This window comes from Pseudomonas sp. SL4(2022), assembly GCF_026625725.1.
Taxonomy (GTDB): Bacteria; Pseudomonadota; Gammaproteobacteria; order Pseudomonadales; family Pseudomonadaceae; genus Aquipseudomonas.
This window is the reverse complement of sequence record NZ_CP113060.1, coordinates 1677619-1733244: the sequence shown is the minus strand read 5'-3', so window position 1 is coordinate 1733244 and position 55626 is coordinate 1677619. Positions and strand designations below refer to the sequence as shown.

Below are 55626 nucleotides of genomic sequence, written 5' to 3'. Positions count from 1 at the left end.
GAAGATGAAGAAGGCAACGGACTGGCCAATCAGGGTTGCATTAATGTTCACGCCAACACCTCGCTCGTTCGTTGTCCATCAAACCAATTCACTCAAAAACGAGTGGATTAGCCTGCGATTTGACCAACGAAGGGGTTCGCGAAGGTGAAGAACAGTGCGATACCAACACCGATCATGGTCACGGCGTCGAGCAGACCAGCGACGATGAACATTTTCACTTGCAGCATCGGAACCATTTCCGGCTGACGCGCAGCGCCTTCCAGGAACTTGCCGCCCAGCAGGCCGAAACCAATGGCGGTACCCAGGGCACCCAGGCCAATCAGCAGTGCAACAGCGATAGCGGTCAGACCAACTACAGTTTCCATCTTTCCTCCCGACTTTTTATGTCGTATTGGTTAAGGTTTTCTAAGGTAAAGCAGTAAAGCAAATCGGTACTTCTGGTGCCCTTGCGGGCGTCCACTGTGAGCGCCAAGGCGCTCTTAGTGGTTGTCTTCGTGCGCCATCGACAGGTAGACGATGGTCAGCATCATGAAGATGAACGCCTGCAGCACGATGATCAGGATGTGGAACACTGCCCACGCCCACTGCAGGGCAACACCCAGCGCGCCGAGCAGCAGACCGCCGCCGAACATGATCGCGATGAGGATGAAGATCAGCTCGCCGGCATACAGGTTGCCGAACAGTCGCAGTGCCAGGGAAATCGGCTTGGCGATGAGGGTCACGAACTCTAGCAGGAAGTTGACCGGAATCAGCAGCGCCTGAACGACGATGTTCTTGCTACCGAACGGGTGCAGGGTTAGCTCACCAATGAAACCGCCAATGCCTTTGACCTTGATGCTGTAGTACAGGATCAGGGCGAATACCGACAGAGCCAGACCCAGGGTGGCGTTCGGGTCAGTGGTCGGTACGACACGGAAGTACAGGTGCGGATCACCCGAGATTTTTGCCGCCAGCATAGGCAGCCAGTCTACCGGGATCAGGTCCATGAAGTTCATCAGGAAGACCCAGACGAAAATGGTCAGACCCAGCGGTGCGATCAGGGCATTGCGACCGTGGAAGGTGTCTTTGACGCTGCCGTCAACAAACTCAACCAGCACTTCAACAAAGTTCTGCAGTTTGCCCGGTTGCCCGGAAGTGGCGCGCTTAGCGGCGGCACGGAACAGCAGGATGAAGAACAGGCCCAGCACGACAGATACCGCGAGGGTGTCTACGTGAAATGCCCAGAAGCCCATTTCCTGAGCTTCTTTTGCGTTGTGGGCGAAACTCCAGCCGTTGACCGGGTGCTGACCATAGGTCAGGTTGGTCAAGTGGTGCTGGATATAACCCGAAGCGGTTTCTGCTGCTGCCATATATCCCTCGAGCGCTAAGGTCTTAAAAGTCTTGTTTTCATCAGCAGGGGCGAAAACCAATTGACCAACTGGGTCAGGAAGAACACGCCAAATACCGCCAGCGGTTCCAGAGGTTTCACACCTGCAAAGGTCAGTGCAAACAGCACTGCCGTTAAAACCAGTTTGCCCGCCTCACCGGCATAAAAAGACCGGACGATGGCTTGAGCAGCCCGCGCTCCAGTGAAACGGAACGCCTTGTGGGCAAAGTACATATTCGGCAACCAGGCAATCAGGCCACCACACAATCCCGAGTAACCCGCTACTGCACCCTGCCACTGCCATAACACCAGGGACAGAAGCAGCAGAACCAGAAGTTGCACCAGCAGTACCGGGAAAACAGCCAAACGATGGAAGGGCAGGCGATTCGGCGTGCGAACGTCCATCTTGTTTTCCTGAAAGCTGAACTCGGGCGTCGGCACCTGAAATCAATAACTTGGCATACTTTGTGCCGACGAAATGCGCGCAGAGTATAGGGGGGCTTCCCCCCCATTCAACTGCCGGGTAGTGATTTCCGACTAGTCGCTACATGCGCAATTGTTTCAGCGAATGTGGGCCAGCACACCCTGCAGCTCATCCAGCGAGCTGTAGCTGATCACCAGCTGCCCTTTGCCCTTCTGCCCATGCTTGATCTGCACCGGTGAGCCCAGGCGCTCAGCCAGGCGCTGTTCAAGGCGGGTGATGTCCGGATCGGTTTTGACCACTGCTGCAGGCTTCTCTTTGCTGTTCAGCCACTGCCGAACCAGGGCTTCGGTCTGACGCACTGTGAGGCCGCGTGCGACAACGTGTCGCGCACCTTCAGTCTGCTGTTCGGCGGGTAAACCGAGCAAGGCACGGGCATGCCCCATCTCCAGGTCACCATGGGACAACAGGGTCTTGATCTCTTCCGGCAAGGCAATCAGGCGCAACAGGTTGCTGATAGTGACTCGCGACTTACCCACAGCATCGGCGACCTGCTGTTGGGTCAGCTGGAACTCCTGCTGCAAACGCTGCAACGCCATGGCTTCTTCGATGGGGTTGAGGTCTTCACGCTGGATGTTCTCGATCAGCGCCATGGCGATGGCGGCTTCATCCGGCAGTTCGCGGACCATGGCCGGAATCTTGTCCAGGCCGGCCTGCTGGCTGGCGCGCCAGCGGCGTTCACCGGCGACGATCTCGAAACGTCCTTCGCCAATCGGACGAATCACGATGGGCTGCATCACGCCGTGGCTCTTGATCGACTGAGCGAGTTCTTCCAGCGCGGTGGCATCCATATCACGGCGCGGCTGGTATTTACCGCGCTGGATCAGGTCCAGCGGCACATAGTGCAGTTCACGGCTGTCGACCTGGGTGGCTTCTTCCTGCAACGCGCTGACGCTGGTCCCGCCCAGCAGGGCATCCAGACCGCGTCCCAGTCCTCGTTTTTTCACAGCCATGCGAATTTCCTTATGCGGTTGCAGTGTGGGCGCTAGCGCGCTGGCGACGCACCAGTTCACCGGCCAGTGCCAGGTAGGCAATGGCACCACGGGATTGCTTGTCATACACCAGCGCCGGCATGCCGAAACTCGGGGCTTCGGCCAGGCGCACATTGCGTGGGATGACCACGTCATACAGCTTGTCGCCAAAGTGTTGCTTGAGCTGGGCGCTGACATCGTTGGTCAGGCTGATGCGCGGGTCATACATGGTACGCAGCAGGCCTTCGATTTTCAGGTTGGGATTGAGCAGCTCCCCAATCCGCTGAATGCTGTTGACCAGATCGGACAATCCTTCCAGCGCGTAGTACTCGCATTGCATGGGGATGATCACCCCATCGGCCGCGACCAAGGCGTTGACCGTGAGCATCGACAGCGCCGGCGGACAGTCGATGAGGATGTAATCGTAATTCTCGCGGATCGGCGCCAGCGCATAACGCAGGCGGCTTTCCTTCATTTTCATTTCCAGTAGGGAAACTTCCGCAGCGGTCAGGTCACGGTTGGCCGGCAACAACTGGTAGCCGCCGTGCTCAGAGAACTGCATGGCATCGACCAGGTTGCATTCACCGATCAGCACGTCGTAGACCGAGTGCTCCAGACCATGCTTATCCACACCGCTGCCCATAGTGGCGTTGCCCTGGGGGTCGAGGTCGATCAGCAGCACGCGGCGCTTGGTTGCCACCAGAGAGGCAGCCAGATTGATGCAGGTGGTGGTTTTGCCCACGCCGCCTTTCTGGTTAGCGATTGCGAATACCTTAGCCATGCTGCGTTCCCCCTAGACCGAGCGACGCAGTATCAGCAGATGGCGCTGACCTTGGCAACCGGGAACCTTGAGTACATGGGTGGCAGTGAGACGAAAGTCCGCTGGGAGGGCCTGCAGCTCATCGTCCGGGTGCACGCCTTTCATCGCCAGCCACTGGGTATGGCCATCGCCGAGATGGCGAGTCCAGTTGCTGAAATCTTCCAGCGAACTGAAGGCCCGCGAGCAGATACCGCTGAACGGCACAGCTGGGGTGAACTCTTCGACGCGGCTGTGGATAACTTGCAGGTTGGCCAGTTTCAACTCCAGCTTCACCTGAGTCAGGAAGCGGGTCTTCTTACCATTGGAGTCCAACAGGGTGAACTGCCGCTCGGGAAACAGGATGGCTAGCGGAATGCCCGGCATGCCGCCGCCGCTGCCGACGTCCAGCCAGTTATCCCCAGCCTCAGCGACGAAAGGCACCACGGAGAGGCTGTCGAGCAAATGGCGCGAGACCATTTCATTCGGGTCACGCACTGCTGTGAGGTTGTAAGCCTTGTTCCACTTGATCAGCAGGGCCAGATAGGCCAACAACTGTTCGTGCTGCTGTGCGCTGAGTTCAACACCCAGCTCGAGAGCGCCCTGGCTCAGTTCTTCGGCGTGACGTGCGGTGACCAACGACATCAGGCGCTGTGCTCCAACTGCTGACCGGCAGTGCGCTTTTTCAGGTGGATCAGCAGCAGGGAAATCGCTGCCGGGGTAACGCCGGGAATCCGCGAGGCCTGGCCCAGGGTTTCCGGGCGGCTATTGCCGAGTTTGTGCTGGATCTCTTTGGACAGCCCGGAAATCCCTGCGTAGTCGATATCGAGCGGCAACCTGGTGTCCTCACTGGCGCGCAGCCGAGCGATTTCATCCTGCTGCCGGTCGATATAGCCGGCGTACTTGGTCTTGATCTCAACCTGCTCGGCCACCTGTGGGTCCTGCGCACCGCCACCGGTGATATCCATCAACCCGGTGTAATCGATTTCCGGACGCGAGAGCAGGTTGAGCAGGTTGTACTCATGGGCCAGCGGCGTGCCGAACTGGGCGGCAATTGCATCCCCCTGAGGGGTACCCGGGCGCACCCAGGTACTTTTCAGGCGCTGCTCTTCCTGGTTGATACCTTCACGCTTAGCTTCGAACGCGGCCCAGCGCACGTCATCGACCAGCCCCAGTTCACGACCTTTCTCGGTCAGGCGCAGGTCGGCGTTGTCCTCACGCAGGATCAGCCTGTATTCGGCGCGCGAGGTGAACATGCGGTAGGGCTCCTGGGTACCCAGGGTAATCAGGTCGTCAACCAGCACGCCGATGTAGGCCTCATCGCGACGCGGGCACCAGCTGTCTTTGCCCTGGGCACGCAGCGCAGCGTTACAGCCGGCAAGAAGGCCCTGGGCGCCGGCTTCTTCGTAACCGGTGGTGCCGTTGATCTGCCCGGCGAAGAACAGCCCGGCGATCACTTTGGTTTCCAGGCTGTACTTGAGATCACGCGGGTCGAAATAGTCGTACTCGATGGCGTAGCCAGGCCGCACGATATGCGCGTTCTCCATGCCACGGATGCTGCGCACGATCTGCAATTGCACATCGAACGGCAGCGAGGTGGAGATGCCGTTGGGGTAGAGCTCATGGGTACTCAGACCTTCTGGCTCGATAAATACCTGATGGCTGTCCTTGTCGGCAAAACGGTGAATCTTGTCTTCGATCGACGGGCAGTAACGCGGGCCAACCCCTTCGATCACCCCGGAATACATCGGTGAACGATCCAGGTTGGCCGCGATGATTTCGTGGGTACGTGCGTTGGTGTGAGTAATCCAGCAGCTGATCTGGCGTGGTTGCTGTTCTGCACGTCCGAGGAAGGACATCAGCGGTGTTGGTGTATCGCCCGGCTGCTCAGTCATTACCGAGAAGTCCACGGAACGACCATCAATGCGTGGAGGTGTGCCGGTTTTCAAACGGCCGACACGCAGTGGCAATTCACGCAGCCGGTGCGCCAGGGCAATCGAGGGCGGATCGCCTGCACGGCCGCCGGAGTAGTTCTGCAGGCCTATGTGGATAAGTCCGCCGAGGAAGGTGCCTGTGGTCAACACCACGGAATCCGCGAGGAAGCGTAGGCCCATCTGAGTGACTACGCCTTTAACTTCGTCGTTTTCGACGATCAAGTCATCGGCTGCCTGCTGAAATATCCACAGGTTGGCCTGATTTTCCAGGGTTTCGCGAATAGCTGCTTTATACAGCACGCGATCAGCCTGGGCGCGTGTGGCGCGCACTGCTGGGCCTTTGCGGCTGTTCAGCACACGGAACTGGATACCACCTTTGTCGGTGGCTTCAGCCATGGCGCCGCCAAGGGCGTCGATTTCCTTGACCAGATGGCTCTTACCGATCCCGCCAATGGCTGGGTTGCAACTCATCTGCCCCAGTGTTTCCACGTTATGGGTCAGCAGCAGGGTTTTTACCCCCATGCGTGCAGCTGCCAACGCAGCTTCGGTACCGGCATGACCGCCGCCGATGACGATCACCTGAAAACGGGAAGGGAAATCCACCACGCACCTCGTGCCTGTTGAGAAATGGGGGGCTTTTGGTCTGAAAAGCGGGAAAGGCGGTAAGTATAGGGATTTAGGCAGTGTGAAAGAAGCCTTTTGCACAAAAAATAGCCAGCTGCTTGGGTGCTGTTCAGGTGTGTCGGTTAATAAAAAAAAGAGAGAATTTTTATAAAGCCTTGTTTATATGTTTATTACTTAGCAACGGCTTTTCTGTGGATAGATTTCTACAGCTCAATGGATTCAATGCTTACAGCGTTTAAAAAGTCTGTGCTGATCCTGCCATCTGCTTGTTCAGTTGCCGTACGCAAGCTGTGGATTAAACCTATGGTTATCCACAAGGGCCGTTATCCTCAGTTTTATCACCGGGTTATAGGCAGGGCTTAGGCCGGTTTTTCCACAGGGCTTAGGTGGATAAATAAGTGGTAGGCCGTACTTATGCATCCAGGCGGAGGGCTGCCTGAATGGCATTGTTGCTATCTCTGGACGTCGGATGGGGTGGCGCAGGGAGGAATTGCAGATTCAGTGGACGATTCGATGCGCCGTAACCCATCAGAAATTATCGTGCAGCTGATGGGGTAGGCGATGCGTTGGCAGGTAAGACGGCGTGCGCCGCCCAGCCTATTTGCCGATACAAAAGCTGGAAAAGATTCGCCCCAGCAGGTCATCGGAACTGAACGCACCGGTGATTTCGCCCAGGGCCTGCTGAGCCATACGCAGGTCTTCAGCCAACAATTCGCCAGCGCCGGCCAGGGTTAGCTGGGCATGACCATGCTCAAGGTGAGCGGCCGCCTGACGTAGCGCTTCCAGGTGACGTCGGCGTGCGCTGAAGCTGCTCTCTGAGGTCTGTTCATAGCCCATGCAGGCCTTGAGGTGTTCTCTCAGCAGGTCAAGGCCCTCAGTGGATTTGGCCGACAGACTGATAGTCACGTGGCCGTCATTGCAGACTTCCAGGACCACTGATTCGCCTGACAGGTCGGCTTTGTTACGAATCAAGGTGACCTTGGCTGGGTCAGGGCGCTGGTCGAGGAACTCCGGCCACAGGGCAAAGGGGTCGTCGGCCTCGGGGGCTGTGGCATCCACCACCAGCAGGATGCGGTCGGCTTCACCAATGGCTTTCAGCGCACGCTCGACGCCGATGCGTTCGACCTGATCCTCGGTGTCACGTAGACCGGCGGTGTCCACTACGTGCAGCGGCATGCCATCGATGTGGATATGTTCGCGCAATACGTCGCGGGTGGTGCCGGCGATCTCGGTGACGATGGCTGCCTCGCGACCGGCAAGGGCGTTGAGTAGGCTGGACTTACCCGCGTTAGGCCGGCCAGCGATCACCACCGTCATGCCGTCGCGCAGCAGCGCACCTTGGCCGGCCTCACGCAGCACACCGGCGAGGTCTGTGCGTACGTCATCGAGCAGGTTGAGTACATGGCCATCGGCGAGAAAGTCGATTTCCTCTTCGGGAAAATCGATGGCTGCTTCGACGTAGATGCGCAGGCTGATCAGTCGCTCAGTCAGGCCATGCACACGGCGGGAAAACTCGCCCTGCAGCGAGCGCAGGGCATTGCGCGCGGCTTGCTCCGAGCTGGCTTCGATCAGGTCGGCAATCGCCTCGGCTTGCGCGAGGTCGAGTTTGTCATTGAGAAACGCGCGCTCACTGAATTCGCCGGGTCGTGCCAGGCGTGCGCCGAGTTGTACACAGCGGCGCAGCAGCAGATCGAGCACCACTGGCCCGCCGTGGCCCTGCAATTCCAGCACATCTTCACCGGTAAAGGAGTTGGGGCCGGGGAAGTACAAGGCCAGGCCTTCATCCAGCACCTGCTTGGCGTCGGCGAAGAACGGCCCGTAGTGCGCATAGCGCGGTTGCAGTTCGCGCTGACAGATTGCTTGCGCCAATCGACTGGCCAGTGGCCCGGACACCCGCACGATGCCAACCCCTCCACGGCCCTGGGCGGTGGCGACGGCAGCAATGGTTTCGACGACGGTTTGCATGCGGCTCTCCTGAATTGGGCATAGCAAAACGCCCCTGAAAAGGGGCGTTTGTTACAGCTTAGAAGCGTGCAGGACTCAGGCGTTGGCAGCCTTGGTCGCCGCTTCGATTTTGCGGGTAATGTACCACTGCTGAGCGATCGACAAGACGTTGTTGACCACCCAGTACAGCACCAGACCAGCCGGGAACCAGAGGAAGAAGAAGGTGAAGATGATTGGCATCATTTTCAGTACCTTGGCTTGCATCGGGTCCGGCGGTGTCGGGTTGAGTTGCTGCTGGATAAACATGGTCGCGCCCATGATGATCGGCAGGATGAAGTATGGATCCTTGATTGCCAGGTCTGTTATCCACAGCAGCCAAGGCGCTTGACGCATTTCCACGGATTCCAGCAACACCCAGTAGAGGGCAAGGAATACCGGCATTTGCACCAGGATCGGCAAGCAGCCGCCCAGCGGGTTGATCTTCTCTTTCTTGTACAACTCCATCATCGCCTGCGACATCTTTTGACGATCGTCACCGAACTGCTCTTTCAACTGAGCGAGTTTCGGTGCAACGGCACGCATGCGCGCCATGGATTTGTAGCTGGCAGCGGACAGGGGGAAGAAGATCAGCTTGATGATCACGGTCAACATGATGATCGACCAGCCCCAGTTGCCGAGCAGGTTGTGGATAACTTCCAGCAACCAGAAGATCGGCTGAGCCAGGAACCACAGAATGCCGTAGTCGACGGTCAGCTCAAGGCCAGGAGACAGCGTCTTCAGATGGCCTTGTAGTTTCGGGCCGGCATACAGAACTGCACTGGTTTCACCCTGAGCGCCGGCAGCAACCTGAATGGCCGGGCCGGTAAAGCCGACAATGTAGTTGCCTTGGCTGTCTTTGCGGGTCTGTATTTGGTTAGTGCTGTCTTTGCTTGGGATCCAGGCAGTGACGAAGTAATGCTGTAGCCAGGCAACCCAGCCTCCTTGAACGGTTTCTTTGAAGGCTTGTTTGTCGATGTCTTTCATCGACACTTTTTTGTACGGCTCTTCGCTGGTCCACAGCGCGCCACCGAGGTAGGTCGCAGTGCCGGTTGCGGTGGTGGAGGACGGATCGTCGCTACCATCACGCTTGAGCTGGGCAAACATGTTGCCGCTCCAGGCCTGACCACTCTGGTTGTCTATCAGATAGCTGACCGTTACCTGATAGGACGAAGGATCGACGCAGCCGGGTTTCTTTTGTTGCTGTTCCTTTGTGGAACATTCAGCGTTCAGACCGCGCTTGAAGGTAAAGCGTTTGATGTAGTTAACACCGTTCTCGCTGAGCTTGAGGTCAACCTGCAGCTGATCCTGACCGTCGGTCAGTTCATAGCTCTTCTGCGTGCTGCTCCAAAGGGCACGACCGCTGGATTTGTCCGGCGCATTGCTGCCGATCAAACCGCTTTGCGCCAGGTAGGTACGCTCGCCGCCGTTATCGAACAGCTGGAACGGCACATCAGGACGATCCTGACGACGTGGGTACTGCGGCAAACGCAGTTGCACCACATCACCACCGCGCGGGTCGATGGCCAGGTCCAGCACATCGGTCTTCACCCGAATCAGCTCATCACTGGCAGCAGGCGCGGCACTGATGGCGCTGGGTTCAACAGCAGGGGTGGCGCTCGGAATATCGTCGCTACCCGCAGGGCTTGAAGTGGTGGCAGTGGTATCCGGCAGGCCGGGTACAGTGCTGCTGGTCGCGGCAATTTCTGTCGGCAGGGCAGCTTGACCGTAGTCCTGGTTCCACTGGAGAACCATCATATAGGACACGATTGCCAGGGCGACGATCAGGATCGAGCGTTGAATATCCATGATTATTCGGCCATCGAAGAGGAACGGGAGGTTTTCACGCAGGGAACCGGGTCGTAGCCACCGGGATTCCACGGGTGACAGCGGCCAAGCCGACGCAAGGTCAGCCAGCCACCGCGAATGACGCCATGATGTTCAATGGCGTCAAGCGCGTAGCAAGAACAGCTTGGGTAGAAACGACAGTGACTGGCCATCAAGGGGCTGATGGCGTAGCGGTAGAACTGGATGGGAAGCAAAACCAGTTTACGCATGGGGACTGTCGTTCACCCCAGATGGCGCGACAGCTTCCGGGCTTGGTTTGCTGCGTTCGAGGCGTTTCCAGAGTTTGCCAAACTGGCGAACCAGTTCGCTATTTTCCAGATCACCAAGGCCCTTACGCGCAACAACCACGATGTCCCATCCAACCAAGTTGTCCTGGTTCATACGGAACGACTCGCGGATCTGCCGTTTCAGACGATTGCGCTCAACGGAGAGTTTGACGCTCTTCTTGCCGATCACCAGACCCAGACGGGGGTGATCCAGCTCATTGTTGCGCGCCAGCAGCAGGACATTTTTGCCCGGAGCTTTGCCGCTAGGGGAGTCGAAGACTGCCTTGAATTGCCGGGGGGTTAGCAGACGCTTTTCCCGACTGAAGTCTCGACTCACCACAAGACCGAAATTTAGACGGCGAGACGCTTACGGCCCTTGGCGCGGCGACGCGACAGGACAGCACGACCGTTCTTGGTGGCCATACGAGCACGGAAACCGTGGGTGCGAGCGCGTTTGATAGTGCTGGGTTGGAAAGTACGTTTCATGGTGCGGTACCTGGGTGGTCGACTACGGGCCGGAATGGCCCCCGTTTTAAGAGACCGGCAATTCTAGAGAAACCCGAGGGTCAGGTCAATTTCCAACCAGGCTTTTCCTGAATAAAGAAATATAAAAAAGAGAATATTTAAAGATGTTTAGTAGCGTTAGTAGCTATTAGCGTAACTAAGATCTGTGTATAACTCACTCAAGGTCTTGGATTTAAAGGCTTTCGGCTAGGGGTAAGTCTGTCAGAAAGAGGTGCTGCACCTGTGTGGAAGCCGCGTACAAGCTGAGGATGGAATGCCACTTTACCCACAGCTGGGTTGTCCATTGGCTTTTGCCTGGGTTTATCCCATGATCTTACAGGTGCTTATCCACAGTCTTTTGAAAATTTTCTGGATAACAGGTTGGCACGAATAAGACTTTGATTTTCCTTGCAGAATAAGCATGGTTACATGTGGATAACTCAAGTCTCGGCAGCTACAATGATGGCTGTTTTTTGCCTCGCGTCTTGCGATTTAGGGGATGTCCGTGTCTGTGGAACTTTGGCAGCAGTGCGTCGAGCTTTTGCGCGATGAGCTGCCTGCTCAGCAATTCAACACCTGGATCCGTCCACTGCAGGTCGAAGCCGAAGGCGATCAGCTTCGCGTGTACGCACCCAATCGTTTTGTTCTTGATTGGGTTAATGAGAAATACCTCAGTCGCCTGCTCGAGTTGCTTACGGAACGCACCAATGGTCTGGTTCCAGACCTTTCCTTATTAATAGGAAGTAAGCGCAGCAGTGCTCCACGTGCTGCTGTCGCTCCAGTATCAACCGCGTCGGTTACACCCGCTCAGCCTGCCAGTGCTGCGTCGAATGCCGTTAGTAGTGAGCCTTCTCGCGCCAGCTTCGATCCCATGGCCGGTGCGGCCAGCCAGCAGGCGCCGGCGCGTACTGAGCGTACGGTGCAGGTCGAAGGTGGGCTTAAGCACACCAGTTATCTGAACCGCACCTTTACCTTTGATAACTTTGTCGAAGGTAAATCCAACCAGCTGGCCCGCGCAGCGGCCTGGCAGGTGGCGGACAACCCCAAGCACGGTTACAACCCGCTGTTCCTTTATGGCGGCGTGGGCTTGGGTAAGACCCACTTGATGCATGCAGTGGGTAACCATCTGCTGGCGAAGAACCCGAATGCCAAGGTGGTGTACCTGCATTCCGAGCGGTTCGTCGCGGATATGGTCAAGGCCTTGCAACTGAACGCGATCAACGAGTTCAAGCGTTTTTACCGTTCGGTCGACGCGCTGCTGATCGACGATATCCAATTCTTCGCCAAGAAAGAGCGTTCCCAGGAAGAGTTCTTCCACACCTTCAACGCTTTGCTCGAAGGCGGCCAGCAGGTCATTCTCACCAGCGACCGTTACCCGAAAGAAATCGAAGGCCTGGAAGAACGCCTCAAGTCACGTTTCGGTTGGGGCCTGACGGTAGCCGTCGAGCCGCCTGAACTGGAAACCCGCGTGGCGATTCTGATGAAGAAGGCCGATCAGGCCAAAGTCGATCTGCCGCATGATGCTGCTTTCTTTATTGCCCAGCGTATCCGCTCCAACGTGCGTGAGTTGGAAGGTGCGTTGAAGCGCGTCATTGCCCACTCGCACTTCATGGGCCGGGACATTACCATCGAACTGATCCGCGAATCGCTCAAGGATCTGCTGGCCCTGCAGGACAAGCTGGTCAGCATCGACAATATCCAGCGCACGGTCGCCGAGTACTACAAGATCAAAATTTCTGATCTGTTGTCCAAGCGCCGCTCGCGTTCGGTTGCACGGCCGCGTCAGGTGGCCATGGCGTTATCGAAAGAGCTGACCAACCACAGCCTGCCGGAAATTGGTGATGCCTTCGGCGGGCGCGATCACACAACGGTATTGCATGCATGCCGTAAGATTGCTGAACTTAAGGAATCCGACGCGGATATCCGCGAGGATTACAAGAATCTGCTGCGTACGCTGACTACCTAAATACGCAACTCCACTAGGCAAGGGACTAGACCATGCATTTCACCATTCAACGCGAAGCCTTGTTGAAACCTCTGCAACTGGTCGCCGGCGTCGTGGAACGCCGTCAGACCTTGCCGGTGCTCTCGAACGTGCTGCTGGTGGTCGAAGGCCAGCAGCTGTCGCTGACGGGTACCGACCTGGAAGTCGAACTGGTTGGTCGCGTCACACTGGAAGAACCTGCGCAACCTGGTGAGATTACCGTGCCGGCACGCAAGTTGATGGACATCTGTAAAAGCCTGCCGTCTGATGCACTGATCGATATTCGTATTGATGAGCAGAAGCTGCTGGTCAAAGCTGGCCGCAGCCGCTTCAGTCTGTCCACCCTGCCTGCCAATGACTTTCCCACTGTTGAAGAGGGTCCAGGTTCGCTGACCTTCAGCCTGGTACAAAGCCGGCTGCGGCGCCTGATCGAACGCACCAGCTTTGCCATGGCCCAGCAGGATGTACGTTATTACCTCAACGGCATGTTGCTGGAAGTACAGACCGGAATCCTCCGCGCTGTGGCCACTGATGGTCATCGTCTGGCGATGTGCTCCATGGAAGCAGCGATCGAGCAGGTCGAACGTCATCAGGTCATCGTGCCGCGCAAGGGGATTCTTGAACTGGCCCGTTTGCTCACCGAACAGGACGGTAGCGTCAGCATCGTTCTCGGTCAGCACCATATCCGCGCGACTACCGGTGAATTCACCTTCACCTCGAAACTGGTTGATGGAAAATTCCCGGATTACGAGCGTGTACTGCCGCGTGGTGGTGACAAGCTGGTGGTCGCCGACCGCCAAGGCCTGCGTGAAGCATTCAGCCGTACTGCGATTCTGTCCAACGAAAAGTACCGCGGAATTCGCCTGCAACTGGAATCTGGCTTGCTGAAAATTCAGGCTAACAACCCGGAACAGGAAGAAGCGGAAGAAGAGATCGCCGTTGACTACAACGGCAGTTCGTTGGAAATCGGTTTCAACGTCAGCTACCTGCTCGACGTATTGAGTGTGATGACCACCGACCAGGTTCGCCTGATTCTCTCCGATGCCAACAGCAGTGCCCTGGTGCAGGAAGCCGACAACGACGAGTCGTCCTATGTCGTTATGCCGATGCGCCTGTAACCGCTGAATGTCCCTGACTCGTTTTACCGTCACCGCGGTGCGTAATTTGCACCCGGTGACCCTCTCCCCCTCCCCGCGTATCAATATACTTTCCGGCGCCAACGGCAGCGGCAAAACCAGCTTGCTCGAAGCCATTCATCTGCTGGGGCTGGCTCGCTCCTTTCGTAGCACTCGTCTGCTTCCGGTCATTCAATACGATCAACTTGCCTGCACGATTTTCGGTCAAGTTCAGCTGTCTGATGGACGGCAAGGCAGTCTGGGAATTTCTCGGGATCGTCAGGGAGAATTTCAGATTCGTATCGATGGGCAGAATGCGCGCAGCGCAGCGCAGCTGGCCGAGACCTTGCCGCTGCAGTTGATCAACCCGGACAGTTTCCGTCTGCTCGAAGGCGCACCGAAGATTCGTAGGCAGTTTCTCGATTGGGGAGTGTTCCACGTGGAACCTCGGTTTCTCCCTGCCTGGCAGCGCTTGCAGAAGGCCCTGCGTCAGCGGAACTCATGGCTGCGGCATGGTACACTTGACGCCGCTTCACAGGCGGCTTGGGACCGAGAGTTATGCCTGGCCAGCGACGAAATTGACGGATATCGGCGCGCCTATATTCAGGCCTTGAAACCGGTATTTGAACGCACCCTGAATGAACTGGTTGAGCTGGAAGGGCTGACCCTCAGCTACTACCGCGGGTGGGACAAAGAGCGTGAGCTGAATACAGTGCTTGCATCTACCCTCGCCCGCGATCAGCAATTGGGACACACCCAGGCTGGCCCGCAGCGCGCTGACCTCAGGTTGCGCTTGGGAGCGCACAATGCCGCCGAGATACTCTCGCGTGGGCAGCAGAAATTAGTTGTATGTGCCCTGCGCATCGCGCAGGGACATTTAGTGAATGAGGCCAAGCACGGCCAATGCATTTATCTGGTGGATGACTTGCCGTCAGAACTGGATGAGCAACACCGTCGTGCGCTGTGCCGATTGTTGGAAGACTTGCACTGCCAGGTGTTTATCACCTGTGTAGACCATGAATTGTTGCGGGAAGGCTGGCGCACGGATACGCCAGTTGCCATGTTCCACGTGGAACATGGTGGCATCACCCAGACCCACGACCACCGGGAGTGAAGGCATGAGCGAAAACCAAACGTACGACTCCAATAACATTAAGGTCCTCAAGGGCCTGGATGCCGTACGCAAGCGGCCTGGTATGTACATCGGCGATACTGACGATGGCAGTGGTCTGCACCACATGGTCTTCGAGGTGGTCGATAACTCTATTGACGAAGCCTTGGCCGGTCATTGCAGTGAAATCACCATTACCATCCACCCGGATGAGTCGATCAGCGTGCGCGACAATGGTCGCGGTATTCCAGTGGACATCCACAAGGAAGAAGGCGTTTCCGCCGCTGAAGTGATCATGACCGTTCTGCACGCAGGCGGTAAGTTTGACGATAACAGCTACAAGGTTTCCGGCGGTCTGCACGGTGTGGGTGTTTCTGTAGTTAACGCCCTGTCCAAGGAACTGGTTCTGACCATCCGCCGCAGCGGCAAGATTTGGGAACAGACTTACGTACACGGTGTGCCTCAGGCGCCAATTGCGACCGTGGGCGACAGCGACACCACCGGAACGCAGATCCACTTCAAACCGTCCGAAGAGACCTTCGCCAATATCCATTTCAGCTGGGATATTCTGGCCAAGCGTCTGCGCGAACTGTCGTTCCTCAACTCCGGCGTAGGCATCCTGCTGAAGGATGAACGCAGCGGCAAGGAAGAGCTGTTCAAGTACGAAGGCGGTCTGCGTGCGTTCGTTGAGTACCTCAACCAGAACAAGACGGCGGTCAACCAGGTGTTCCACTTCACGGTACAACGTGATGACGGTGTGGGGGTCGAAGTTGCCCTGCAGTGGAACGACAGCTTCAACGAGAACCTGCTGTGCTTCACCAACAACATTCCGCAGCGCGACGGTGGTACTCACCTGGCCGGCTTCCGTTCGGCGCTGACGCGTAACCTGAACGCTTATATAGAGCAGGAAGGTCTGGCCAAGAAGCACAAGATCGCCACCACCGGTGACGATGCCCGCGAAGGCCTGACCGCGATTATTTCGGTAAAAGTACCGGATCCAAAATTCAGTTCGCAGACCAAAGACAAACTGGTTTCCAGTGAAGTGAAGACAGCAGTCGAACAGGAAATGGGCAAGTATTTCTCCGACTTCCTGCTGGAGAACCCCAACGAAGCCAAAGCCGTAGTCGGCAAGATGATCGACGCCGCGCGTGCCCGTGAAGCCGCGCGTAAAGCCCGCGAAATGACCCGTCGTAAAGGTGCGCTGGATATTGCCGGCTTGCCGGGCAAACTGGCCGATTGCCAGGAGAAAGACCCTGCCCTTTCCGAACTCTACATCGTGGAAGGGGACTCCGCGGGCGGCTCTGCCAAACAGGGCCGTAACCGCAAGACCCAGGCGATCCTGCCACTCAAGGGCAAGATCCTCAACGTCGAGAAAGCCCGTTTCGACAAGATGATTTCCTCCCAGGAAGTCGGCACCCTGATCACCGCCCTGGGCTGTGGCATCGGCCGCGATGAGTACAACATCGACAAGCTGCGCTACCACAACATCATCATCATGACCGACGCCGACGTCGACGGTTCGCACATTCGTACCTTGCTGCTGACCTTCTTCTTCCGTCAGCTGCCGGAACTGGTTGAGCGCGGCTACATCTACATCGCCCAGCCGCCGCTGTACAAGGTCAAGAAAGGCAAGCAGGAGCAGTACATCAAGGACGACGACGCCATGGATGAATACATGACGCAGTCGGCCCTGGAAGACGCCAGCTTGCACGTCAATGAAGGTGCACCTGGTCTGTCCGGTGAGTCGCTGGAGCGCCTGGTCAATGACTACCGCCTGGTAATGAAAACCCTCAAGCGTCTGTCGCGTCTGTACCCGATCGAGCTGACCGAGCACTTCGTCTACATTCCGCGCGTGGAGACCGAGCAACTGGCAAATAAGGAAGCCATGCAGCAATGGCTGAGCCTGCTCGACGGTCGTCTCAAGGGCATGGAGAAATCCGGCCTGGTGTATAAGACCAGCCTTCATGAAGACCAGGAGCGTCATCTTTGGTTGCCGCAGGTCGAGCTGGTTTCTCATGGCGTATCCAGCTACATCATCTTCAACCGCGACTTCTTCGCCAGTAACGACTACAAGACTGTTACCAGCCTAGGCGATCAGCTCAATAGCCTGCTGGAAGAAGGGGCCTATGTGCAGCGTGGTGAGCGCAAGAAAGCCGTAAGCACCTTCAAGGATGCACTGGCCTGGTTGATGGCCGAAAGCACCAAGCGCCACAGCATTCAGCGCTATAAAGGGCTGGGTGAGATGAACCCGGACCAACTCTGGGAAACCACCATGGACCCGGAAGTACGCCGCATGCTCAAGGTACGCATTGAGGACGCCATCGCAGCTGATCAGATCTTCAATACGTTGATGGGCGATGCTGTTGAACCGCGTAGGGACTTTATTGAAACCAACGCCCTGGCGGTGTCCAACCTGGACTTCTAAAGCCCCTACCAGGAGGCCAGAACGCGTTCTTCCGATTCCGGCCTCTGTTTAAAAGCCCCTGCTGATGTCTTAGCAGGGGCTTTTTTGTTCCACATGGAACATGCAGCCGATTGCAGGTACCTCGAATTGATCGATAAAAAAGCCGGCACTAGGGCCGGCTTTGGATTTCACTGAAAAACTTATGCACGGAATGCAGTAACTCGTGCCTTTGATAAAACGGCTTATGAATCATTGTCTTGAAAGACTTAATGGCACTCTGCCGGTATTTCGCTCACAGGTTATCCACAATGGCTCTAGGCCGGCTCACGAGCCTCGAGTGGCTGGCTTTGTGTATCCAGTGAACCGATATCGCGTTGGGCCTGACTGACCCAGGCAAAGGCGCGGTCATTAAGTTCAGCTATAGCGCGCGGGCCTGTACCTTCGGCGTACATCAGCGGGCCGATCACCACCTGAACGGTTCCGGGCGTCTTGCGCCAGCCCTGCTTGGGCCAAAACTCGCCGGCATTGTGGGCAATCGGCAGCACCGGCAGGTTAGCATTCACCGCGAGGGAGGCGCCGCCACGGCTGAATTTGCCGATCTGGCCTGGTGGAATACGTGTGCCTTCCGGGAATACCAGCACCCAGGCGCCTTGCCCCAGACGCTTATGGCCGAGTTTGGCCAGCTGCTTGAGCGCCGCCTTGGGGTTGCTGCGGTCGATGGCGATAGGTTTGAGCATGGCCATCGCCCAGCCAAAGAATGGCACATAGAGCAACTCGCGCTTGACCACTTGGCTGAGCGGTTCGAAGTAGCCGCAGAGGAAGAAGGTTTCCCAGGTGCTCTGGTGCTTGGCGAGGATCACGCAGGGCTGCTCGGGGATATTGTCCAGGCCCTTGATCTCGTAGTTGATGCCGACCACCACCTTGGCCAGCCAGGTGGCGCAGCGGCACCAGTTCTGCACGACGAAGCGGTAGCGTGCGCGGAACGGCAGAAAGGGCGCGACGAAGACGCTGAGGATGCACCAGAAGAAGGAGCTGGAAGCCAGCAGCAGATAGAAGAGGAAGGTTCTGAGGGTCTGCACTGTCGACATGGGAGCTTTTACCGTCGCAGGCAGAGCCTGCTTTATAAGTGGAGAAGCTGTGCGGCAACCGCCGCCAGATCATCGAATACCAGGGTGCCCGCTGGCAATCCTTTCGCCAGGGTGCGTTCGCCCTTGCCGGTCTTTACCAAAACTGGCTGACAATCGACGGTTAATGCAGCGCTCAGGTCACCGCTGCTGTCACCGACAAACCAGATGCCCTTGAGTGCTATGCCATAGTACGCAGCAATCTGCTCAAGCATGCCGGGTTTCGGTTTGCGGCAGGCGCAGCCTTCATCCGGGCCGTGGATGCAGTGCACGATCAAGCCCAACTTGCCGCCTTGCGCTGCCACCAGCTCGCGCAGGCGCGCATGCATGGCTTCCAGCGTGGCCAGGTCGTAATAGCCGCGGGCAACCCCAGACTGATTGGTGGCCACGGCCACCGTCCAGCCGGCTTGCGACAGACTTGCGATGGCCTCGATGGCCCCGGGCAGCGGGATCCATTCGGCGAGGCTTTTGATATAGGCGTCAGAGTCGTAATTGATTACGCCGTCGCGGTCGAGAATCAGCAGTTTCATGCGGTAATCCGTAACCGGCTGGCGGCGGTGTGGCCGCCAGCCGGTAAAGGTGATGATGGGTATCGCTGTGCTCCACCCATCCTATAGGCGACTTAGCCGAGTACCGAGATATCAGCGACGCCGAGGAACAGGCCGCGTAGCTTAGCCAGCAGCGCATAGCGGTTGGCCCGCACGGCAGGGTCTTCGGCGTTGACCAGTACGGCCTCGAAGAAGGCGTCTACCGGTTCACGCAGGTTGGCCAGCTGGCTGAGCGCCAGGTTGTACTGACGCGCTGCCGCGAGCGGTTGCACTGCATGCTCGGCCTGCTGGATGGCGGCGTTAAGGGCAAACTCGCTGGGGTTGTCGAAGTGATGGGCTTCGACACTGGTGGCGACCTGGCCTTCGGCTTTGCTTAGCAGGTTGGACACACGCTTGTTGGCTGCTGCAAGAGCGGCTGCTTGCGGCAGTGCGCGGAAGGCCTGCACGGCTTGTACACGCTGATCGAAGTCCAGCGGCGAGGTCGGACTGACGGCACGTACGGCTTGGTACACGGCGACGTCGACGCCTTCATCCTCATACCGCGCGCGCAGGCGATCGAAGATAAAGTCCTGCACCTGCGATGCCAGGCCGTCAGCTTTGACCTTGTCAGCGAACTGGGCGATGGCAAAAGCGATGGCGTCCGCCAGATCCAGATCCAGCTGTTTCTCGATCAGAATGCGCAGCACGCCAAGGGCGGCACGACGCAGGGCGTAAGGGTCTTTGCTGCCGGTGGGCAGCATGCCGATACCGAAGATGCCGACCAGGGTGTCCAGCTTGTCGGCCAGGGCCACGGCAGCGCCGGTCAGGGTGACCGGCAGCTCGGCGCCGGCACCGCGCGGCATGTACTGCTCGTTCAGCGCCAGGGCCACGTCTTCGGCTTCGCCATCATGTTTGGCGTAGTAGTAACCGGCGATGCCCTGCATTTCCGGGAACTCGCCGACCATTTCACTGGCCAGGTCGCACTTGCAGAGAATGCCAGCGCGGGCGGCACGGGTGGCATCGCCACCGATGCGCTCGGCAATAAAACCGGCCAGGGCGGACACACGCTGTGCTTTGTCGTAGACCGAACCGAGCTGAGCCTGGAACACCACATTGGCCAGGCGCTGGTTGAAGGTCTCCAGCTTCTGCTTCTTGTCCTGCTTGAAGAAGAACTCGGCGTCGGTCAGGCGCGGACGCACCACCTTCTCGTTGCCGGAAATGATCTGCGCCGGGTCTTTGCTTTCGACGTTGGCCACGGTGATAAAGCGCGGCAGCAGCTTGCCGTTACCGTCCAGCAGGCAGAAGTACTTCTGGTTGTCCTGCATAGTGGTGATCAGCGCTTCTTGCGGCACTTCCAGGAAGCGTTCCTCGAAGGAACACACCAGCGGCACCGGCCATTCAACCAGGGCGCTGACTTCATCCAGCAGCGCCGGCGGCACGATGGCCGTGCCCTGCTCTGCTGCAGCCAGTTCATTCACGCGGGAGATGATCTGCGCGCGGCGCTCGGCGAAGTCGGCAATCACATAGGCGCTACGCAGGTCTTCCGCGTAATTGGCCGGCGCGCTGATGCGCACCTCGTGGTTGGCGTGGAAGCGGTGACCACGGGAAACCCGGCCGGCTTGTTGGGCGAGGATTTCGCAGTCGATCACTTCGTCACCGAACAGCATCACCAGCCACTGGCTCGGGCGGACGAATTCGGTCTTGCGCGCGCCCCAGCGCATGCGTTTCGGGATTGGCAACTCGTTCAGCGAGGTTTCGACGATACCCGGCAGCAGGCCAGCCGCCGCTTGGCCGGGAATGCTCTGGCTGAATTTCAGCTTGGGGCCGCTTTGGTCGATTTGGCTCAGCTCAACGCCGCACTTCTTGGCGAAGCCCAGCGCGGCTTGCGTTGGGTTGCCGTCTTTATCGAATGCCGCCTGTACGGGCGGGCCGTCGAGGTTGACGGTGCGGTCAGGCTGCTGGGTGGCGAGTTGCTCGACCAGCACCGCCAGACGACGCGGCGCAGCGTAATAGTGCACGTTGCTGTAGCCCAGACCCGCCGCCTTGAGGCCTTTCTCGATGCCGGCGAGGAAAGCTTCGCCGAGGGTTTTCAGGGCTTTCGGTGGCAGCTCTTCGGTGCCCAGTTCAACCAGGAAATCACGGGTACTCATTCTGCTGCCTCCAGCTTGGCCAATACTTCATCACGCAGGTCGGGAGTGGCGAGCGGGAAGCCGAGTTTGCGCCGCGCTTGCAGGTAGCTCTGCGCCACCGAACGGGCCAGCGCACGCACACGCAGGATGTACTGCTGACGCGCGGTCACCGAGATGGCCCGGCGCGCATCCAGCAGGTTGAAGGTGTGCGAGGCTTTGAGCACCATCTCGTAGGTCGGCAATGGCAGTTCCAACTCGATCAGGCGATTGGCTTCTGACTCATAGAAGTCGAACAGCTCGAAGAGTTTCTCGACGTTGGCGTGTTCGAAGTTGTAGGTCGACTGCTCCACTTCGTTCTGGTGGAACACATCGCCATAGGTGACCTTGCCGAACTGGCCGTCGGTCCATATCAGGTCGTACACCGAATCGACACCCTGCAAGTACATGGCGAGGCGTTCGAGGCCATAGGTGATCTCGCCAGTCACTGGGTAGCACTCAATGCCGCCCACTTGCTGGAAGTAAGTGAACTGGGTGACTTCCATGCCGTTCAGCCAGATTTCCCAGCCCAGCCCCCAAGCACCGAGGGTCGGCGATTCCCAGTTGTCTTCAACGAAGCGAATGTCGTGCACCAGCGGATCAATGCCGATGGCTTTCAGCGAGCCTAAGTACAGCTCCTGAAAGTTTTCCGGGTTCGGTTTGAGCACCACCTGGAACTGGTAGTAGTGCTGCAGGCGGTTGGGGTTTTCGCCATAACGGCCGTCAGCCGGACGACGGGAAGGCTGCACATAGGCGGCGTTCCAGGTCTCGGGGCCGATGGCACGGAGAAACGTGGCGGTGTGGAAGGTGCCCGCGCCAACTTCCATATCGTAGGGCTGCAACACCACACAGCCCTGCTCGGCCCAGTACTGTTGCAGGGCAAGGATCAAGTCTTGGAAGGTGCGCACGGCAGGCGTAGTCTGGCTCACAAATTTCACCCGTACTTTGGCGGCTTGAGAAAGTCCGCGAGTATACCGAAGCTCAGGAAAACCCGCATGCCACGCTGTTTCTGGTGCAATGACGATCCGCTTTATCAGGCGTACCACGATGAAGAATGGGGTGTGCCGCAACGTGATCCTCAGGTGCTGTTTGAATTGCTTCTGCTGGAAGGTTTTCAGGCGGGTCTGTCGTGGATCACCGTACTGAAGAAACGCGAGCACTACCGCAAGGTGCTGTTTGGATTTGATGTACAGCGCTTGGCCGCACTGAGCGACGAGTACATCGAAGAAACCCTGATGCAGGATCCCGGCATCATTCGCAACCGCCTCAAGCTCAAGGCCGTGCGTAAGAACGCCCAGGCCTGGCTCAAGCTGGAAGAACCGGCGGCCTTGCTCTGGTCATTTGTCGGGGGCGTGCCGAAGATCAATCACTTCAGCGAACGCGCTCAGGTACCGGCGGTTACGCCTGAGGCTGTGGCGATGAGCAAGGCCTTGAAAAAAGCCGGTTTCACCTTTGTCGGCCCGACCATCTGTTATGCCTACATGCAGGCCAGCGGCATGGTCATGGATCACACCAGCGATTGTGACCGTTACGCGCAACTGACCACTCGCTAGCTCGGGTGGTTACAATAAGCGCCTTTTGATCGGCTGGAGTTGCCTGTGGAAAAGCTCAAAGGTGCCCTGGTGGTGGGCTTTCTGCGTTTGTTTGCCTTGCTGCCGTGGCGCGCCGTTCAGGCCGTGGGCGCGGCGATTGGCTGGTTGATGTGGAAGCTGCCGAACGGCTCACGCGAAGTGGCCAGCATCAACCTGCGCAAATGCTTTCCCGAACTGGACGAGGCTGCGCACCAGCGCCTGCTGGGCCAATCGCTGAAGGATATCGGCAGAACCCTGACCGAGAGCGCCTGTGCCTGGATCTGGCCGGCGCAGAAATCCATCGACCTGGTGCGTGAGGTCGAAGGCCTGGATGTGCTCAAGGACGCCCTGGCCAGTGGCAAGGGCGTGGTTGGCATCACCAGCCACCTGGGTAATTGGGAAGTGCTGAACCACTTCTACTGCGCGCAGTGCAAACCAATCATCTTCTACCGCCCACCGAAGCTGAAGGCCGTCGATGAGCTGCTGCGTCAGCAACGTGTGCAGTTGGGCAACCGTGTTGCGCCGTCGACCAAAGAAGGCATCCTTAGCGTGATCAAGGAAGTGCGTAAAGGCGGCGCCGTGGGCATTCCGGCTGACCCGGAGCCGAGTTTGTCGTCTGGCGTCTTTGTGCCGTTTCTGGCCACCGAAGCGCTGACCAGCAAGTTTGTTGCTGGCATGTTAAGTGGTGGCAAGGCTTGTGGGGTGTTTCTGCATGCGCTGCGCCTGCCGGATGGCTCGGGCTTCAAGGTTATTCTGGAAGCTGCGCCGGAGGAGATGTACAGCACCCAGACGGAAACGGCCGTTGCGGCGATGAGTTCGGTGATTGAACGCTATGTGCGTACTTACCCGAGCCAGTACATGTGGAGCATGAAGCGCTTCAAGAAGCGCCCAGCCGGCGAGGCCAAGTGGTATTGAGGTAAGCCCCCTGAGGGGCATGAAGTTGCAGCCGGGGTTGGCTCTCGACTAGGCTGCTTAAACCCAGTCGGATGGACGGCGCATGAGCAATAGTCGAAAGAATGTCCGCACCCCTCTCAAGGTGCGTTTGCGCATTGACCACCCGGTACACGGTGAGTTGATGGTCACCACGCGGGACATTTCCGAGTGTGGCGTTTATGTGCTGATGGATCATGCGCCCGATAAACTGCTGATGGGTGAGCAGGTCCAGGGGCAGGTACAAGGCCTGCCGATGGAAGCGCCGATTCTGACGCTGGAGGTCGTCCGTGTAGAGCCGCTCGGTGTCGGTCTGCGCTTTGTGCCCTGCGAGCAAACCGACGACTAACGCGCGGGCTTGTCCAGCCGTTTGAGAAACACCGCGATTTCCTTGCCCGCCTGTTTGTCGCCCTTGTCTTCGGCCACTGCCAACCCTTGTGTCCAGGCCGTGCGCGCCTCGTCGTTCAACCCCTGTTTGTGCAGGGCCTGTCCGAGCAGTTTCCACGCGGCGGAATACTGCGGATCAAACTGCACACAGCGCTGAAAATGTTCAGCTGCCCGAGTCCATTCGCCTGCATCCAGATAGCCTTTACCCAAACCGAAGCGCAACAGCGCGCTGTCCATGCCTTTTGCCAGCATCTTTTCCAGCGCGTCGGTGCTCATGCAGTCTCCTTGCTCGGGGCAAGCCCTCAGCCAGCGGTTAGGTGCTGAAGGCAGCAGTCGGTTGGCGTTGAGCGCAGCGAAGCCCAACAGACACGTTGGGTTTCGCTAATGGGGCGCAGCAATGAACGTTAAAAGAATGTCAGGCCGACCTGGAACAGTCGCTCAGCGTCGCGGATGTATTTCTTGTCGACCAGGAACAGGATCACATGGTCGCCGGACTCGATCACCGTGTCGTCGTGGGCAATCAGCACCTCTTCATCGCGGATGATCGCGCCGATGGTGGTGCCGGGCGGCAGGGCGATGTCTTCGATCATGCGCCCGACCACCTTGCTCGACTTGGCGTCACCATGGGCGATGGCTTCAATGGCTTCAGCCGCCCCCCGGCGCAGGCTGTGTACGCTTTCGATATCACCGCGGCGCACGTGGGTCAGCAGGGTGCCGATGGTGGCCAGCTGCGGGCTGATGGCGATGTCGATTTCGCCACCTTGCACCAGGTCGACGTAGGCCGGGTTGTTGATGATGGTCATCACCTTGCGCGCACCCAGGCGCTTGGCCAGCAAGGAGGACATGATGTTGGCTTCGTCGTCGTTGGTCAGGGCCAGGAAGATGTCGGCATCGCTGATGTTCTCTTCCACCAGCAGGTCGCGGTCGGAGGCGCTGCCCTGCAGCACAATGGTGCTGTCGAGGGTTTCCGAGAGGTAGCGGCAACGCGCCGGATTCATCTCGATGATCTTCACCTGATAACGGCTTTCGATGGCTTCGGCCAGGCGTTCACCGATATGCCCGCCACCGGCGATCACCACCTTCTTGTAGCTGTCTTCCATGCGCCGCATTTCGCTCATCACCGCGCGGATATGCGCCTTGGCGGCGATAAAGAACACTTCGTCATCGGCTTCGATCACCGTATCGCCCTGCGGCATGATCGCCCGGTTGCGGCGGAAGATCGCGGCTACGCGGGTGTCGACATTGGGCATGTGCTCGCGTAGCTGACGCAGTTGCTGACCGACCAGCGGGCCGCCGTAGTAGGCCTTGACTGCCACCAGCTGCGCCTTGCCTTCGGCGAAGTCGATTACCTGCAGGGCACCGGGGTATTCGATCAGGCGTTTGATGTAATTGGTCACCACCTGCTCGGGGCTGATCAACACATCGACCGGGATCGATTCGTTGCTGAACAGGCCGCTGCGCGTCAGATAAGCCGCTTCGCGCACGCGGGCAATCTTGGTGGGCGTGTGGAACAGGCTGTAGGCCACCTGGCAGGCGATCATGTTGACTTCGTCGCTGTTGGTCACGGCCACCAGCATGTCGGCATCGTCAGCACCGGCTTGACGCAACACTGTGGGGAACGAGCCGCGACCTTGTACGGTGCGGATATCCAGGCGGTCGCCAAGGTCGCGCAAACGATCAGCGTCGGTGTCGACCACGGTGATGTCGTTGGCTTCGCTGGCCAGGTGTTCAGCCAAGGTGCCGCCGACTTGGCCTGCGCCGAGAATGATGATCTTCATGCAGTAATGTCCTCAGCCGCGCGGGGCGGCGGCGATTTTCATCAGCTTGGCATAGTAGAAGCCATCGTGGCCGTCTACTTGCGGGAAGAGTTGGCGACCGTGGGCCGTTTTATGGCCGAAGGTGCCGGCGATATCCAGCTCACGGGCACCCGGCGTGCGGGCCAGGAAGGCCGCTATGTTGTCACTGTTTTCGGCCGGCATCACCGAGCAGGTGGCATAGAGCAGGATGCCGCCGACCTCCAAGGTTTGCCACAGGCTGTCCAGCAGTTCGCCTTGCAGCGTGGCCAGCGCTGGGATGTCTTGAGCCTGACGGGTGAGCTTGATATCCGGGTGACGACGGATCACCCCGGTGGCCGAGCAAGGCGCATCGAGCAGGATGCGCTGGAACGGTTGGCCATCCCACCAGGCCGCCAGATCGCGGCCATCGGCGGCGAACAGCTCGGCGTGAAGGCCCAGACGTGTGAGATTCTCGCGCACGCGCACCAGGCGTTTTTCTTCCAGATCCACCGCCACCACGCCCGCTAAACCGGGTTCGGCTTCGAGCAGGTGACAGGTTTTGCCGCCCGGCGCAGCGCAGGCGTCGAGCACACGTTGACCGGGTGCCAGGTCGAGCAGGTCGGCGGCCAGTTGCGCGGCTTCATCCTGCACACTGACGCGGCCTTCGGCAAAGCCCGGCAAGGTGGTGACATCGCAGGCGTGCAGCAGACGAATGCCGTCGCGGCTGAAAGTGCAGGGTTCGGCCTCAAAGCCGACCCGGCGCAGCTCGGCCAGGTAATCATCGCGGCTGCCAAGGCGGCGGTTGACCCGCAGAATCAGCGGCGGGTGGGTATTGTTGGCCGCGCAGATGGCTTCCCAGTGCTCTGGCCATTGCGCTTTCAGGGTTTTCTGCAGCCAGCGCGGGTGGGCGGTGTGCAGCACAGGGTCACGCTCGAGGCTGGCAATAATGCTTTCGCCGTCGCGTTGCGCGTTGCGCAGCACGGCATTGAGCAAGCCCTTGAGCGAGGGCTTTTTCAACTTGTCGACGCAGGCGACTGTTTCGCCGAGGGCGGCGTGGGCCGGAATGCGTGTATAGAACAGCTGGTACAGGCCGATCAGCAGCAGCGCTTCGACATCGCGGTCGGCGGCTTTGAAGGGTTTTTGCAGCAGCTTCTCGGCAATCAGGGCCAGACGCGGTTGCCAGCGCGCAGTGCCAAAGGCCAGGTCTTGAGCCAGGCCGCGATCGCGCGCTTCGACCTTGTCCAGCAACGGCGGCAGGCTGCTGCCCAGCGAGGCTTTGCCGGCCAGTACGCTGGCCAAGGCACGGGCGGCGGCGAGACGTGGGTTCATGCGCCCAGCACCAAGCCAACGGCAAATTGCTCGCGGCGACTGTTGTACAGGTCGCTGAAATTAAGCGCCTTGCCGCCTGGCAGTTGCAGGCGGGTCAAGCGCAGCGCGCCTTCACCACAGGCGACGGTCAGGCCCGATTTGTCGGCAGCGAGCACTGTGCCGGGAGTACCGCTGCCCTCGCCCAGCGTTGCGGCATGGACTTTCAAGGCCTCGCCGCCCAGCGTGCTGTGGCAAATCGGCCAGGGGTGAAAGGCGCGCACCAAGCGCTCCAGCTCCAGCGCTGGGCGCCTCCAGTCCAGTCGCGCCTCATCCTTGTTCAACTTGTGCGCATAGGTGGCCAGGCTGTCGTCCTGAACTTCTCCCTTGAGCGTGCCGTTGGCCAGCCCGGCGATGGCGTCAAGCACCGCCTGCGGGCCAAGTGTTGCCAGCCGATCATGCAGGCTGCCGCCGGTATCTTCGGCAGAAATGGGTGTGCTGACCTTGAGCAGCATAGGCCCGGTATCCAGGCCCGCTTCCATCTGCATCACGGTGACACCTGACTCGGCATCGCCTGCCTCAACCGCGCGCTGAATCGGTGCGGCACCACGCCAGCGAGGTAGCAGTGAGGCGTGACTATTGATGCAGCCCAGACGCGGTGTATCCAGAACCACCTGCGGCAGAATCAGGCCGTAAGCCACTACCACCATCAAGTCAGGCTTGAGTGCAGCCAGCTCGGTTTGGGCGGCGGGATCGCGCAGACTCTGCGGTTGATACACCGGGATGTCGTGCTGCAGGGCCAGCTGTTTGACCGGACTGGGAGTCAGCTTCTGCCCTCGACCGGCCGGGCGATCCGGCTGGCTGTAGACGGCAATGATCTGGTGTGGCGTGTCGAGCAAGGCCTTGAGGTGTTCGGCGGCGAATTCCGGGGTGCCGGCAAAGACAATACGCAGTGCTTCAGTCATGGGGGCTCGCTAAAGAAAAAGGCTTGCCGCAGCAAGCCTTTGAAAGGTGTGGCTCAAGCCTGCTGGCGATGCTGCTTTTCCAGCTTCTTCTTGATGCGGTCGCGTTTGAGATTAGACAGGTAATCGACAAACAGCTTGCCGTTGAGGTGGTCGCATTCGTGCTGGATACACACCGCCAGCAGGCCTTCGGCGATCAGCTCATAGGGCTGGCCATCGCGGTCCAGCGCCTTGATCTTGACCTTCTGCGGGCGGTCGACGTTCTCGTAGAAGCCTGGTACCGAGAGGCAACCTTCCTGGTACTGATCCATTTCGTCGGTCAGCGGCTCGAACTCGGGGTTGATAAACACCCGTGGCTCGGACTTGTCCTCGGACAGATCCATCACCACGACGCGCTTGTGCACGTTGACCTGCGTCGCGGCCAGGCCAATGCCCGGTGCGTCGTACATGGTTTCAAACATGTCATCGATCAGCTGACGCAAGGCGTCATCGACCACGTCCACCGGCTTGGCGATGGTGCGCAGGCGCGGATCGGGAAATTCGAGGATATTCAGGATCGCCATATGCGTTTGTGATGCACTTGTGGAATAAAGTCAAAATCCGCTGCTAAGATGATGAGCAGCATTGAAAAACGGCTTCACGCCGCAGCACGACTGGGTTTCGTCGCGGCGCTAGGGCGCTCCACGTGAAGACACATAATAAAGGGATTCACCGCATGAGGAAATCACTACTCGCCCTGCTGCTGCTTGCCGCAGGCGGCTTGGCCCAGGCCGACGTGCAACTCAAGGACGGTCACCCAGACCGTTACACCGTGGCCAAGGGCGATACCCTCTGGGATATCTCTGGAAAATTCCTCAGCCAGCCTTGGAAATGGCCGGAAATCTGGCACGCCAACCCCCAGGTGGAAAACCCCCATCTGATCTACCCGGGTGACCAGCTCAGCCTGGTATACATTGATGGTCAGCCGCGCCTGATGCTCAACCGTGGTGAGTCGCGTGGCACCATCAAATTGTCGCCGCAGGTGCGCAGCACGCCAGTGGCTGAAGCCATACCGGCGATTCCGCTGGAGGCTATTAACAGCTTCCTGCTGGTCAACCGCATTGTTGATACACCTGATCAATTCCTAGCTGCGCCCTATATCGTTGCCGGCAATGCCGAGCGCGTTGTCAGCGGTGCAGGCGATCGTGTGTATGCGCGCGGAAAATTCGACGAGAGTGCACCGGCTTACGGCATCTTCCGTCAGGGCAAGACGTACATGGACCCGGAAACCCAGGAGTTCCTTGGAATTAATGCTGACGACATCGGTTCCGGTGAGATTGTCGCCGAGGAAGGTGATGTTGGCACCATGACGCTGACCCGTTCGACTCAGGAAGTACGTCTGGGCGACCGTCTGTTCGCTACTGAAGAGCGCCCGATCAATTCGACCTTTGTGCCGAGTGAGCCTGCCAGTCAGGTTAACGGTGTGATCCTTGATGTTCCACGCGGTGTGACCCAGATCGGTCAGTTCGATGTGGTCACCATCAACAAGGGGGTCCGCGATGGCTTGAAGGAGGGTAACGTACTGGCCATTTATAAGACTGGCGAAACTGTGCGTGACCGCATTACCGGTGAGTCGGTGAAAATTCCGGACGAGCGCTCGGGTTTGCTGATGGTCTTCCGCACCTACGACAAGCTCAGCTATGGCCTGGTGCTGGGGGCGTCACGCTCATTGGCGATCATGGATAAAGTGCGTAACCCATAACATCGAGCAGCCCCGCAAATGCGGGGCTTTTTATTGCTCTTTGAATTTCCAGCCGTCTACACGGCGCGACCGATCAAGGATGATCCGGATGTCGCAATCTTCTGCTCCTCCCCCTGCGGTTTCTCCTGCTGAATTGGAAGCCCGCCTGCGTTTGCACAGCTTGCCGGAGCTGGGGCCTCGACGCTTTCGCAAACTCCTCAGTGCCTTCGACAATGCTTCGGCCGCGCTCAGCGCGCCTGCCAGTGCCTGGCGTTCCCTGGGCTTGCCGCAGGTATGCAGTGAGGCGCGGCGTAGCGTTGAGGTGCGTGAGCGTGCGGCGCAGAGTCTGGCCTGGTTGGAGGTCGCTACGCATCATTTGTTGATGTGGGATGACACGATTTATCCAGGGCTGCTGGCCGAGTTGGCGGATGCACCGCCGTTGCTGTTTGTTGACGGTGACCCGACTTTGCTGGAGCAGCCGCAACTGGCCATGGTCGGTAGCCGGCGTGCGTCGCGGCCAGGTCTGGATACTGCGCAGCGTTTCGCTCGCAGCCTGGCGGGTGGCGGTTTTGTGATTACCAGCGGCCTGGCCTTGGGGATTGATGGCGCGGCCCATCAGGGTGCACTGGATGCCAATGGCAAGACGGTGGCGGTGCTTGGCACCGGTTTGCAATGCCTGTATCCGCCGCGGCACAAGCAACTCGCCGCCGATATCGTCGCCCGTGGCGGGGCGCTGGTGTCCGAATTGCCGCTGGATTGCCCGCCGCAGGCGGGCAATTTCCCCCGGCGCAATCGCATCATCAGCGGCCTTTCCGTTGGCGTACTGGTGGTGGAAGCCAGCCCGTCCAGCGGCTCGCTGATTACTGCGCGCCTGGCCGCCGAACAGGGGCGTGAGGTCTATGCGATTCCCGGTTCGATTCATCACCCCGGCGCGCGTGGCTGTCATCAGTTGATCCGCGAAGGGGCGACGCTGGTGGAAAGTGTCGAGGATATTCTCCAGGCTCTGCGCGGCTGGCAGGCGCACTCACTCACTAGTACCGCTTGCACACCCGAGCCGCCCAGCCATCCATTATTGGTCTTGCTGCATGCTGCGCCGCATAGCAGCGAAGCGCTGGCGGTGGCCAGTGGTTTACCCTTGGCTGAGGTGCTGGCTGCGTTGACAGAGTTGGAACTGGACGGTCGCGTTGTTTGTGAAAATGGCCGCTGGGTGGGCTGCGCGCTTTAGCTTGGATACACTGCCCGCCAGGCCTTAGTGGAGAGCAGTAAATGGTCAGCAATTGGCAGATACAGCAAGCAGCACGGGTGGTGCGCAACGGCGGCGTGATCGCTTATCCGACCGAGGCGGTGTGGGGGCTTGGCTGTGATCCGTGGAATGACGAAGCGGTGGAGCGCTTGCTGGCGCTAAAGGATCGTCCCGTACACAAAGGGCTGATTCTGGTCGCCGCCGAGATTGAACAGTTCGATTTTCTTCTCGAAGACCTGCCGGAAATCTGGCTGGCGCGTCTTACCGGTAGTTGGCCGGGCCCCAACACCTGGCTGGTGCCGCACCAGAACCGTCTGCCTGATTGGATCAGCGGCCAGCACGACAGCGTGGCCCTGCGCGTCAGTGATCATCCGCAGGTGCAGGCGTTGTGTCGTCTGACCGGTCCGCTGGTGTCGACTTCGGCTAACCCGGCTGGCCGCCCGTCTGCGCGTTCGCGCCTGCGGGTCGAGCAGTACTTTCCTGGTCAGCTGGATACGGTGCTTGGCGGAGCCTTGGGCGGGCGCAAGAACCCGAGCCTGATTCGCGACTTGATCAGCGGTGATGTAATCAGACCGTCCTGACCCGAGCATCCCAGATACGTGCGACTGAAGCCTCGTGGCTAAGGAAAACCAGGGCTTCAGCTGCATGAGGCGTTACGGCAACAGAATGCTCGACCCGGTGGTCTGCCTTGCGCTCAAGGCCGTTTGCGCCAGTGCCGCATCCTTGAGTGCATAGCGGTTGCTGATCTGCACCTGCAACTGGCCGCTGGCAATCATGCTGAATAGTTCGTCCGCCATGCTTTGCAGCCGGGAAGGCGTATCGGCGTAGCCGGCCAGGGTCGGGCGGGTGACGAACAGTGAGCCTTTTTGCGCGAGGATGCCCAGGTTGACGCCGGTTACGGCGCCCGACGCATTACCGAAGCTGACCAGCAGGCCGCGTGGCGCTACGCAGTCCAGCGAGGTTTCCCAGGTATCCTTGCCGACGCCGTCGTAAACCACCGGGCACTTCTTGCCGTCAGTCAGTTCCAGTACGCGTTGGACAACGTTTTCATGGCTGTAGTCGATGGTCGCCCAGGCCCCCTGCTCTATGGCCCGCGCCGCTTTTTCCGCCGAGCTGACGGTGCCGATCAGTTTGACCCCAAGCGCCTTGGCCCATTGGCAGGCAAAGGAGCCGACCCCGCCGGCGGCGGCATGCAACAGAATGGTTTCGCCGCCCTGCAGCGGGTAGGTCTGGCGCAGCAGATACTGCACCGTCAGGCCCTTGAGCATCACTGCGGCGGCCTGCTCGAAACTGATCGCATCCGGCAATTTCACCAGCTTCTCGGCTGGCAGTACGTGCAGTTCGCTGTAAGCGCCCAGCGGTCCAGTGGCATAGGCCACGCGGTCGCCCACCTGAAAACCGCTGACCGTAGCACCCACCGCCTCGACGATGCCCGCACCCTCGGTGCCCAGGCTGGATGGCAGCGCTGGCGGCTCATACAGGCCGCTGCGGAAATAGGTGTCGATAAAATTCAGGCCGATCGCCTGGTTCTGCACCCGCACTTCATTAGGGCCTGGGGCGGCAGGTGTGTAGTCGGCGTAGTCGAGAACGTCCGGTCCGCCGTGACGGTTGAACTGGATCCGCATGGCCATTTTCAGAGTCTTCCGCGATTAAATGCCTGGATGATGCCCGCAGGGGCAGAAATGTGCCGTTATCCAATCGTCTGCATTGACCGTCGTCAACTGCGGCCTTGGGGTGGCTGGTGTTATGCTGGCCGCCCATTTTCCCCGCGGCCACGTGCCGCCTGGCCTTACCCGTTTTCAAGGTGCCGCCGTGAGTGACCGTACTGAGGCCGTCAAAGCCTACCTGCTGGACCTGCAAGACCGTATCTGCACTGCCCTGCAAACCGAAGATGGTGGTGCCGAATTCTTCGAGGATGCCTGGCAGCGGCCAGCCGGCGGTGGCGGTCGCACGCGGGTGATGGAGAACGGCGCGCTGATCGAAAAGGGCGGGGTGAACTTCTCCCATGTGTTCGGCGATAGCCTGCCGCCCTCAGCCAGTGCGCATCGGCCGGAACTGGCCGGGCGCGGCTTCGAGGCCCTTGGCGTGTCACTGGTGATCCACCCGGAAAACCCCTATGTGCCGACCTCCCACGCCAACGTGCGCTTCTTCAGCGCCGAGAAAGAAGGTGAAGAGCCGGTCTGGTGGTTCGGCGGCGGCTTCGACCTGACGCCTTACTACGGCAATGAAGAAGACTGCCGGCACTGGCACCAGGTCGCCCATGACGCCTGCGCGCCCTTCGGTGCCGAGGTCTATCCGAAGTTCAAGGCCTGGTGTGATCGCTACTTCCACCTCAAGCACCGCGGCGAGCCGCGCGGCATTGGTGGGCTGTTCTTCGATGACCTGAATCAGTGGGATTTCGACACCAGCTTCGCCTTTATGCGCGCCATCGGTGATGCCTATATCCAGGCCTATCTGCCCATCGTGCAGCGCCGCAAGCTGACCCCCTATGGCGAGCGCGAGCGTGAATTCCAGGCCTTCCGCCGTGGCCGCTATGTCGAGTTCAACCTGGTGTTTGATCGCGGCACGCTGTTCGGCCTGCAGTCCGGCGGACGCACCGAATCGATCCTGATGTCGCTGCCGCCGCATGTGCGCTGGGGTTACGACTGGAAGCCAGAGCCGGGCAGTGAAGAGGCGCGCCTGACCGAGTACTTCCTGACCGACCGTGATTGGCTTGCAAATTTGCCTTGATCGCTGCTGCGCTAGGCCATGCTGCGTTGAGAGCAGGCTCGGAATGCTCATTTACAGCTCGTAAACTCCGCTTCCTCGCCTGCTCTCGCCTTGCCTGACCGTCGCTCGCGGCGCGCTGAAGGCAAATTTCAAAGAGGATTTTTGATGGACCGCTACGGCGTATTCGGCAACCCCATTGGCCACAGCAAATCGCCGCTGATTCATCGTCTGTTTGCCCAGCAGACTGGCGAGCAGTTGAGTTATGAAGCCCTGCTTGCGCCGCTGGACGACTTCCCCGGATTTGCCCGCACGTTCTTTGCCGAGGGTTTGGGGGCGAATGTCACGGTGCCGTTCAAGGAACAGGCCTTTGCTCTCGCTGATCAGCTCAGTGCCCGTGCTCAACGCGCTGGTGCGGTGAATACCCTGAAGAAGCTGGCTGACGGCAGCCTGCTGGGTGACAACACCGACGGTGCCGGCCTGGTGCGTGATCTGACGGTGAATGCCGGAGTAACCCTCAAGGGCCAACGCATCCTCCTGCTCGGTGCCGGCGGTGCAGTGCGCGGGGTGCTGGAACCGTTGTTGGCCGAGCAGCCGGCGGCGCTGGTGATTGCCAACCGCACGGTGGAAAAGGCCGAGCAACTGGCCCGCGAATTCGCCGACCTGGGCCCAGTGGTTGCCAGCGGTTATGACTGGATTGATGCGCCGGTGGACCTGATCATCAACGGCACTTCGGCCAGCCTGGCCGGCGAGCTGCCGCCGATTGCCCCCAGTCTGATCCAACCCGGGCATACCCTGTGCTACGACATGATGTACGGCAAGCAGCTGACTGCCTTTAACCGCTGGGCTGCCGAGTACGGCGCGGTGCGCACCCTGGATGGTCTGGGCATGCTGGTCGAGCAGGCCGCCGAAGCCTTCTTCCTCTGGCGCGGCGTGCGCCCGGCCAGCGCGCCGGTATTGGCCGAACTGCGCCGCCTGCTGGCCGAGGGCTGAAGACGTGGGATTGAGCGCTGACGAATTAGCGCAGATCAGCGCGCTAACCCTGCGCCATTATCAGGGCTGTGCCGAAGCCTTTCGCGAGGGCACCCGCGATCATGATGTCAGCCAGAATATCGCCGCCCTGCTCGCGCATATCGAGGCCACGGCGCCCTACCAGATTCTCGATTTCGGCTGCGGCCCAGGACGCGATCTGCGCACCCTTAGCGCCATGGGCCACACCGCTGTCGGTTTGGATGGCTGCGCGCGCTTTGTCGAAATGGCCCGCGCCGACAGCGGCTGCGAAGCTTGGCAGCAGGATTTTCTTGCCCTCGACCTGCCGCCTGAACGCTTCGACGGCGTGTTTGCCAATGCCTCGCTGTTTCATATCCCCCGCCAGGAGCTGCCACGGGTGTTGAAGCAATTGCATGCCACCCTTAAACCCGGTGGTGTGTTGTTCAGCTCCAACCCCCGTGGTGAGAATCAGGAAGGCTGGAATGGCGAGCGTTACGGCGCCTATCACGACCTGGCCAACTGGCGCGTATTGCTCAATGCTGCCGGCTTCAGCGAATTGCAGCACTACTACCGCCCGGCTGGCTTACCACGTGACCAGCAGCCCTGGCTGGCCAGCGTGTGGCGCAGTCGTAATTAATGTGATTTTGAAAACTTGACTTACGGGTCTGATTCTTCAAGGATGCCCATCTCCCCTACTTGACGATCGCAGTGCACTTGCCTGGCTCGTATGAACGGCTTAAGCGCTATGTCTTTTCGTATATAGCGATGCTGATTCATAAGCTGGCGATGGATTGCAAAGGAGTTCTGGATGAAAACGGGTTTTCCCCGACACCTAGTCAGTCTACTTGCCGCAGCGGTATTCAGCAGTCACGCCCTGGCCGAGCAGGTGCAGGTCGCGGTGGCGGCCAACTTCACCGCGCCGCTGCAGGCGATTGCCAGTGAGTTTGAACAAGACACGGGACACAGCGTGGTCGCCTCCTTCGGTGCCACCGGCCAGCTGTATGCACAGATTCAGAACGGTGCGCCGTTCGAAGTGTTGCTCAGTGCCGATGAAAGCACCCCGGCCAAGCTCGACAGTGAAGGCCTGGGCGTCAGCGGCTCGCGCTTTACCTATGCAGTTGGCAGCCTGGTGCTGTGGTCGGCCAAACCGGGTTATCTGGATGGCAGCGACGCGGTGCTCAAGGCCAATCAGTACAAACACCTGGCGATCGCCAACCCGAAAGCCGCACCCTACGGCTTGGCGGCCACCGAAGTGCTGGACAAGCTGGGCTTGAGTGCGGCAGTCAAAGACAAGCTGGTCGAAGGGCAAAACATCACCCAGGCGCATCAGTTCATTGCCACCGGCAACGCCGAGCTGGGCTTTGTTGCACTGTCGCAGGTGTACAAGGATGGCCAGCTCAGCAGTGGTTCGGCCTGGATGGTGCCGGCGCAGATGCACACGCCGATCAAGCAGGATGCGCTGATCCTCAAGAAAGGCGAACATAATCCCGCCGCGGCAGCCCTGACCGAGTACCTGAAAGGTGAGAAGGCGACGAAGATCATCAAGTCCTACGGCTACCAACTCTAAAAGGCGGTTGTGATGCCACTGACTAAAGCCGATCTCGCTGCGGTCCTGCTGACGCTTGAGCTGGCATCGCTGACCACCCTGTTGTTGCTGCTGATCGGTACACCGATTGCCTGGTGGCTGGCGCGCACGGGATCGCGCTGGAAGCAGCCGATTGGTGCCATCGTCGCCCTGCCGCTGGTGCTGCCGCCGACGGTGATCGGTTTCTACCTGCTGGTGAGCATGGGCCCACACGGTTTTATCGGGCAGCTGACTCAGAGCCTCGGCCTCGGCACCCTGACCTTTACCTTCACGGGGCTGGTGATCGGCTCGGTGTTCTATTCCCTGCCCTTTGTTGTGCAGCCGCTGCAGAACGCCTTCGAGGCCATTGGCCGTGGGCCGTTGGAGGCCGCAGCGACGCTGCGTGCGGGCCCATGGGATGCATTTTTTACAGTGGTGCTGCCGCTGGCCAAGCCGGGTTTTATCACGGCGGCGATTCTCGGTTTTGCCCATACCGTGGGCGAGTTCGGTGTGGTGCTGATGATTGGCGGCAATATTCCCGGCAAGACCCAGGTGGCGTCGGTGCAGATCTACAACCATGTGGAAACCATGGAGTACGCCCAGGCCCACTGGCTGGCGGCTGGCATGGTGCTGTTCTCCTTTATCGTGCTGCTGGCGCTCTATTCTGGTCGAAGCAGCGGGCGCAGCAGTTCGCGGGTGTGGCAATGATCTGGCCCTTGGCGCGGCGCAATCCGGTGATTCGCTCAGTCGCTGAGCCGGGAGCAATCAAGGCGCGCTTCAAGGTTGAGCATGTGGGCTTTCGCCTGGATGTTGAGCTCAACCTGCCGGGGCGCGGCGTTAGCGCCCTGTTCGGCCATTCCGGCTCGGGCAAGACCAGTTGTCTGCGTTGCTTTGCCGGGCTGGATCAGCCGAGCGCAGGCTACCTGCAGGTCAACGGCGAACTCTGGCAGGACAGCGTCCAGGGCATTTTCGTCCCGGCACATCAGCGCGCCGTGGGTTATGTGTTTCAGGATGCCAACCTGTTTGCCCACCTCACGGTACGGCGTAATCTGCAGTACGGGCTGAAACGCATCCCCGCTGCGCAGCGGCGGATTGCCCTGGAGCAGGCGGTGGAACTGCTCGGTATAGAGCATCTGCTGGAACGCTTGCCGGGCAAGCTGTCCGGTGGCGAGCAGCAACGCGTCGGCATTGCCCGCGCCCTGCTGACCAGCCCGCGTCTGCTGCTGCTGGATGAGCCGCTGGCGTCCCTCGACCTCAAGCGCAAACAAGAGGTGCTGCCCTATCTGGAGCGCCTGCATCAGGAGCTGGAGATTCCGATTGTCTACGTCAGCCATTCGCCGGATGAAGTGGCGCGCTTGGCGGATCACCTGGTGCTGCTAGAAGACGGCCAGGTCAGCGCCAGTGGCCCGCTAAAGGAAACGCTTTTGCGCGCCGACCTGCCGTTTGTCTTCGAGGACGATGCCGAAGCGGTGGTCGACAGTGTGGTCACCGCCCATGATCAGGCCTACGGGTTGCTCTACCTGCAATTGCCAGACAGCCCGATCAACCTGCGTCTGCCTCACGGGCCGTTGCCACTGGGCCAGTCGGTGCGCATCAAGGTCAAGGCGCGCGATGTCAGCCTGAGCCTGCAACAGGCCGAGGACAGCAGCGTGCTTAACCTGTTGCCGGCGCGGGTAGTGGACTGGATCAACGTCGCCGAACAAGCCCATGTACTGGTGCGCGTGCAAGTGGGCGGCGAGCAACTGATCGCCCGTATCACCCGATACTCCTTCGATCGCCTGCAGATCCAGCGCGAGCAGTTGCTATGGGCGCAGGTCAAGTCGGTGTCGTTACTGAGCACTCACTGATGCCAGGGCAAACGCGCCGGGGATGACCTGCGAGCGCTTCAGGCCCAGCCACTCCAACTCGATAAACACCAGTACCACAACAGCCTGGACGATCACGAAGGCGTAGCCCAGCACGTTCGGCGTGAACCAGCCGCTGAGCAGCACCAGCAGGCTGAGCACCACCCATAGCGCATTCAGGCCGATCACCGTGTAGACCGCTGCCCGCGCCATGCTTTCACGGCGCGACAGCCAGAGCAGAAAGGCCACCAGCGGAATCAGTACCACGCCGACGCCGAAGAGGAATTCACCCGGCAGGGCCAACAGGCTGCTGAGCCCGTCAGCCAGCAGCAGGAGTTGCGCCGTGGTGATCACGCCGACCAGACCATCGGCGAGCAGGGCACGGCGCAGTAACAGCGAAGGGTGCAAGGTAGTCATGGCGAAATCTCCGTAAAGAACCGTCGAAATGGCGGCTTGCCCTTAGATTTCGCCGATCCGCGCGCGGTGTCGATTACCTCGCAGGTAATGGCTGCAATGACCTCGCTGGTCTATCGTCGATGCCCATGAACAGCCAAATCCAGCCCGTCGGCGCTCTGCTGCGCCAGTGGCGCCAACATCGTCGTCTTAGCCAGCTCGACCTCGCTTGCGAGGCCGACATTTCCACTCGCCACCTGAGTTTCGTCGAAACCGGGCGCGCCCAGCCCAGCCGCGAGATGCTGCTATTGCTCGCCGAGCAGCTGGAGATTCCGCTGCGCGAACGCAATCGCCTGCTTAGCGCCGCCGGCTATGCGCCGCTGTTCACTCAGCGTGAGCTTTCCGAGCCAGCCATGGCGGCCGCGCGCAGCGCCATCGACCTGTTGCTCAAGGCCCACGAGCCCTACCCGGCACTGACCATCGACCGCCACTGGAATCTGCTGGCGGCCAACAGCGCCCTCGCGCCCTTTCTGCAAGGCATTGCCCCCGAGCTGCTGACGCCGCCGATCAACGTCATGCGCCTGAGCCTGCACCCGGGCGGGTTGGCCCCGCGTATCGTCAACCTGGGGCCGTGGCGCGCCTACCTGCTGGCGCGTTTGCAGCGCGATATTCAGGCCAGCGGCGATGCTCAGTTGCAGGCACTGTGGGATGAGCTGAACGCCTACCCGGGGCCTGTGGCGTCCGCGCACTTTGACAGCGACACGGTGCTGATGCCGCTGCAGTTTGCCAGCGAGCAGGGTGTGGTCAGCCTGATCGGCACCACCACGGTATTTGGCACCGCCAACGACATCACCCTGGCGGAACTGGCGCTGGAAACCTTCTTTCCGGCCGATGCCTTTAGCGCGCAGTACCTGCGTGACTTGGCTGAATCGACGCATCTTTCCGACGAAATCACTCTTTAGGCTACTTTTCTCCAGCATTCAGTGCAGTACCCTGTGGCACGCGCTTGTATAAGCTGACCTGGTTCAGCACTGCTCACAACAATAATAAGGAGCACACCTCGTATGCGTTCTACAACGCTGTCTCGCTCGCTATTGCTCGCGGTTATCGGGTTGTTGACCAGCCTCTCGCCGTTGGCCTTTGCCCAGGCTATAACCCCGCATGAACAGGTTCAGGTGCAGGCCAGCCGGGTCACCAGCAGCCTGATGCTGTTACGCGGAGAGGGTTTCCAAAAGAAACACCAGGACGCCCTGGAATCTGATCTGCAGGCCCTGGCCGCTGCGGTGCAGAGCCTGCCGCAAAGCAGCGATGCGCTGCGCAGCGCCCATCAGGAACTGGTGGTGCAGATTCGTCGTGGTGTGGCCTTCGGTCCGAGTGAAGATGACATGCCCTGGCGCTACCCCGAGGACCTCAGCAAGGCCCTGCTCGGCGTGCTCGAGGAAACCCGCAAGCTGGCAGGGCCGGGTGAAAGCGAACTGTCTGCCAAGCTCGAATACCTCTCGGTGCAGTACCTCAGCCGTGCGTACTTCGGCAATTTTGAAACGGCGCGCGAACAGCCGGACACGTACCTCGGCCAGGATGAGCGCAAGATTGTGCCGTCGGTGGATGAGCAACTGGCCGCGCTAGATGGCAAGGCCGACCCGCAGATCGGCAAGCTGAAAACCCGCTGGGATTATCTCAAGGCTGCGTTGGTTGACCTCAACAGCCAGAGCAGCGCTCTGCAGAGCGCCTCGGGCCGACCGTTTGCGCCGATCACCGTGTATCGCCATACACGGTCGCTGACCACGCAATGGATGGCGATGTACTAAGTCCGTCTTCGATCTGCTGCGCGTCGGCGATACTGCGTTAAAAATGGCCTCGGAAAGCCCTTGCGGCTAACGCGCTTTAGCGCGACCCGAAGGGCGAGTGAAACGAGTACTGCTCATTTACAGTCGTAAACTCCGCGCCCTCGGCCATTTTGACCAGTCGAAGGCTGTTACTAACGTAGCGCCTTGTCTCGCTCTAGCTCGTGAGATCCGGATCGGTCTAGCAGGCCGCCGATGGCGGCCTAGCAGTTTCAAGCAGTGGCTTTCTTCTCGCGAATACAGGTCGGCCCGGCGCGTTCGACGATGGCCTGTTCGACCTCTTTGCGCAGGCCCAGCAGGAAGGCCGCTTCAGCGGCGACGAACAGGGGGCCGATCACCAGGCCCATCACGTCATCGACAAACGCCGGTTTGCGCCCTTCGTAGTAGTGGCCGACAAACTGGATGATCCAGCCGATCACGAACAGACCGATGCCGCTGCTCAGCCATACCGCCGTCGATTGCACCGCCAGGCCCGCCGCCGCCCACAGGCTGAGCCCCAGCAGCAGTGCCATCAGCAGGCCGAAGCGCAGGTCCAGGCGCAGATAAAATACCCCTGCCGCCAGAGCCACCAGCAGGGCTGGAGACAGCCACAGGCCGAGCAGCTCGAAGCCGGGGCGTGACAACAGCACGGCCACCGCCACAACGATCAGTGGAATACCGATAAAGTGGCTGAGAATATTGCGTTGGTCGCGGTGATAGGCCGCGTATTGAGCCAGATGATCAACCAGGGTTTTCATTATTATTTTCCTCATGCAAGACAGGTGGCCAGCATGAACCCACGCCCACGCAGCGCTCTGTCAGCTAGCCGACAAACCGCTTGGAACCGTTGATGAACAGCGAGCACCGCTATCAGGCACGTTTGCGTCAGGGCCACTGGTTCAGCGCCCTGCCCGCTGCATTGCAGGAGGCGCTGCTGGCGGCTGCTCAGGTGCAGCAACTGGCGCCCGGTCAGGTGCTGTTTCGCCGGGGCGACAAACCCTGTGGCTTGTATGCCGTGGTCGAGGGTGGCATGCGCATCGGTGCGGTCAGCGCCACCGGCAAGGAAGCGCTGCTGACCCTGGTTGAGCCGCCCTACTGGTTTGGCGAGATTTCCCTGTTCGATGGCCAGCCACGCACCCACGATGCCTTTGCCGAAGGCCCCGCCACTTTGTTGCTGGTGCCGCAGGCGCGGCTGCTGGCGCTGCTTGAACAGCAGCCGCAGTACTGGCGTGATTTCGCCCTGCTGATGAGCCACAAACTGCGCCTGGCGTTTATCGCCCTGGAAGAGATGAGCCTGCTGCCCGCCGCCCCGCGCCTGGCCCGGCGGCTGCTGCTGATCGCGGAAAACTATGGCGAGGGCGAGCCGCGCCGCGTGCTGCACCTGCCGCAGGAACAGCTGGCGCTGATGCTGGCGATCTCCCGGCAGACCACCAACCAGATCCTCAAGGAGCTGGAGGCTCAGGGCATTCTGCGCCTGACCTATGGCGAGATCGAACTCCTCGATCTGCCACGCTTGCGTCAGGCGGCGCAGTGAGCCAAACCGGCCGGGCAGGCTGCAAAGACTGAACCTGTGGCGCAGAATGGCGCTCTATTGCCGACTGCATGCCACCAGAGCCCGATGTACCGATGCCGATAACCGCTGTTACCCCCACTGCCGCCCACGCTGACCTGCCCCCGGTGTTGGCCGGTCCGCTGCTGCGCCGCATGGAAGCGCAGCGCCTGGTGCTCTGGCTGGTTGGCAGCCGGCCGCTGACCCTTACCCTGCAGCTGAGTCATGGTGATGCAGCCGAGCCACAGCGCTTGCCGCTGCACGGTGAAAGCTGCCAGGTTATCCAGATTGGCGAGCAGGCGTTTATCCACCTGATTGACTTCAAGCTGGAAGCGCCGCTGCCCTGCGATATGCAGATTGATTACGACCTGCTGATCGAACAGCCGGGTCTGGCCGCGCTGGGTATTGCCGACTGGGCGCCGCACTTGCTGTACGACGGCGCGACCCAGGCCAATTTTGTGCTGCGCGCGCAGCTGGATCATCTGCTGCACGGCTCTTGCCGCAAGCCGCATCACCCGGCGGCCGATGGCCTGCTCTGCGCTGACCGTCTGCTGGCCGAAGCGCATGCCGCCGAGCAGCGCCCGGCCTTGCTGCTGATGAGTGGCGATCAGATCTACGCCGATGATGTCAGCGGGCCGCTGCTGCGGGCGATTCATCAGGTGATTGAGCGCCTGGGTTTGTTTGGCGAGCATTTGCAAGGTGCGGTGGTCGATGAAAGCACGGCGCTGTACCAGCACCCCGCCAGCTACTACCAGCGCGCCGAGCTGCTGCCGGCGCTGAAGAGCAACGAAACCCTGCGTGAGCGCTTCTTCGGCGGCGTGGAAAAACCGGTGTTCACCAGCAGCAGCGCCGACAACCACCTGGTGACCTGCGCCGAAGTGTTGGCCATGTACCTGCTGGTCTGGTCGCCGCTGCCCTGGACCTTGCTGGATGCGGAAATGCCGGCACTCAGCGCCGAGGAAGTGCCGCGTTATCAGGTCGAGCGTGGGCGTATCGAAGCCTTTCGCGGCGGCCTGGGCCAGGTCGCCCGTGCCCTCGCCCATTTGCCGACGCTGATGATCTTCGATGACCACGACATCACCGATGACTGGAACCTCTCCGCACAGTGGGAAGAAACCGCCTACGGCCACCCGTTTTCCAAACGCATCATCGGCAATGCGCTGATCGCCTACCTGCTGTGCCAGGGCTGGGGCAATAACCCGGATGTATTCGCCAAGCCGCTGCAGATGATCCGTGCGATGACCGAGGGCCGCGATGCTGCCAACCACATGGACAGTCAGCCGCAGGATGCGCTGATCGACACCTTGCTGAGCTTTCACCAGTGGCAATTCGTCCTGCCGAGCAGCCCGGCGCTGGTGGTGCTGGACACCCGCACCCGGCGCTGGCGCAGCGAGCGCAACCTCAAGCGGCCGTCCGGTCTGCTGGATTGGGAAGCGCTGTGCGAACTGCAGCAGGCGCTGCTCGACCAGACGTCGGCGATCATTGTTTCCCCCGCGCCAATGTTCGGCGTCAAGCTGATCGAGACCATCCAGAAGGTCTTCAGCTGGGCCGGTCATCCGCTGATGGTCGATGCCGAGAACTGGATGGCCCACCGGGGCGCGGCGCAGGTGATGCTGAACATCTTCCGCCACTCGCGCACGCCGGGTAACTACGTGATTCTCTCCGGCGATGTGCATTATTCGTTTGTCTACGAGGTGCTGATTCGCCAGCGCAAGCGCGGGCCGAAGCTTTGGCAGATCACCAGCAGCGGCCTGAAAAACGAATTCCCGCCGCGCCTGCTCGACTGGTTCGACCGCCTCAACCGCTGGCTCTACGCGCCGTGGTCGCCGCTCAACTGGCTGACCACGCGCCGGCGCATGCAGGTCAAACCGCGCATCCCCTCGCGCAGCAAGGCCGGCGAACGCCTGTGGAATGGGGCGGGGCTCGGTCAGGTGTGGTTCAACGACAACGGCCAGCCCTGTGCGGTCTACCAGCTGAGTGCCGATGGCTCGCCCGCGGTAGCGTTTGTCGATGACCGTGATAACGCACCGAGCACCGCGCCTGCCCGCCGCGCAGCAACTCAGTCGGCGGACCGCTCCGCCTGAGGGCGCGCCGGCCAGAGCCGGGCCAGCCATTGCGCGCGCCAGCTCAAGGTCAGGGCGACGAGCAGCGTGGCAACGCCCAGCAGCATCAGCCACAGCAGGATGGCCATGGCCGGCGCATCGCCCGCCAGGCTGCACAGCAATGACAGCCCGAGCATCAGACTGGCGCCGCTGCGTAGGGCGACTTGCCGTGACGCCGTCTGTTGCACGCCGTGATGCACCTGACGCCAATGGTTGGGCATGGCCAGGGCGAGCCAGGCAAAGCCCAGCACCGCCAGCAGCAGGGCCAACAGTGAGTACAGGGTGGCGTCAGACATGGGCGACCTCCAGCGTTTCTGCCTGCGGCACGCGGCGGCGCAGCTTGTGCGCGGCCAGCAGGGCGAGTGCTGCCGCAGCGAGCAGGCACAGGTCGGTGCCGGCCACCGGACCGTTGCCGCTGCGCAGGGTGGCCAGCAGTTGGTCGCCGGTGGTCAGCCAGTTGGCCAGTACCGCCAGCACCGCCAGCAGGGCAATCGCCGTGCACTGCTCGCGCCAGGCGTGCAGGTAACCGAGGCGCGGGTCATGCATCACGCGCCATACAGCATGGGCGCTCGCCACGAGCCACAGGGCATAGAAACTCAGGATTTCGACACGCGCGCGGCCCAGGCCAAACAGCTGCTCCTGCAGCGGCAGCCAGCGGTTGGCCAGCAGGAACGCCAGGGTGGCGAGAATCACCCCGCACACGCCGGCAACACTCAGGGCATCCAGCAGCGAGACACCGAGATGGCCGTGGCGCTGCTGCTTCTTGCGCCGGGCCTGGGTCCAGAAGAACAGTCCGGTGGCGATCACCACACAGCCGCCCAGCCCGCCAAGGAAATACAGCCAGCGCAGGGCGTCGTGGCGGAACTGGATGTAGTGCAGGCCGGCGATGAAGTTCCAGGTGTTCACTGTGGTTGAGGCCTGAAAGCGACCTATGACCTCACCGCTGACACTGGAAAAGCGGAAGTTGTCGATGTCCTTGGTCACGCTGCTGTGGCTGGTGCGGCGCAGCAGCACATTGCCGTTGGCATCCTTGGGATTGTTAACCCGCAGCAGGTACACCGAGCCCGGTCCCCAGTGTTGTTCAGCCTGGGTCACCATGGGCTCCAGCGGCGCCAGTTCTCCCGGCTGCTTGGCGGCCCGCAGGCGGATGCGACCGAGTGCTTCGCCGAGGAAAGCGCGTTCGGCGCTGACACCGCTTTGCACCTGCTCGCGGTAGGTCTGCTGCGGCGCATCGGGGTAGTAGATGGCGAACGCGACGATCAGCCCGGACAGGGTGATCAGCAGGTGGAACGGCAGCAGCGCCACGCCGGCTACGTTATGCACATCCAGGGTGCTGCGGCCAAAGGCGCGGTGCAGGCGCAGGGTGAAAAACTCGCTAAACAGCTTGCGATGGATGACCACGCCAGATACCAGCAGGCAGAGCATGGCCATGCCGGCAATCCCCACTAACCAGGCGCCGATGTTTTTGTAGCGCAGCGTCAGGTTGTGGTGGAAGGGGTAGATAAAGCCACTGGCCCCCAGGGTCAACGGCTTGGCCAGCGGCTCCAGGGTGATCGGGTGGAACAGGTCGCGGCGGCTCTTGCGCGATTCTTCGCTGCCGTAAGTGAGGGTCAGGAACGGCGTGCGCTCCAGGGGCAGGATGATGGTCCAGACGGGCGCGTTGGCGGCGCGTTGTTCCAGCAGTGGGCGAATGTCACGGTCCAGCGACGGCCGCTGCATGCTGTCATCCCAGTGCAGGCGGGTGCTGGGCATCATCCAGCGGTCGATTTCCTTGTCGAACACCGACAGGCTGCCGGTCCAGAATACGGCGAACAGCAAGACGCCGAGCAACACGCCGGCCCAGGTGTGCAGCTCGCCCATGCGGCTTCTGAATCCTGTTTTCATGCTTGCCCCTGCAGCAGCAGGGGCGTGCCCCAGGCGATCAGGCTCAGGCCGCCGAGCAACAACCAGGCGTTACGCCGGCGCTCGCGGGAAAAGCCCCAGAGCAGCAACACCAGCAGGTAAATGAAGCCGAGCATGATCGCCAGCATCACCGCATCGCCCTGACTCATGCCGGCCCACCAGGCCAGCAGGCCGCTCAGGCCAACCAGTTGTGCGCTGGCGAAATAGGCCAGCGCACACAGGCCGACAACATGGCTGGCCGTCGCGGCCGGTTGGATAACATCGCGCAGGTGCATGGCGGCCTCACTCAAAGCGGTAGCTGGTGCTGAATTGCAGCGAGCGCGGCTCGCCCGGCAGGATGCCGAGGTCATTGGTGGCCGACTCGTAGTAGGTCTTGTCGCCCAGGTTGCGGGCGTTGAGGGCAAATGCCCACGGGCCGCGCTCATGGAACAGCCCGGCATCCAGCACGGTGTAGGCCGGCAGGGTGACGGCGTTGGTGGTCGAGGCGAAGGAATCGTCCTGATGGCGCACACCGAGGCCGACGCGCCAGCCGTTACCCAGCTCTTTGACGCCCCACAGGGTGGCGCTAAAGCGTGGGGCGTTGGCCGCCCGTTTGCCTTCCAGCGGGGTGGCCGGCGGCGTCGGGGTGATCGCCGGTGCCGTGGTGTTGTTCGACTGGGTCACCCGTGCATCCAGGTAGGTGAGCCCGCCCTGCAGGCTCAGGCCGTGGCCGAGATCGCCGAGGGCCGACAGCTCGACCCCTTCGGCGGTGATTTCACCGACATACAGCGACGGGCCGTTGGGGTCGCTGGGGTCACGGGTCGGCACGTTTTCCTTGATGATCTGGAACAGGCTCAGGCCCAGCTCCAAAGCACCGTCGTTCAGGCGCAGCTTGCTGCCCAGCTCATAGCTGGTGGTGATCTCCGGCGGCTGGATGGCGTTGCCTGGGTCGATCACCCCGGTGGCGCTGCCGGGCTGGTAAGAACGTGAGGCGGACAGGTAATAAGACGACCAGTCATTGGGCTGATAGGCCAGGCCGGCGCGCGGGCTGCGGTAATCATCGTCGCGGCTGTAATCACTGTCGACGCGGTTGTCGAAATCGCGCTCCAGCTGATCTTCACGCAGGCCCAGCAGCATCACCCAGTGCTCGTTGAAACGCATCAGGTCCTGGATGTAGTAACCGGCAGTATGGGTTTCGTAGATGCCATCGCGGCGCACGGAGGCCGCGCTGTAGGGCACGGTCTTGAGCACCGGGTTGTACACCGACAGGTTGTAGGCAGCCGGCAGGTCGCCGCCGCGTGACAGGGTGTCGCGCTCCTCGAGGGCGTACTCGGCGCCGACCATCAGCTCGTGCTGGATGCCCAGCCATTCGACCTGCTTGCTCAGCTCCAGCTTGTTGGCCAGGTCAGTCTGCTGGCTGTCGAAGTTGCTGCGCGACAGGCGTACGGTGGGCGTTACGGTGTTGAGCAACAGGCGGTTGATGGTGGTTTGGTTGCGCTCAAGGTCCAGGGTGCGATAGCTCAGGGTGTTGCGCAGTTGCAGGCTGTCGCTCAGGTCCACCTTGAGGTCGGCCTGGAAGGTGCTGTCAGCGCTGGTGCCGCTGTCGTTGTCGCCCGGGTTGGCCGAGCCGTAATAGGTCGAGCGCGAGACATCCGCCGGCTTGCCGTTGATGCCGGGAATGCCGGCATCGAACACGCGCTCATCCGCCAGGTGCTGGGCGCGCAGGTCGAGGGTCACGTCATCGTTGAAACGAAGGGTGGAGGCCAGCGCCAGGCCGTGCTTGTTGTACCAGACCTCATCGCGGTACGAGTCGCCCTCGTCAGCCATGGCATTGATGCGCACCTGCACCGCTTCGTTGATCGGCTGGTTGACGTCGAGTGTCAGGCGCCGGGCATCGTACGACCCCAGGCTGGCGGCCAGGTCAGTCTGCGCCTGCGAGTGCGGGCGCTTGCTCACCAGGTTGATCAAGCCCCCGGCCGAGCCCCGGCCGTAGAGCACACCACTGGGGCCTTTGACCACTTCGACCTGTTCTAGGTTGAAGGTGTCGCGGAAGCTGTTGCCGCCATCGCGCATGCCGTCCACATAGGTATCCGAAATAGCCGAGAAGCCACGGATGACGAACTGCTCGCGAATGCCTTCACCGGTGCTGCTGGTCACGCCTGGGGTGTAGGCCAGAGCGTCCTTGATCGAACGTGCGCCGCGATCACGCAGCACGCTGGCCGGCACCGCATCGACCGTCTGTGGCACATCCAGCGAGTCGGCATCGGAGCGGGTGGCGCTGCTCACCGGCACGCTGCTCTGGTAACGGCTGGCCTTGCCGGAAATGGTCATGGCGGGCAGTTCGCTGCGGGCCGCTGCGTTGTCCGTGCGCGCGGGTGCGGGCCGCAGCACATAACCACCAGCCTCTACCTGCACGGCTTGCAAGCCGGTGCCGGCCAGCAGCACCGCCAGGGCTTCGGGCACGGTGTAGTGGCCTTGAAGACCTGCGGTTAACTTGTCGGCCGTTTGCTCGGCGGTAAAGCTGAGCAACAGGTTGGCGCTGCTCGACAGGCTGCGCAGCGCCGGTGCCAAAGGCCCGGCGGCAATCGCGAAGGTTTGCTGCCCCTGCTGTTGGGCCGGCGCGGTGTCTGCGGCCAAGGCCACGCCCGGCAGTTGCTGGAGGGCCAGGCTGCAGGCCAGGGCCAAGAGCAGGCGGCCACTCGGTCGCTGTTGGAGGTTGTGCGCGGTGTGACGCGGCGGCGTCACGGGGCGATTGGCACGGTGCATGGGGGCTCCTGGCACAGAAAGCGAATAAGGTTCTTGCTGTGTAGGTGCCGCGAGAATGGCAATCGGGCAGTGCGTGGCTGAATTATTTTTCGCCGCGCTCGGCTATCTGCTGCGACGCGGGCTTAGCCGGCCTGTTCGATCAGCACCCAGTAGCGGCTGCGGGTGCGCACCTGCACTGGCAGCACGCTGGACAGGGTGACGAGAATGCGATCGCTGTCGTGCACCGGGAACACCCCGGACAGGCGCAACCCGGCCACGTGCGGATCGCAGCGCAGCACCCCGGGGCGGTAACGATCAAGCTCGGCGATAAATTCGCCCAGGGGCATGTCGTCAGCAATGATCTGCCCACGGGTCCAGGCCAGATCAGCCTCATGCAGCGGGCGCAGCGGGTCGATATGGGTGCGGCTGAAGCCGGTGCGTTGCCCAGCCAGCAGCACCTGCACGCGGTCACTGCGGCTCGGGTGGAGCTGTACGGCGCTTTCCTGCACGGCCACCTGAGTGTGGCCGTTGCCCTGACGCACGCTGAAACGCGTGCCCAGCGCGCGAATGCGCCCTTGTGCGGTTTGCACCTCCAGCGGCCGTGGGCCAACAGGCTGCAGGCCCTGGGCCGCGGCAGTGACGACCATGATCTCGCCCGCGCGCAGGTGCAGCAGGCGGGTGTGCGCATCGAACTGCAGGTCGAGCGCCGTGGCGGTGTTGAGTGTCACGCGGGTGCCATCGCTGAGGGTCACGCGGCGTTGCTCACCCGTGCCGGTGCGGTGTTCGGCGAGCTGTTCCCGCCAGGTGCTGGTGCGGCTGGCCAGCAGCCCGGAGCCGGCCAGCAACCCACCCCAGAACAGCGAGCGCAGCAGCGTGCGGCGGCTGGCCTGAGCCGTTTGTCGGGCATAGGGTGAGAGCGTCTGGTAGGCACTCTTGGCTGGCAATGCCTTGAGTCGGCCGGTCATGGCCTCGATATGCCGCCAGGCGCGTTCGTGCTCAGGGCTGGCGGCGCGCCAGGCCTGCCAAGCCAGCTGCTCCTGCGTGCTGGTTGCGCCGGACATCAGCAGGGTCAGCCATTCCACCGCCTGGTCGGCCACGGCTGCGCTGATCGGCTGACCCTCGGCCAAAGGCCTGGCGGGTGTGTTGGGGTAAACCGCGCTGCGTTGTCCGTTCATGTTCAGCTGGCCAGCGCGAACAGGTATTGGCGGTTGGCACGCATCAGGTACTGCTTCACCGAGCTGCTGGACACGCCCAGGCGTTGGGCGATTTCGGCATAGCTGAGTTCTTCCAGGTGGGCGAGCAGGAAGGCTTCCTTGACCTGGGCCGGCAGGCCGTCGAGGGCGCTGTCGATCTGGCGCAGGGTTTCCAGTGCCTGCAGTTGTTCTTCCGGAGAGGGATAAACCGCTTCCGGCAGGCTGGCGAGCACTTCAAGGTAGGCGTCTTCCAGGCGTTGGCGGCGATGGCGATGGGCAATCAGACGGCGCGCAATGGTCGCCAGAAAGGGCCTGGGTTCGCGAATTTCACTGGCCTGAGCGGAATGAATAACGCTGACGAAGGTGTCCTGGGCCAGGTCTGCGGCGGCAAAGGTGTCGTTCAGCTTGCGCCGCAGCCAGCCTTCCAGCCAGCCGTGGTGCTGGCGGTAGAGCGTGTCGAGGTCGGTGGAGAGGTCTAAATCAGAGGCAGGCACAGTGAGCTCCGGTCAGCCGGATGGCTACTCAGGCGCACATGATAATTATTATTATTAAAAACTCAATGCTGCCGGTAACGCCGTGCCCCGGCAGCTGATCAGCGGACTGCGCGCGCGTCAGCGCCGCACCGTTCTTAACGCAGTTTTTCCAGCATCTGGTAGTACCACATGCCGGCGGCCAGCATCGGGTTGCCGAACACATCCCCCAGCGGCACTTTGATGTGTTTGCAGGCGGCGAAGGTGTCGTAGTGGCCCATCGTGCCGGTCAGGGCGTTGGCCATGATCTCGCCCATGATGTGGGTGGTGGCGATGCCGTGGCCGGAGTAGCCCTGGCAGTACCAGACATTGTCCGAGAGCTTGCCCAACTGCGGAATGCGGTTGATCACGATGCCCATGGCGCAGCTCCACTGAAAGTCAATGGCGATGCCCTTGAGCTGCGGGAAGGTCTGCTCGATGCCGGGGCGCAGTTCGGCCGCAATGTCGCGTGAGTCACGGCCGGAGTAGTTGCAGCCACCGCCGAACAGCAGGCGACCGTCGGCGGTCATGCGGTAGTAGTCGAGGACAAAGCGGCAGTCGTACACCGCCAGATCCTGCGGGTTGATTTCCTTTGCCCGCTCACCCAGCGGCGCCGTGGTGACGATGCCGCCCATGGCCGGGAAGATCATGCCCTTGAGCTTTTTCGGCTCCAGCTTGTGGTACACGTCGCCGGCCAGCAGCACCTGCTTGGCGTTGATCCGGCCTTGGGCGGTGACCACCGCCGGCTTGGCGCCGTGGATGATCTCCAGCACTTCGGAGTGTTCGAAAATCAGCGCGCCCAGGCTGGCGGCGGCCTTGGCTTCGCCGATGCACAGGTTCAGCGGGTGCAGGTGCATGTTGCGGGTGTTCTTCAGCGCGCCGCTGTACAGGTCGCTGGCCAGGTGGCTGCGCACCCCGGCGCGGTCGAGCAGGGTCACGTCAGCGCCCATGCCGCGCCGCTGTGCTTCGGCGTAGGTGGCTTCGAGCTCCTGCATATGCGTGGGCTTCATGGCCGCGTGCAGGTGACCGTGCTTGAGGTCGCACGGGATGGCGTACTTCTCCACACGGTTCTTGATGATCTCGTGGCCGCGCCAGCGCAGGTGCCAGATAAAATCTTCGACTTCCTCGCCGAGGGTGTTGCGCATCTGCTTGGTCATCGCCGCATCACCCGACAGGCTGCCAGTGACCTGCCCGCCGTTGCGCCCGGTGGCGCCCCAGCCAATCTTGTTGGCTTCGACAATCGCCACCTTGAGGCCGCGCTCGGTCAATTCCACGGCAGACGCCACGCCGGTAAAACCGCCGCCGATGATCACCACATCGACACTGACCTCGCCTTGCAGGGTCGGGTAATCGGTTTCTTCATTGAGGGTGGCGCTGTAGTAAGACGGGCAACGCACAGCGGCCGGAGTAACGGGTTTGAGGGCGGCATTCATAAGCAGCTTCCTGGTAGAGGACGGGAGTGGACAGAGCAGTCAGAAACGATCCGATCGGCCATCCGGCGGACGCGCATGACGGCAATGCCACAACGCCCAAAACGCCAAGGTTTGCGGCAGTTTGAGCTGATCACGCGGCGTGGCTGCGGGCAAAGGGGCGGGATAAAACACAAGAGAAGAGCGCATGGGTGCAAGGTTCACACAGGGCCATGCGTTGGTTAAATGCGGTTTTTTACATGCTTGGTTGTTACTGGGCTAAACATTGGCGACCGCTTATGCACCGCGTAACTGCGCCATCACCCGTTCGGCGTTCTCGGCGCAGGCCATGCCTTCGGGCTTGCTTTCGATGCTGGCAATAATGCCCAGCAGTTGCGCTTTGTTCTGCGCTAAACGCTGTTGCATGGCTTCGATTTCGCTGACTTTGCGCTGCAGGCTGCTGAGCAACTGATCGTGGGCCCAGCCTGCGGCGTTGGCATCGGGCAGCATGTGGCGGATTTCCTCCAGGCTGAACCCGGCCTGCTGCGCACAGCTGATGATGCCCAGGGTCTGCACGGCCTGTTCCGGGTAGCGGCGGTAGCCGTTGGCCTGACGTTGCGCGCCGATCAGCCCGCTGGCTTCATAGAAACGAATACGCGATGCCGCCAGCCCGGTGCGGCTGGCCAGTTCACCGATTTTCATTCCATCACTCCGCACTATTGACCTTAAAGTTGACTTTAACCTTAGCCTTGCTCCACCTGCTACCTCGGAGTACGCCATGCCTGCCTTCCAACCGCTGCACCTGCCCAACGGTACTGTCATCCCCAATCGCATTGCCAAGGCGGCGATGGAAGAAAACCTGGCCGATACCCGCCAAGGCCCGTCTGCTGAATTGCTGCGCCTCTATCAAGCCTGGGCCGAGGGTGGTGCCGGGCTGTTGATCACCGGCAATGTGATGGTCGACCGCCGCGCCATGACCGGCCCCGGCGGCGTGGTGCTGGAAGATGCGCGCCAGCTGGATAAATTCCGCGAGTGGGCGCGCATCAGCCGGGCGCAGGGTGCGCAGGTCTGGATGCAGATCAACCACCCCGGCCGGCAAATGCAGGCCAACCTTGGCCAGCAGACCGTAGCACCGTCAGCGGTCGCGCTGGAGCTGGGTGGCCTGTCGAAAATGTTCCCCGTGCCCAAGGCGCTGGATGAAGCAGAAATCCAGGACCTGATTCAGCGCTACGCGCGCACTGCACAGCTGGCCGAACAGGCCGGCTTTACCGGCGTACAGATCCACGCGGCGCACGGTTATCTGCTCAGCCAATTCCTTTCGCCGATCAGCAACAAACGCACCGATCGCTGGGGTGGTCCGCTGGAAAACCGTGCGCGCTTTCTCCTTGAGGTGGTCAAGGCGGTACGGGCTGTGGTGGCCCCCAGCTTCTGCGTGGCGGTCAAACTCAACTCGGCGGACTTTCAGCGTGGCGGCTTCGACGCGGCCGATGCCAAGCAGGTGGTTCAACTGCTCAATGAGCTGGCGGTTGATCTGGTCGAGCTGTCCGGTGGCAGCTATGAAGCGCCGGCCATGCAGGGCGATGCCCGTGATGGCCGCACCCTCGCGCGTGAAGCCTACTTTCTGGAGTTCGCCGGTGAGATTGCCGCTGCGGCGACGATGCCGGTGATGGTCACCGGTGGGATTCGTCGTTTGCCAGTGGTCGAACAGGTGCTGGCCAGCGGCGTGGCCATGGCCGGGATAGCCACGGCCTTGGCGATCAACCCAGCGCTGCCGAAACAATGGCAGGCCGGGCAGCCCAGCAGTGCCGAATTGCCGCCTATTCGCTGGAAGAACAAGGCGTTTGCCTCCCTGGCTTACATGGCCGTGGTGAAGTTTCAACTGCGCCAGCTCAGCCTAGGCAAGCACACCCACGCTGGGGTCTCGCCGCTACGCGCGCTGTTATTGGAACAGCTGAAAAGCGCGCGACGTACCCACCACTACAAACGCTTGATGGCCACAGGCAGTTAATCGGGCAAGTGCCCGGTTTTCACCCAGATCAGGCAGCCGGCTTCGCTGAACGGCGTGTGCTGTGACAGGTGCGGGCTGCGCAGCCAGCTGCCGGCCGGGTAGTCGCCGAATTCGTCCTGAAAGGTGCCTTCAAGCACCAGGATTTCTTCGCCGCCCCAATGCCGGTGGGCATTGAAGTAGGTGCCGGGGGCCCAACGCACCAGCGCCACGTGTTCGGTGCCGTGCTGGTGCAACGGCAACACCTGCAAGCCCGGCACCAGGCCGGACCGCCATTGCGCCTGGGTGCTGTCGATCACCACAGGCTGGTCATCGGCCACATCGAACTGCATCAATTTGACGAAGATGGTGCAGCCTTCGCGGCTAAAGGGCGCGTGATGACTGCCAATCGGGTTACGCACGTAGGTGCCGGCCGGGTAATCGCCGCGCTCATCGGAGAACACCCCCTCGAGCACAAGAAACTCCTCGCCGCCGGGGTGGTGATGCGCGCTGAAGCGTGAGCCTGCCGCGTAGCGCACGATGCTGGTGGCGCGTGCCACCTCCTCGCCGATGCGGTCCAGCATGCGCCGCTCCACCCCTGGCATGGGTGAGGCCACCCAGGGGCTGTCGGCCGCACGGATCAGGGCGCGCTGACTAAAGTCGGCATTCAGTTGCATGGTCGCCCCCCTTCACTCCGTCTGCTTCAGGCCTGCTTGAGCAGGTGGATCAACGCGTCGGCGGTGGCATCCGATGAGGCCGGGTTTTGCCCGGTGATCAGCAGGCCATCTACCGCTACATGGCTCTGCCAATCGTTCGTGCTGGTGTAATGGCCACCGTTGGCGATGAGCATATCTTGCACCAGGAATGGCACCACGTCGGTCAGCTGTACCGCAGCCTCTTCGCTGTTGCTAAAACCGGTGACTTTCTTGCCGCTGACCAGCGGCAGACCGTTGGCCGCTTTGACATGACGCAGCACACCCGGAGCGTGGCAGACCGCAGCCACGGGTTTGTTCTGTGCCTGGAAGTGTTCGATTAGGGCGATGGAGGTACGGTCTTCGGCCAAATCCCACAGTGGACCATGGCCGCCTGGATAGAACACGGCGTCGAAATCATCTGCCTTCACCTGGCTCAGCGGCACGGTGTTGGCCAGCGCCTGTTGCGCTGCCGGATCAGCACGGAAGCGCTCGGTAGCGGCGGTTTGCGCATCAGGGGCGTCGCTCTTTGGGTCCAGCGGCGGCTGGCCACCCTTGGGCGAGGCGAGGGTCAGCTGCGCGCCAGCATCCTTGAACACGTAGTAAGGCGAAGCGAATTCCTCCAGCCAGAAGCCAGTTTTGTGTCCGGTGTTGCCCAGTTGGTCGTGTGAGGTCAGTACCAGCAGAATCTTCATGGTGTATTCCTTGGGGCGCAGGCCGTGATGATCAAAGAGAGCGGCAGCTTACGCGCGTTGGCCGCGGGCGATAATTCAAAAGCCGTGATGGTGCCTATCACGGCCAGGCATGGTCAGGCCCATCACGGCTCGGGCTTGTAACCCAGGCGAATGCCACCCCAATGCCGGCCCTGAACCATGATGGGTACGGACAGGTCATGCATCAGCTCGCCGGTGTCACGCATGTAGGTTTGCAACAGCAGCGGCTTCTGGTGACTGCCGCAGCGGATGCCGGTGCGGTCATTGAACAGGCGCTTGCTGCGGCTTTTGATGATATCCACCGCGCGATCGCCGCAGGGTGGATGGTTGAAGGCATTGTTGTGCGTGGGTACATAGCCTTCCGGGGTGCAGGCGATGGCGAAGACCAGCCCCTCGTGCTGACTGAGCAGCGGCTCCTGAATGGCCGGCAGGATCT

At 60.8% G+C, this 55626-nt stretch carries 57 protein-coding genes (2 of these 57 cut by a window edge); 21 read left to right on the top strand and 36 right to left on the bottom strand.

All coding sequences use genetic code 11. From position 1 onward, the window contains the following. The 13 genes from OU997_RS08350 to rpmH all read right to left on the bottom strand — a co-directional run. On the bottom strand, window positions 1–51 hold the beginning of the coding sequence (locus OU997_RS08350; protein ID WP_267809630.1) for a F0F1 ATP synthase subunit B. 420 nt of this gene lie to the left of the window's left edge; only the first 51 of its 471 coding nucleotides appear in the window; the start codon lies at window positions 49–51; its stop codon lies beyond the left edge, outside the window. A gap of 56 nt (window positions 52–107) precedes the next feature. Continuing rightward, entirely contained in the window at window positions 108–365 is a 258-nt protein-coding gene (atpE, locus tag OU997_RS08345) for a F0F1 ATP synthase subunit C (protein ID WP_003097235.1), read from the bottom strand. A 114-nt stretch (window positions 366–479) separates the two neighbouring features. Next, window positions 480–1349, bottom strand: a complete 870-nt coding sequence (atpB, locus tag OU997_RS08340) for a F0F1 ATP synthase subunit A (protein WP_090378672.1) — start codon at window positions 1347–1349, stop codon at window positions 480–482. A 14-nt stretch (window positions 1350–1363) separates the two neighbouring features. Continuing rightward, window positions 1364–1771 (bottom strand): F0F1 ATP synthase subunit I, encoded by a 408-nt coding sequence (locus OU997_RS08335; protein ID WP_108486399.1) that lies wholly within the window; start codon window positions 1769–1771, stop codon window positions 1364–1366. A gap of 156 nt (window positions 1772–1927) precedes the next feature. Beyond that, window positions 1928–2800, bottom strand: coding sequence for a ParB/RepB/Spo0J family partition protein (locus OU997_RS08330; RefSeq protein WP_108486384.1), 873 nt, complete (start codon window positions 2798–2800; stop codon window positions 1928–1930). Window positions 2801–2810: 10 nt separating this feature from the next. After that, window positions 2811–3599: a ParA family protein gene (locus OU997_RS08325; RefSeq protein WP_108486383.1), complete on the bottom strand. Its 789-nt coding sequence runs from the start codon at window positions 3597–3599 to the stop codon at window positions 2811–2813. Window positions 3600–3611: 12 nt separating this feature from the next. After that, window positions 3612–4259 (bottom strand): 16S rRNA (guanine(527)-N(7))-methyltransferase RsmG, encoded by a 648-nt coding sequence (gene rsmG, locus OU997_RS08320; RefSeq protein WP_108486382.1) that lies wholly within the window; start codon window positions 4257–4259, stop codon window positions 3612–3614. Beyond that, the gene (gene mnmG, locus OU997_RS08315; RefSeq protein ID WP_267809629.1) at window positions 4259–6151 is read right to left on the bottom strand and encodes a tRNA uridine-5-carboxymethylaminomethyl(34) synthesis enzyme MnmG; all 1893 of its coding nucleotides are present in this window, start codon (window positions 6149–6151) and stop codon (window positions 4259–4261) included. The genes rsmG and mnmG overlap by 1 nt, the downstream gene beginning before the upstream one ends. A 618-nt stretch (window positions 6152–6769) precedes the next feature. After that, window positions 6770–8137, bottom strand: a complete 1368-nt coding sequence (gene mnmE, locus OU997_RS08310; RefSeq protein WP_267809628.1) for a tRNA uridine-5-carboxymethylaminomethyl(34) synthesis GTPase MnmE — start codon at window positions 8135–8137, stop codon at window positions 6770–6772. Between the two features lie 75 nt (window positions 8138–8212). After that, window positions 8213–9961, bottom strand: a complete 1749-nt coding sequence (yidC, locus tag OU997_RS08305) for a membrane protein insertase YidC (RefSeq protein ID WP_267809627.1) — start codon at window positions 9959–9961, stop codon at window positions 8213–8215. A 2-nt stretch (window positions 9962–9963) separates the two neighbouring features. Further along, window positions 9964–10209: a membrane protein insertion efficiency factor YidD gene (gene yidD, locus OU997_RS08300; RefSeq protein ID WP_108486378.1), complete on the bottom strand. Its 246-nt coding sequence runs from the start codon at window positions 10207–10209 to the stop codon at window positions 9964–9966. Next, complete coding sequence (gene rnpA, locus OU997_RS08295) at window positions 10202–10603, bottom strand: ribonuclease P protein component (RefSeq protein WP_108486398.1); 402 nt, start codon at window positions 10601–10603, stop codon at window positions 10202–10204. The genes yidD and rnpA overlap by 8 nt, the downstream gene beginning before the upstream one ends. Before the next feature lie 14 nt (window positions 10604–10617). Further along, window positions 10618–10752: a 50S ribosomal protein L34 gene (gene rpmH / locus OU997_RS08290; protein ID WP_002551315.1), complete on the bottom strand. Its 135-nt coding sequence runs from the start codon at window positions 10750–10752 to the stop codon at window positions 10618–10620. Window positions 10753–11275: 523 nt separating this feature from the next. On the opposite strand from rpmH, the gene dnaA reads away from it, so the two are divergent. The 4 genes from dnaA to gyrB are packed head-to-tail and all read left to right on the top strand — an operon-like array spanning window position 11276 to window position 17405. Then, window positions 11276–12736 carry a chromosomal replication initiator protein DnaA gene (dnaA, locus tag OU997_RS08285; RefSeq protein ID WP_108486198.1) on the top strand — a complete coding sequence of 487 codons (1461 nt, stop codon included), beginning with the start codon at window positions 11276–11278 and terminating at the stop codon, window positions 12734–12736. 32 nt (window positions 12737–12768) lie between these two features. Then, window positions 12769–13872 carry a DNA polymerase III subunit beta gene (dnaN, locus tag OU997_RS08280; RefSeq protein WP_267809625.1) on the top strand — a complete coding sequence of 368 codons (1104 nt, stop codon included), beginning with the start codon at window positions 12769–12771 and terminating at the stop codon, window positions 13870–13872. Between the two features lie 7 nt (window positions 13873–13879). Further along, window positions 13880–14983 carry a DNA replication/repair protein RecF gene (gene recF / locus OU997_RS08275; RefSeq protein ID WP_108486187.1) on the top strand — a complete coding sequence of 368 codons (1104 nt, stop codon included), beginning with the start codon at window positions 13880–13882 and terminating at the stop codon, window positions 14981–14983. A 4-nt stretch (window positions 14984–14987) separates the two neighbouring features. Beyond that, window positions 14988–17405, top strand: a complete 2418-nt coding sequence (gene gyrB, locus OU997_RS08270; protein ID WP_267809624.1) for a DNA topoisomerase (ATP-hydrolyzing) subunit B — start codon at window positions 14988–14990, stop codon at window positions 17403–17405. Between the two features lie 293 nt (window positions 17406–17698). Here gyrB and OU997_RS08265 read toward each other — a convergent pair whose 3' ends face one another. The 4 genes from OU997_RS08265 to glyQ all read right to left on the bottom strand — a co-directional run bounded on the left by OU997_RS08265 (window position 17699) and on the right by glyQ (window position 22129). Further along, window positions 17699–18472 (bottom strand): lysophospholipid acyltransferase family protein, encoded by a 774-nt coding sequence (locus OU997_RS08265; protein WP_267809623.1) that lies wholly within the window; start codon window positions 18470–18472, stop codon window positions 17699–17701. Window positions 18473–18504: 32 nt separating this feature from the next. Beyond that, window positions 18505–19038, bottom strand: coding sequence for a D-glycero-beta-D-manno-heptose 1,7-bisphosphate 7-phosphatase (gmhB, locus tag OU997_RS08260; protein ID WP_267809622.1), 534 nt, complete (start codon window positions 19036–19038; stop codon window positions 18505–18507). Between the two features lie 92 nt (window positions 19039–19130). Beyond that, entirely contained in the window at window positions 19131–21185 is a 2055-nt protein-coding gene (gene glyS / locus OU997_RS08255) for a glycine--tRNA ligase subunit beta (protein ID WP_267809621.1), read from the bottom strand. Continuing rightward, window positions 21182–22129, bottom strand: a complete 948-nt coding sequence (gene glyQ / locus OU997_RS08250; protein WP_108486199.1) for a glycine--tRNA ligase subunit alpha — start codon at window positions 22127–22129, stop codon at window positions 21182–21184. Before glyQ ends, glyS begins: the two co-directional genes overlap by 4 nt. Before the next feature lie 66 nt (window positions 22130–22195). Here glyQ and OU997_RS08245 point away from each other — a divergent pair, with 66 nt between their 5' ends. The 3 genes from OU997_RS08245 to OU997_RS08235 all read left to right on the top strand — a co-directional run bounded on the left by OU997_RS08245 (window position 22196) and on the right by OU997_RS08235 (window position 24050). Beyond that, window positions 22196–22753: a DNA-3-methyladenine glycosylase I gene (locus OU997_RS08245; protein WP_267809620.1), complete on the top strand. Its 558-nt coding sequence runs from the start codon at window positions 22196–22198 to the stop codon at window positions 22751–22753. A 45-nt stretch (window positions 22754–22798) separates the two neighbouring features. Beyond that, entirely contained in the window at window positions 22799–23686 is an 888-nt protein-coding gene (locus tag OU997_RS08240; protein ID WP_108486193.1) for a lysophospholipid acyltransferase, read from the top strand. A gap of 82 nt (window positions 23687–23768) precedes the next feature. Next, entirely contained in the window at window positions 23769–24050 is a 282-nt protein-coding gene (locus tag OU997_RS08235) for a PilZ domain-containing protein (RefSeq protein WP_108486194.1), read from the top strand. Here OU997_RS08235 and OU997_RS08230 read toward each other — a convergent pair. The 5 genes from OU997_RS08230 to def all read right to left on the bottom strand — a co-directional run bounded on the left by OU997_RS08230 (window position 24047) and on the right by def (window position 28693). Beyond that, complete coding sequence (locus tag OU997_RS08230) at window positions 24047–24364, bottom strand: tetratricopeptide repeat protein (RefSeq protein ID WP_267809619.1); 318 nt, start codon at window positions 24362–24364, stop codon at window positions 24047–24049. The two genes, OU997_RS08235 and OU997_RS08230, sit on opposite strands and share 4 nt — an antisense overlap. 128 nt (window positions 24365–24492) lie before the next feature. Next, a complete protein-coding gene (trkA, locus tag OU997_RS08225) occupies window positions 24493–25866 on the bottom strand; it encodes a Trk system potassium transporter TrkA (RefSeq protein WP_108486196.1) in 1374 nt (457 codons plus the stop codon). A gap of 12 nt (window positions 25867–25878) precedes the next feature. Next, window positions 25879–27192 carry a 16S rRNA (cytosine(967)-C(5))-methyltransferase RsmB gene (rsmB, locus tag OU997_RS08220; RefSeq protein WP_267809618.1) on the bottom strand — a complete coding sequence of 438 codons (1314 nt, stop codon included), beginning with the start codon at window positions 27190–27192 and terminating at the stop codon, window positions 25879–25881. Further along, a complete protein-coding gene (fmt, locus tag OU997_RS08215) occupies window positions 27189–28133 on the bottom strand; it encodes a methionyl-tRNA formyltransferase (RefSeq protein WP_267809617.1) in 945 nt (314 codons plus the stop codon). Before fmt ends, rsmB begins: the two co-directional genes overlap by 4 nt. 53 nt (window positions 28134–28186) lie before the next feature. Then, a complete protein-coding gene (gene def, locus OU997_RS08210) occupies window positions 28187–28693 on the bottom strand; it encodes a peptide deformylase (RefSeq protein ID WP_108487485.1) in 507 nt (168 codons plus the stop codon). A 152-nt stretch (window positions 28694–28845) separates the two neighbouring features. On the opposite strand from def, the gene OU997_RS08205 reads away from it, so the two are divergent. From OU997_RS08205 to OU997_RS08195, 3 genes are all read left to right on the top strand, one after another. Continuing rightward, on the top strand, window positions 28846–29871 hold the full coding sequence (locus tag OU997_RS08205; RefSeq protein ID WP_108487486.1) for a LysM peptidoglycan-binding domain-containing protein: 1026 nt from the start codon (window positions 28846–28848) through the stop codon (window positions 29869–29871). 88 nt (window positions 29872–29959) lie between these two features. Continuing rightward, the gene (dprA, locus tag OU997_RS08200) at window positions 29960–31075 is read left to right on the top strand and encodes a DNA-processing protein DprA (RefSeq protein WP_108487487.1); all 1116 of its coding nucleotides are present in this window, start codon (window positions 29960–29962) and stop codon (window positions 31073–31075) included. A gap of 41 nt (window positions 31076–31116) precedes the next feature. Then, complete coding sequence (locus OU997_RS08195; protein ID WP_108487488.1) at window positions 31117–31674, top strand: L-threonylcarbamoyladenylate synthase; 558 nt, start codon at window positions 31117–31119, stop codon at window positions 31672–31674. A gap of 72 nt (window positions 31675–31746) precedes the next feature. Here OU997_RS08195 and OU997_RS08190 read toward each other — a convergent pair whose 3' ends face one another. After that, window positions 31747–32724 carry an NADPH:quinone reductase gene (locus OU997_RS08190; RefSeq protein ID WP_267809616.1) on the bottom strand — a complete coding sequence of 326 codons (978 nt, stop codon included), beginning with the start codon at window positions 32722–32724 and terminating at the stop codon, window positions 31747–31749. Window positions 32725–32905: 181 nt separating this feature from the next. Here OU997_RS08190 and hemF point away from each other — a divergent pair, with 181 nt between their 5' ends. The 6 genes from hemF (at window position 32906) to modC (ending at window position 38200) form a co-directional block, all read left to right on the top strand. Next, window positions 32906–33823 carry an oxygen-dependent coproporphyrinogen oxidase gene (gene hemF / locus OU997_RS08185; protein ID WP_267809615.1) on the top strand — a complete coding sequence of 306 codons (918 nt, stop codon included), beginning with the start codon at window positions 32906–32908 and terminating at the stop codon, window positions 33821–33823. Between the two features lie 144 nt (window positions 33824–33967). Beyond that, the gene (gene aroE, locus OU997_RS08180; RefSeq protein ID WP_108487490.1) at window positions 33968–34792 is read left to right on the top strand and encodes a shikimate dehydrogenase; all 825 of its coding nucleotides are present in this window, start codon (window positions 33968–33970) and stop codon (window positions 34790–34792) included. A 4-nt stretch (window positions 34793–34796) separates the two neighbouring features. Next, window positions 34797–35426: a class I SAM-dependent methyltransferase gene (locus OU997_RS08175; RefSeq protein ID WP_267809614.1), complete on the top strand. Its 630-nt coding sequence runs from the start codon at window positions 34797–34799 to the stop codon at window positions 35424–35426. Between the two features lie 171 nt (window positions 35427–35597). Continuing rightward, on the top strand, window positions 35598–36356 hold the full coding sequence (gene modA, locus OU997_RS08170; RefSeq protein WP_108487492.1) for a molybdate ABC transporter substrate-binding protein: 759 nt from the start codon (window positions 35598–35600) through the stop codon (window positions 36354–36356). Window positions 36357–36368: 12 nt separating this feature from the next. Then, the gene (modB, locus tag OU997_RS08165; RefSeq protein WP_267809613.1) at window positions 36369–37061 is read left to right on the top strand and encodes a molybdate ABC transporter permease subunit; all 693 of its coding nucleotides are present in this window, start codon (window positions 36369–36371) and stop codon (window positions 37059–37061) included. Further along, a complete protein-coding gene (gene modC / locus OU997_RS08160; protein WP_267809612.1) occupies window positions 37058–38200 on the top strand; it encodes a molybdenum ABC transporter ATP-binding protein in 1143 nt (380 codons plus the stop codon). The genes modB and modC overlap by 4 nt, the downstream gene beginning before the upstream one ends. On the opposite strand, the gene OU997_RS08155 is transcribed toward modC, so the two are convergent. Beyond that, the gene (locus OU997_RS08155) at window positions 38183–38614 is read right to left on the bottom strand and encodes a hypothetical protein (RefSeq protein WP_267809611.1); all 432 of its coding nucleotides are present in this window, start codon (window positions 38612–38614) and stop codon (window positions 38183–38185) included. The two genes, modC and OU997_RS08155, sit on opposite strands and share 18 nt — an antisense overlap. Window positions 38615–38739: 125 nt before the next feature. On the opposite strand from OU997_RS08155, the gene OU997_RS08150 reads away from it, so the two are divergent. Then, window positions 38740–39552: a helix-turn-helix domain-containing protein gene (locus OU997_RS08150; RefSeq protein WP_267809610.1), complete on the top strand. Its 813-nt coding sequence runs from the start codon at window positions 38740–38742 to the stop codon at window positions 39550–39552. A 102-nt stretch (window positions 39553–39654) separates the two neighbouring features. After that, entirely contained in the window at window positions 39655–40398 is a 744-nt protein-coding gene (locus OU997_RS08145; RefSeq protein ID WP_108487497.1) for a hypothetical protein, read from the top strand. A 248-nt stretch (window positions 40399–40646) separates the two neighbouring features. Here the strand turns inward: OU997_RS08145 and OU997_RS08140 are convergent, their stop codons facing one another. Continuing rightward, on the bottom strand, window positions 40647–41171 hold the full coding sequence (locus OU997_RS08140) for a DUF962 domain-containing protein (protein ID WP_108487498.1): 525 nt from the start codon (window positions 41169–41171) through the stop codon (window positions 40647–40649). Window positions 41172–41263: 92 nt separating this feature from the next. Here OU997_RS08140 and OU997_RS08135 point away from each other — a divergent pair, with 92 nt between their 5' ends. Together OU997_RS08135 and OU997_RS08130 are read left to right on the top strand one after the other, a co-directional pair. Next, window positions 41264–41947 (top strand): Crp/Fnr family transcriptional regulator, encoded by a 684-nt coding sequence (locus OU997_RS08135; RefSeq protein WP_108538105.1) that lies wholly within the window; start codon window positions 41264–41266, stop codon window positions 41945–41947. Between the two features lie 92 nt (window positions 41948–42039). Further along, on the top strand, window positions 42040–44046 hold the full coding sequence (locus tag OU997_RS08130) for an alkaline phosphatase D family protein (RefSeq protein WP_267809609.1): 2007 nt from the start codon (window positions 42040–42042) through the stop codon (window positions 44044–44046). Here the strand turns inward: OU997_RS08130 and OU997_RS08125 are convergent. From OU997_RS08125 to OU997_RS08090, 8 genes are all read right to left on the bottom strand, one after another. Beyond that, window positions 44022–44360, bottom strand: a complete 339-nt coding sequence (locus tag OU997_RS08125; RefSeq protein WP_267809608.1) for a DUF3325 domain-containing protein — start codon at window positions 44358–44360, stop codon at window positions 44022–44024. The genes OU997_RS08130 and OU997_RS08125 overlap by 25 nt on opposite strands. After that, the gene (locus OU997_RS08120) at window positions 44353–45948 is read right to left on the bottom strand and encodes a PepSY-associated TM helix domain-containing protein (protein WP_267809607.1); all 1596 of its coding nucleotides are present in this window, start codon (window positions 45946–45948) and stop codon (window positions 44353–44355) included. The genes OU997_RS08125 and OU997_RS08120 overlap by 8 nt, the downstream gene beginning before the upstream one ends. Next, on the bottom strand, window positions 45945–46241 hold the full coding sequence (locus OU997_RS08115; RefSeq protein ID WP_108489028.1) for a hypothetical protein: 297 nt from the start codon (window positions 46239–46241) through the stop codon (window positions 45945–45947). Before OU997_RS08115 ends, OU997_RS08120 begins: the two co-directional genes overlap by 4 nt. Before the next feature lie 7 nt (window positions 46242–46248). Continuing rightward, window positions 46249–48711 (bottom strand): TonB-dependent siderophore receptor, encoded by a 2463-nt coding sequence (locus OU997_RS08110; RefSeq protein ID WP_267809606.1) that lies wholly within the window; start codon window positions 48709–48711, stop codon window positions 46249–46251. A 122-nt stretch (window positions 48712–48833) separates the two neighbouring features. After that, window positions 48834–49865: a FecR domain-containing protein gene (locus OU997_RS08105; RefSeq protein WP_267809605.1), complete on the bottom strand. Its 1032-nt coding sequence runs from the start codon at window positions 49863–49865 to the stop codon at window positions 48834–48836. Window positions 49866–49867: 2 nt separating this feature from the next. Next, window positions 49868–50377: a sigma-70 family RNA polymerase sigma factor gene (locus tag OU997_RS08100; protein ID WP_108489025.1), complete on the bottom strand. Its 510-nt coding sequence runs from the start codon at window positions 50375–50377 to the stop codon at window positions 49868–49870. Window positions 50378–50511: 134 nt separating this feature from the next. Next, complete coding sequence (locus tag OU997_RS08095; RefSeq protein ID WP_267809604.1) at window positions 50512–51825, bottom strand: NAD(P)/FAD-dependent oxidoreductase; 1314 nt, start codon at window positions 51823–51825, stop codon at window positions 50512–50514. A 273-nt stretch (window positions 51826–52098) separates the two neighbouring features. Beyond that, window positions 52099–52503: a MerR family transcriptional regulator gene (locus OU997_RS08090; protein WP_267809603.1), complete on the bottom strand. Its 405-nt coding sequence runs from the start codon at window positions 52501–52503 to the stop codon at window positions 52099–52101. 76 nt (window positions 52504–52579) lie between these two features. On the opposite strand from OU997_RS08090, the gene OU997_RS08085 reads away from it, so the two are divergent. Beyond that, window positions 52580–53809, top strand: coding sequence for an NADH:flavin oxidoreductase/NADH oxidase family protein (locus OU997_RS08085; protein ID WP_267809602.1), 1230 nt, complete (start codon window positions 52580–52582; stop codon window positions 53807–53809). Here OU997_RS08085 and OU997_RS08080 read toward each other — a convergent pair. The 3 genes from OU997_RS08080 to OU997_RS08070 all read right to left on the bottom strand — a co-directional run. Beyond that, window positions 53806–54462, bottom strand: a complete 657-nt coding sequence (locus OU997_RS08080; RefSeq protein ID WP_267809601.1) for a cupin domain-containing protein — start codon at window positions 54460–54462, stop codon at window positions 53806–53808. The two genes, OU997_RS08085 and OU997_RS08080, sit on opposite strands and share 4 nt — an antisense overlap. Before the next feature lie 26 nt (window positions 54463–54488). Next, window positions 54489–55172 (bottom strand): type 1 glutamine amidotransferase domain-containing protein, encoded by a 684-nt coding sequence (locus tag OU997_RS08075; RefSeq protein WP_267809600.1) that lies wholly within the window; start codon window positions 55170–55172, stop codon window positions 54489–54491. 122 nt (window positions 55173–55294) lie between these two features. Then, window positions 55295–55626, bottom strand: the final stretch of a protein-coding gene (locus tag OU997_RS08070; protein ID WP_420713273.1) for a methyl-accepting chemotaxis protein. It continues 1153 nt past the right edge of the window; the window shows 332 of its 1485 coding nt (coding positions 1154–1485); the start codon falls outside the window, past its right edge; the stop codon is at window positions 55295–55297.

What these genes read in the sequence shown, in the direction of transcription:
- atpE (WP_003097235.1), bottom strand. Translation starts at nt 365, where the DNA reads ATGGAAACTGTAGTTGGTCTGACCGCTATCGCTGTTGCACTGCTGATT.
- atpB (WP_090378672.1), bottom strand. Translation starts at nt 1,349, where the DNA reads ATGGCAGCAGCAGAAACCGCTTCGGGTTATATCCAGCACCACTTGACC.
- OU997_RS08335 (WP_108486399.1), bottom strand. Translation starts at nt 1,771, where the DNA reads ATGGACGTTCGCACGCCGAATCGCCTGCCCTTCCATCGTTTGGCTGTT.
- OU997_RS08330 (WP_108486384.1), bottom strand. Translation starts at nt 2,800, where the DNA reads ATGGCTGTGAAAAAACGAGGACTGGGACGCGGTCTGGATGCCCTGCTG.
- OU997_RS08325 (WP_108486383.1), bottom strand. Translation starts at nt 3,599, where the DNA reads ATGGCTAAGGTATTCGCAATCGCTAACCAGAAAGGCGGCGTGGGCAAA.
- rsmG (WP_108486382.1), bottom strand. Translation starts at nt 4,259, where the DNA reads ATGTCGTTGGTCACCGCACGTCACGCCGAAGAACTGAGCCAGGGCGCT.
- mnmE (WP_267809628.1), bottom strand. Translation starts at nt 8,137, where the DNA reads ATGCAAACCGTCGTCGAAACCATTGCTGCCGTCGCCACCGCCCAGGGC.
- yidC (WP_267809627.1), bottom strand. Translation starts at nt 9,961, where the DNA reads ATGGATATTCAACGCTCGATCCTGATCGTCGCCCTGGCAATCGTGTCC.
- yidD (WP_108486378.1), bottom strand. Translation starts at nt 10,209, where the DNA reads ATGCGTAAACTGGTTTTGCTTCCCATCCAGTTCTACCGCTACGCCATC.
- rpmH (WP_002551315.1), bottom strand. Translation starts at nt 10,752, where the DNA reads ATGAAACGTACTTTCCAACCCAGCACTATCAAACGCGCTCGCACCCAC.
- dnaN (WP_267809625.1), top strand. Translation starts at nt 12,769, where the DNA reads ATGCATTTCACCATTCAACGCGAAGCCTTGTTGAAACCTCTGCAACTG.
- recF (WP_108486187.1), top strand. Translation starts at nt 13,880, where the DNA reads ATGTCCCTGACTCGTTTTACCGTCACCGCGGTGCGTAATTTGCACCCG.
- gyrB (WP_267809624.1), top strand. Translation starts at nt 14,988, where the DNA reads ATGAGCGAAAACCAAACGTACGACTCCAATAACATTAAGGTCCTCAAG.
- OU997_RS08265 (WP_267809623.1), bottom strand. Translation starts at nt 18,472, where the DNA reads ATGTCGACAGTGCAGACCCTCAGAACCTTCCTCTTCTATCTGCTGCTG.
- gmhB (WP_267809622.1), bottom strand. Translation starts at nt 19,038, where the DNA reads ATGAAACTGCTGATTCTCGACCGCGACGGCGTAATCAATTACGACTCT.
- glyS (WP_267809621.1), bottom strand. Translation starts at nt 21,185, where the DNA reads ATGAGTACCCGTGATTTCCTGGTTGAACTGGGCACCGAAGAGCTGCCA.
- OU997_RS08245 (WP_267809620.1), top strand. Translation starts at nt 22,196, where the DNA reads ATGCCACGCTGTTTCTGGTGCAATGACGATCCGCTTTATCAGGCGTAC.
- OU997_RS08235 (WP_108486194.1), top strand. Translation starts at nt 23,769, where the DNA reads ATGAGCAATAGTCGAAAGAATGTCCGCACCCCTCTCAAGGTGCGTTTG.
- OU997_RS08230 (WP_267809619.1), bottom strand. Translation starts at nt 24,364, where the DNA reads ATGAGCACCGACGCGCTGGAAAAGATGCTGGCAAAAGGCATGGACAGC.
- trkA (WP_108486196.1), bottom strand. Translation starts at nt 25,866, where the DNA reads ATGAAGATCATCATTCTCGGCGCAGGCCAAGTCGGCGGCACCTTGGCT.
- rsmB (WP_267809618.1), bottom strand. Translation starts at nt 27,192, where the DNA reads ATGAACCCACGTCTCGCCGCCGCCCGTGCCTTGGCCAGCGTACTGGCC.
- fmt (WP_267809617.1), bottom strand. Translation starts at nt 28,133, where the DNA reads ATGACTGAAGCACTGCGTATTGTCTTTGCCGGCACCCCGGAATTCGCC.
- def (WP_108487485.1), bottom strand. Translation starts at nt 28,693, where the DNA reads ATGGCGATCCTGAATATCCTCGAATTTCCCGATCCGCGCCTGCGCACC.
- OU997_RS08205 (WP_108487486.1), top strand. Translation starts at nt 28,846, where the DNA reads ATGAGGAAATCACTACTCGCCCTGCTGCTGCTTGCCGCAGGCGGCTTG.
- dprA (WP_108487487.1), top strand. Translation starts at nt 29,960, where the DNA reads ATGTCGCAATCTTCTGCTCCTCCCCCTGCGGTTTCTCCTGCTGAATTG.
- OU997_RS08195 (WP_108487488.1), top strand. Translation starts at nt 31,117, where the DNA reads ATGGTCAGCAATTGGCAGATACAGCAAGCAGCACGGGTGGTGCGCAAC.
- OU997_RS08190 (WP_267809616.1), bottom strand. Translation starts at nt 32,724, where the DNA reads ATGGCCATGCGGATCCAGTTCAACCGTCACGGCGGACCGGACGTTCTC.
- aroE (WP_108487490.1), top strand. Translation starts at nt 33,968, where the DNA reads ATGGACCGCTACGGCGTATTCGGCAACCCCATTGGCCACAGCAAATCG.
- modA (WP_108487492.1), top strand. Translation starts at nt 35,598, where the DNA reads ATGAAAACGGGTTTTCCCCGACACCTAGTCAGTCTACTTGCCGCAGCG.
- modB (WP_267809613.1), top strand. Translation starts at nt 36,369, where the DNA reads ATGCCACTGACTAAAGCCGATCTCGCTGCGGTCCTGCTGACGCTTGAG.
- modC (WP_267809612.1), top strand. Translation starts at nt 37,058, where the DNA reads ATGATCTGGCCCTTGGCGCGGCGCAATCCGGTGATTCGCTCAGTCGCT.
- OU997_RS08155 (WP_267809611.1), bottom strand. Translation starts at nt 38,614, where the DNA reads ATGACTACCTTGCACCCTTCGCTGTTACTGCGCCGTGCCCTGCTCGCC.
- OU997_RS08150 (WP_267809610.1), top strand. Translation starts at nt 38,740, where the DNA reads ATGAACAGCCAAATCCAGCCCGTCGGCGCTCTGCTGCGCCAGTGGCGC.
- OU997_RS08145 (WP_108487497.1), top strand. Translation starts at nt 39,655, where the DNA reads ATGCGTTCTACAACGCTGTCTCGCTCGCTATTGCTCGCGGTTATCGGG.
- OU997_RS08140 (WP_108487498.1), bottom strand. Translation starts at nt 41,171, where the DNA reads ATGAAAACCCTGGTTGATCATCTGGCTCAATACGCGGCCTATCACCGC.
- OU997_RS08135 (WP_108538105.1), top strand. Translation starts at nt 41,264, where the DNA reads ATGAACAGCGAGCACCGCTATCAGGCACGTTTGCGTCAGGGCCACTGG.
- OU997_RS08130 (WP_267809609.1), top strand. Translation starts at nt 42,040, where the DNA reads ATGCCGATAACCGCTGTTACCCCCACTGCCGCCCACGCTGACCTGCCC.
- OU997_RS08125 (WP_267809608.1), bottom strand. Translation starts at nt 44,360, where the DNA reads ATGTCTGACGCCACCCTGTACTCACTGTTGGCCCTGCTGCTGGCGGTG.
- OU997_RS08120 (WP_267809607.1), bottom strand. Translation starts at nt 45,948, where the DNA reads ATGAAAACAGGATTCAGAAGCCGCATGGGCGAGCTGCACACCTGGGCC.
- OU997_RS08115 (WP_108489028.1), bottom strand. Translation starts at nt 46,241, where the DNA reads ATGCACCTGCGCGATGTTATCCAACCGGCCGCGACGGCCAGCCATGTT.
- OU997_RS08110 (WP_267809606.1), bottom strand. Translation starts at nt 48,711, where the DNA reads ATGCACCGTGCCAATCGCCCCGTGACGCCGCCGCGTCACACCGCGCAC.
- OU997_RS08105 (WP_267809605.1), bottom strand. Translation starts at nt 49,865, where the DNA reads ATGAACGGACAACGCAGCGCGGTTTACCCCAACACACCCGCCAGGCCT.
- OU997_RS08095 (WP_267809604.1), bottom strand. Translation starts at nt 51,825, where the DNA reads ATGAATGCCGCCCTCAAACCCGTTACTCCGGCCGCTGTGCGTTGCCCG.
- OU997_RS08090 (WP_267809603.1), bottom strand. Translation starts at nt 52,503, where the DNA reads ATGAAAATCGGTGAACTGGCCAGCCGCACCGGGCTGGCGGCATCGCGT.
- OU997_RS08085 (WP_267809602.1), top strand. Translation starts at nt 52,580, where the DNA reads ATGCCTGCCTTCCAACCGCTGCACCTGCCCAACGGTACTGTCATCCCC.
- OU997_RS08080 (WP_267809601.1), bottom strand. Translation starts at nt 54,462, where the DNA reads ATGCAACTGAATGCCGACTTTAGTCAGCGCGCCCTGATCCGTGCGGCC.
- OU997_RS08075 (WP_267809600.1), bottom strand. Translation starts at nt 55,172, where the DNA reads ATGAAGATTCTGCTGGTACTGACCTCACACGACCAACTGGGCAACACC.